Consider the following 57032-nt stretch of genomic DNA (forward strand, 5'->3'; position numbering starts at 1 on the left):
CCCGAGGACCAGCAGCACGACGCCTCCGGCGACGCCGGCGGGTGACCGGTAGATGCGGTCGGGGTTCGAGGGGGGAGGCTTGCTCATACCCCGATTCTGCCTGACGCTGCGCTTGGTCCCGCCAGGGACTCCCTCCGCGGAGTCGCTGGGCACGGGCCGCTTCGGGCCCCGCGGCCGGGCGCCGTCGCCGAGTGACGCGTGCGTCGTGGCTGAGCGCGCCGTTCCCCGCGCCCCTGGGGTGGCTGACAGCCGTCGTCCGTGGCGCGTGCGTCGTGGTTGCTCGCGCAGTTCCCCGCGCCCCTGGGGGGCAATATCAAGCCCCTCCGGCGATTGAGGAGCGGGGCCGGGGCGGAGCCCCGGGGCTGGGCGTGCGCGCCGGGTACGGATACAGCGGGTCAAGGGACCCCGGGCCCTATACATCTGCTACGCGCGTAGATATGCTCAGCTCGTGAGCATGCCCACTGCATCCCCCGCCAAAGAACACGCGCTGGCCCACGCCACCGCCTCCGAGGCCACGCTGCGCCGATTCCTCCAGGGACTGCCTGGCGTCGACGCGGTGGGTCTGGAGAGCCGCGCCGCCGCGCTCGGGACCCGTTCGATCAAGACCACGGCGAAGGCGTACGCCATCGACCTGGCCATCTCGATGATCGACCTGACGACCCTGGAGGGCGCCGACACCCCGGGCAAGGTCCGGGCGCTCGGCGCGAAGGCCGTCAACCCGGACCCGACCGACCGCACCGCCCCGCGCACCGCCGCCGTCTGCGTCTACCCCGACATGGTCGCGACGGCGAAGGAGGCCGTGGCCGGCACGGACGTGAAGGTCGCCTCCGTCGCCACCGCCTTCCCGGCGGGCCGCGCCGCGCTCGACGTGAAGCTCGGTGACGTCCGCGAGGCCGTCGCCGCGGGCGCCGACGAGATCGACATGGTCATCGACCGCGGCGCCTTCCTCGCCGGCAAGTACATGAAGGTCTACGAGGAGATCCGCGCCGTGAAGGAGGCCTCCGGGTCCGCACGGCTGAAGGTCATCTTCGAGACCGGCGAGCTGTCGACGTACGACAACATCCGCCGCGCGAGCTGGATCGGCATGCTGGCGGGAGCGGACTTCATCAAGACCTCGACCGGCAAGGTGGGGGTCAACGCCACCCCCGCCAACACGCTGCTGATGCTGGAGGCGGTCCGCGACTTCCGCGCCGCCACCGGCGTCCAGATCGGCGTGAAGCCCGCCGGCGGCATCCGCACCTCGAAGGACGCCGTCAAGTTCCTCGTGATCGTGAACGAGACCGTGGGCGCGGACTGGCTCGACAACCACTGGTTCCGGTTCGGCGCCTCCAGCCTCCTGAGCGACCTGCTGATGCAGCGCCAGAAGCTGGCAACCGGCCGCTACTCCGGTCCCGACTACGTGACGGTGGACTGATCCCGACATGAGCAACTCACCCATGACCAACGCCTTCGCGTACGCGCCCGCACCCGAGTCGCGTTCCGTCGTCGACATCGCCCCGTCCTACGGGCTCTTCATCGACGGCGAGTTCGCCGAGGCCGCCGACGGCAAGGTCTTCAAGACCGTCTCGCCCTCCACCGAGGAGGTGCTCTCCGAGGTCGCGCAGGCCGGTGAGGCCGACGTCGAGCGGGCCGTGCAGGCCGCGCGCAAGGCGTTCACCACCTGGTCGGCGCTGCCGGGCGCGGAGCGCGGCAAGTACCTGTTCCGCATCGCCCGGATCATCCAGGAGCGCTCACGCGAGCTGGCCGTCCTGGAGACGCTGGACAACGGAAAGCCCATCAAGGAGACGAGGGACGCCGACCTCCCCCTCGTGGCCGCGCACTTCTTCTACTACGCGGGCTGGGCCGACAAGCTCGGCCACGCGGGCTACGGACCGAACCCCAAGGCGCTCGGCGTCGCGGGCCAGGTCATCCCGTGGAACTTCCCGCTGCTCATGCTGGCGTGGAAGATCGCCCCGGCGCTCGCCACCGGCAACACGGTGGTCCTCAAGCCCGCCGAGACGACGCCGCTGTCCGCCCTGTTCTTCGCGGACATCTGCCGCCAGGCGGGCCTGCCCAAGGGCGTCGTCAACATCCTGCCCGGGTACGGCGACGCCGGTGCCGCGCTGGTCGCGCACCCCGACGTGAACAAGGTGGCCTTCACCGGCTCCACGGCCGTCGGCAAGCAGATCGCCCGTACGGTCGCGGGGACGGACAAGAAGGTCACCCTCGAACTGGGCGGCAAGGGCGCCAACATCGTCTTCGACGACGCCCCGATCGACCAGGCCGTCGAGGGCATCGTCACCGGCATCTTCTTCAACCAGGGCCAGGTCTGCTGCGCGGGCTCGCGCCTCCTCGTCCAGGAGTCGATCCAGGACGAGCTGCTCGACAGCCTGAAGCGGCGCCTCACCACCCTGCGCCTCGGCGACCCCCTCGACAAGAACACCGACATCGGCGCGATCAACTCCGCCGAGCAGCTCGCCCGCATCACGGCGCTCGCCGAGACGGGCGAGGCCGAGGGCGCCGAGCGCTGGTCGGCGCCGTGCGAGCTGCCGTCGTCCGGCTACTGGTTCGCGCCGACGCTGTTCACGGGCGTCACGCAGGCGCACACCGTCGCCCGCGACGAGATCTTCGGCCCGGTCCTGTCCGTGCTCTCCTTCCGCACGCCGGAGGAGGCCGTCGCCAAGGCCAACAACACGCAGTACGGGCTCTCGGCGGGCATCTGGACCGAGAAGGGTTCGCGCATCCTGGCCGTCGCCAACAAGCTGCGGGCGGGCGTCGTCTGGGCCAACACGTTCAACAAGTTCGACCCGACCTCGCCGTTCGGCGGTTACAAGGAGTCGGGCTTCGGCCGCGAAGGCGGCCGTCACGGCCTGGAGGCGTACCTCGATGTCTGAGATGTCCGACCGTCTGCGTGTCCTCAAGACCTACAAGCTGTACGTGGGCGGGAAGTTCCCGCGTTCCGAGAGCGGCCGGGTGTACGAAGTGACCGACGCGAAGAACGGCTCGTGGCTGGCGAACGCCCCGCGCTCGTCCCGCAAGGACGGCCGTGACGCCGTCGTCGCCGCCCGCAAGGCGTTCGGTGCCTGGTCGGGCGCGACCGCGTACAACCGCGGCCAGGTCCTCTACCGCGTCGCCGAGATGCTGGAGGGCCGCCGCGACCAGTTCGTGCGCGAGGTCGCCGAGGCGGAGGGCCTGGGCAAGTCCAAGGCCGCCGCGGTCGTCGACGCGGCGATCGACCGCTGGGTCTGGTACGCGGGCTGGACCGACAAGATCGGCCAGATCGTGGGCGGCGCCAACCCGGTGGCCGGGCCGTTCTTCAACCTCTCCACGCCGGAGCCGTCCGGCGTCGTCACGATCCTCGCCCCGCAGGAGTCGTCCTTCCTCGGCCTCGTCTCGGTGATCGCCCCGGTCATCGCGTCGGGCAACACGGCGGTCGTGATCACCTCCGAGAAGGCGCCGCTCCCGGCGCTCTCCCTCGGCGAGGTGCTCGCCACCTCCGACCTGCCGGGCGGCGTCGTGAACCTCCTTTCCGGCAAGGCGGCGGAGATCGCCCCGGCGCTCGCCGCGCACCAGGACGTCAACGGCATCGACCTCACCGGCGCCGACGCGGCCCTCGCCAAGGAGCTGGAGATCGCGGCCGCCGACAACCTGAAGCGCGTCCGTCGTCCCCAGCCTGTGGAGGACTTCACGGCGGACCCGGGCACGGACCGCCTCACGCAGTTCCTGGAGACCAAGACGGTCTGGCACCCCACGGGTTCGCTGGGCGCGTCCGGCTCCTCGTACTAGCCACGTGCGCACTTGAGGCCCCGGCTCCTCCTCCGTCCAGGAGGGGCCGGGGCCTCACCCCTGCCCGCACCAGGGCAAGCGCTCAGATCCCGAGGCGCTGCGCGATCCCGTCCAGGACGCAGTCGAGACCGAACTCGAACTCCCAGCCCGGGTCGTCCTTGCGCGTCGCGGACAGCGCGTACTTCTTGTAGGTGGGGTAGCGGCCGGTTCCCATCAGGTAGTTCATCTGCGGCGCGAGCGCCTGGCGGGTCTCGGCGCCGCTCTGCCAGCCGTGCTCCCGCTTGTACTCGCGCAGGGCGATCTCCGACTGTGCCGCGCCGTGCACGAACGCGCCGACCGCGCGGAACGCGGCCATCATCGAGTCGGCGTCCAGATCGCGGCCGGCCAGCGCCCGCAACTGCCGTTCCGCTACGGCCATCCGCGCCGGGGTGAGCTGGATGAGCGGCGCCGGCACCTGGCCGAGCCAGGGATGGCGCAGCATCATCTCCCGGGTCTGCAGGGCGAAGGAGCGCAGCACCTCACGCCAGTCCGTCACGTCGTCGGCCACCGTGAGCCGGGCCGAGACCCGGTCGAACATGAGCGCCCACAGGTCGTCCTTGCCGGACACGTGCCGGTATGCGGCCATGGGAGCGACCCCGAGCTTCGCGGCGAGGCGCCGCATGGTGACGGCGGCGGCACCCTCCTCGTCCGCCAGCTCCACGGCCGCCTCGGCGATCCGGTCGAGGGTCAGCGAGGCGCGCTGGGTGGGTGCGGGCCGTTCGAGCCGCTCCCAGAGCGAGGGCTCGACCAGCCGGCTCTCGTCTTTGCCGCCCTTGTCCTTCGGTGCCGTCACGGCCCGCCCCTCTCGCTCCCACGGTTGCGTACAGCGTATCCACAGTAGACGGCGTACACGTCGATGTGTACGTTGTACGCGGGATATACGTCGTACACATCCTTGTCGGCGCTCATCACTTCCCAGGGGGTCCACCATGTCCAGCAGCAGCACACCGCTGCGCGTCGCCGTCCTCGTCGGTTCCACCCGCGAGGGCCGCTTCGCGCCCGTCGTCACCAAGTGGCTGACCGGCCACCTCGGGCAGCGCGAGGACGTGCGCGCCGATGTCGTCGACCTCGCCGAGACGCCGCTGCCCACCGTCCTGCCGGCCTTCGGCCAGGAGCCGCCGCCCGGGACGACGGAGGCGCTGTCGCTGGTCTCGCCGCGCCTCGCCGCCGCCGACGCGTTCGTCTTCGTCACGCCCGAGTACAACCACAGCTATCCGGCCGCCCTGAAGAACGCCGTCGACTGGCACAACGAGCAGTGGCACGGCAAGCCGGTCGCGTTCGTCTCGTACGGCGGCCTGTCGGGCGGCCTGCGCGCGGTCGAGCACCTCCGCGTCGTCATGGCCGAGCTGAACGCCATGACCATCCGCAACACCGTCAGCTTCCACAACGCCTTCGGGGCCTTCGCGGCGGACGGCCGCGTCGACGACCCGGCGGTGGACACGGCCGCGAAGGCGATGCTCGACCAGCTCACCTGGTGGGCGCACGCCCTGCGGGACGCCAAGGAGAGCCGGCCGTACCCGGCCTGACACTTCGTCACCCACGTACCGCCCGAAGGGGGAGGCATGCGTACACGTACGGAACGAGGAGAGCCCGCCGCACCGTCCCGGCCCGTGATCGCCGGGCTGCTGCTCGGCATCGTCCTCGCCACGCTCGACGGCACCATCGTCGGCACGGCCCTGCCGGTCATCGTCGAGGACCTGGGGGGCCTCGCGCATCTGTCCTGGGTGGTGACGGCCTATCTGCTGACCGCCGCCGTCTCCACGCCCCTGTGGGGCAAGGTCGGCGACCTCTACGGCCGCAAGGGCAGCTACCTCGCCTCCATCGCCCTCTTCCTCACCGGCTCCGCGCTGTGCGGACTGGCGCAGGACATGGGGCAGTTGGTCGCCTTCCGTGCCGTGCAGGGGATCGGCGCGGGCGGTCTCTTCGTGGGCGCGCTCGCGCTCATCGGGACGCTGCTCACCCCGGGGGAAGCGGCCCGCGCGCAGTCGCTGATGGGCGTTCTGCTGCCCGGCGCCATGATCGGCGGCCCGCTGCTCGGCGGCCTCCTCACCGACCAGCTGGACTGGCGCTGGGTCTTCTACGTGAACCTGCCCGTCGGCGCCGTCGCGCTGGCCGTCATCGGGGCGGGCGTCCATGTCCGCACGGAACGCGTCAAGGCCCGTATCGACCTCGCGGGCGCCGCCCTGCTCACCGCCACGATCCTCGCCCTGACCCTCCTCGCGAGCTGGGCGGGTACGACGTACGCGTGGACGTCACCGCAGATCATCGGGCTCGGCCTGGTCTCGGCGGCGGCGCTCGCGGCGTTCGTCCGGGCCGAGCGGCGCGCGGCCGAGCCGGTGATCCCGCCGCGCCTGTTCCGGGACCGGAACTTCACCCTCGCGCAGGTGCTGAGCTTCACCTCGGGCGCCGCCATGCTCGCCGCCGCCAGTTTCCTGCCGCAGTACATGCAGCTCGTCCGGGGCCGCTCGGCGACGGAGAGCGGGCTGCTGCTGCTCCCGCTGATGCTCGGCATGATGGCGGCCCAACTGCTCATCGGCCGCCGGGTGGGGGCGGGCGGGACCTACCGCCGCTTTCCGATCGCGGGCGGCGCGCTGGCCACGGCGGGCGCCCTCGCCCTGCTCCTGCTGGACACCGGGACGGCCGTGTGGGCGGCGTCGGCCCTGACCCTGCCCCTCGGCGCCGGGCTCGGCTGTCTGATGCAGCCCGCGCTGCTGATCACCATGAACAGCGCGGAGCCCCGCGACATCGGGGCGGCGAGTGGCACGCAGACGCTGCTGCGGACGGTCGGCGGTTCGCTCGGGGTCGCCGTGCTCGGCTCGGTCTTCGCGGGGCGGGTGCGGGAGGGCGCGGGACCGGCGGTGTTCCGGTCGAGCGTCGTCGAGGGGCTGCACGGGGTGGCGCTCGGCACGGCGGCGCTGTGCGCGGTGGCGTTCACTGTCGCGTGGGCGGTGCGCGAGACACCCCTGCGGACGCGCACCGCACCGCCCCCCGAGAAGGCGTCAGCCCGGCAGCCCGCCCACCACGGCGCCGACGAGCGGCAGCTCGGAGAGTGAACTGCCCGACGTGATCGGGCGGGTGAGCGCGGCCGTGCTGACCGGCTTGAAGTCGGCGAGCTGCGCGCCGATCGCGTTGTCCAGCGGGTCGGCGCCCGTGCCCGCCAGTGGGTCGAGCTGCAGCTTCGTGAGGGGCCCGAGCGCGTGCGTGGTCGAGGCGGTCAGCGCCTGGCCGGCGGCCTGCACGGGCGAGCCCACGCTGCTGCCGGTGTCGGGGGCGGGCGCGGCGCTCGCGGTCACGGCGCCCGCCCCGACCACCGCTCCGGCGGCGGTCACGGTCAGCCCGGCGCGCAGCAGGGCGCGCCGGGTGCCGTTGGTCGTCATCGGAATCTTGCGGGCTGCGTGTCGAGCCATGATCTCTCCGCCTGAGCCTCTCGGTCCGGAACTGCGGAACGTCCGCACAATCGCTTCTGCGTCACCACAGAACCACGAAGAGTAGTTGAACGTGTCGCCTGCCACATCATCACCACGCGGACTCGGCCCCGACGCCTCCATGCCGCACACTGTTCTCTCGTGAGTTCGCATCCTCCGATACCGACCCGGGTCGTCCTGCTCGCAGGGCCCTCCGGCTCCGGCAAGTCGTCGTTCGCCGCCCGCTCCGGGCTTCCCGTGCTCTGTCTCGACGACTTCTACAAGGAGGCCGACGACCCGACCCTGCCGCTGGTGCCCGGGACGTCGGACATCGACTGGGACGCGACAGGGTCCTGGGACACGGAGGCGGCGCTCGCCGCGATCGTCGAGCTGTGCGAGAAGGGACGTACCAACGTCCCCGTCTACTCCCTGGCCACCAGCGCACGGGTGGGCGAGAAGGCGCTCGACATCGAGCGCACGCCCCTCTTCATCGCGGAGGGCATCTTCGCGGCGGACATCGTCGAACGGTGCCGCGACCTCGGTGTCCTGGCCGACGCCCTCTGCCTGCGCGGCCGCCCCTCGACGACGTTTCGCCGCCGCCTCCTGCGCGACCTGAAGGAGGGCCGCAAATCAGTCCCGTTCCTCCTCCGCCGGGGCTGGCGCCTGATGCGCGAGGAGAAGGGCATAGTGGCCCGCCACGTCTCCCTGGGCGCCCACGCCTGCGACAAGAAGGAGGCCCTGACCCGCCTGACAGCAGCAGCGGCGGGCCGCAGAGCAAAAGCACGGGCGACGTCATAACCCCCTAGGGGCGCGGGGAACTGCGCGAGCAACCACGAACAACCCGCACCCGCGTGGAAGCCGCAAGCCCTACGGCGCGAGGGCGCACGGGCCCGCAAAAGGCGACGGGACCAGCAAGGCCCCCCGGCCCTCTGGTCCCGCCTGTTCCCCCCCAACACCCCGCTCCCCCAAGCGGGGCCCCCGTTACCCCCCGAAGAAGCGCCTCAGGCGACAAGCTCCCCGAAGCTCTCCTCCTGGTCCCGACCAAAACTCAGGACCTCGTCATCCCGCAGCCGCCGCAGCGACCGCCAGATGCTCGACTTCACCGTGCCGACGCTGATGTCCAGGATCTCGGCGATCTCCGGGTCGGTACGGCCCTCGTAGTAGCGCAGCACCAGCATGGTCCGCTGCAGTTCGGGCAGGCGGGCGAGCGCCTGCCAGAGAACGGCCCGCAGCTCGGTGCCGCGCATCGCGTCCGTGTCGCCGGCCGTCTCCGGCAGCTCCTCGGTCGGATACTCGTTGAGCTTGCGGCGGCGCCACGCGCTGATGTGCAGGTTGGTCATGGTGCGGCGCAGGTAACCCCCGACCGCGGCCTTGTCGCTGATCCGGTCCCAGGCGCGGTACGTCGAGAACAGGGCGCTCTGCAGCAGGTCCTCGGCCTCGAACCGGTCGCCGGTCAGGTGGTAGGCGGTTGCGTACAGGGAGGCGCGGCGTTCCTGCACGTAGGCCGTGAACTCGGCCTCCGACAGCGATGTACGCCGTTCCCCCGATGCCTCCCTGTACGCGGCTCCCCCGTGAGCGACCCCTTCGGTCACCGTCTCCGGCGCGTCAACCACCGTCATGTACACGGTGTGCTGACGCCCGGCGCCGCGAGCGCACCCCCGCCCGCTCACGGCACCGGACTTCTCATGACGCTCGCCGCGGCCCAGGTCGTGCAGGCGCGTGACAACTGCGGTTGATGTGGTGCTGTGCAGCGTGTTCATCGCGCGCCCCCCGTCGTGGAGTCCGGTTACGTCCGTCATTCGGTCCTTGCACCATCGCGTCTTGCTGTGCGATGTCCAAAAGCTTGCCGGGGCGACTTCATGGCGGTGTCCTTCGACTGTCACAGACCTGTCACAGGGGTCCGGGCTGTGCGGGTCGGGTGTGGGACGCCCGCACCCGGTCGAACTAAAGGCCTGTCATGGGCCAGAATGGCGGCTGTGCCTTCCCTGTTGCTGATCGAGGACGACGACGCCATCCGCACGGCCCTGGAGCTGTCACTGACGCGCCAGGGTCACCGGGTGGCCACCGCTGCCACCGGCGAGGACGGTCTGAAGCTGTTGCGCGAGCAGCGGCCCGATCTGATCGTCCTCGACGTGATGCTGCCCGGCATCGACGGGTTCGAGGTGTGCCGCCGCATCCGGCGCACGGACCAGCTGCCGATCATCCTGCTCACGGCGCGCAGCGACGACATCGACGTGGTGGTGGGCCTGGAGTCGGGGGCCGACGACTACGTGGTCAAGCCCGTCCAGGGCCGGGTCCTCGACGCCCGTATCCGCGCGGTGCTCCGCCGTGGTGAGCGGGAGGCCAACGACGCGGCGTCGTTCGGTTCGCTGGTGATCGACCGCGCCGCGATGACCGTCACGAAGAACGGCGAGGACCTCCAGCTCACCCCGACCGAGCTGCGGCTGCTGCTCGAACTGAGCCGGCGGCCCGGGCAGGCGCTCTCCCGGCAGCAGCTCCTGCGTCTGGTGTGGGAGCACGACTACCTGGGCGACTCGCGGCTCGTGGACGCCTGTGTGCAGCGGCTGCGCGCCAAGGTCGAGGACGTGCCGTCCTCCCCGACGCTGATCCGTACCGTGCGCGGCGTGGGCTACCGGCTGGACTCGCCTCAGTGACCGATCCGCACGACACGTCCCACGGCCTGACCGCGGCGAAGAAGGCGATACCGGCAGGGCTGCGCTTCACGAGCCTGCGGCTGCGGCTCGTGGTGGTGTTCGCGCTCGTCGCCCTGACGGCCGCCGTCTCCGCGTCCGGGATCGCGTACTGGCTCAACCGCGAGGCCGTCCTGACACGGACGCAGGACGCGGCGCTCAGCGACTTCGAGCAGGAGATGCAGAACCGGGCGGCCGTGCTGCCCGAGCACCCGACGCAGGGCGAGCTGCAGCACGCGGCGAACCTGATGGCCGACAGCAGCCAGCACTTCAGCGTGCTGCTCATCGACACGGACGAGAACGGCCGCCGCGTGGTGGGCAATTCGGACCTCGACGCGTTCACGGTCGCCGACGTGCCGCGCTCGCTGCGGGCGGCGGTCGACAAGAAGCAGCCGGTCACCGACAACAACAAGCACCCGTACCACCTGTACTGGCAGCGGATCACGCGCGGCGACACCCCGTACCTGGTGGGCGGCGCGCAGGTGAACGGCGGGCCGACCGGCTACATGCTGAAGTCGCTCGAACCGGAGGCCAAGGACCTGAACTCGCTGGCCTGGTCGCTCGGGATCGCGACCGCGCTCGCGCTGATCGGCTCCGCGCTGCTCGCGCAGGCCGCGGCGACGACCGTGCTCAAGCCGGTGCACCGGCTCGGCGTGGCCGCGCGCAGGCTCGGCGAGGGCAAGCTCGACACCAGGCTGCGCGTCTCCGGCACGGACGAGCTGGCCGAGCTGTCCCGGACGTTCAACAATGCGGCGGAGAACCTGGAGAAGAAGGTCGCGGACATGAGTGCGCGGGACGAGTCCTCGCGCCGGTTCGTCGCCGACATGTCGCACGAGCTGCGGACACCGCTGACCGCGATCACCGCCGTCACCGAGGTCCTCGAGGAGGAGCTGGACGCCGAGACGGGCTCCGTCGATCCCATGATCGAGCCGGCCGTCCGCCTGGTCGTCAGCGAGACCCGGCGCCTGAACGACCTGGTCGAGAATCTGATGGAGGTCACCCGCTTCGACGCGGGCACCGCCAAGCTCGTTCTCGACACCGTCGACATCGCCGACCAGATCACCGCCTGTATCGACGCCCGCGCCTGGCTGGACGCCGTCGAGCTGGACGCCGAGCGCGGCAACCTCGTCCGGCTCGACCCGCGCCGCCTCGACGTCATCCTCGCCAACCTCATCGGCAACGCGCTCAAGCACGGCGGCTCCCCGGTGAACGTCTCGGTGCGGACCGAGCCGGGCGAGGGCGGCGACCTCGTCATCGCCGTACGGGACCACGGGCCCGGCATCCCCGAGGACGTCCTGCCGCACGTCTTCGACCGGTTCTACAAGGCGAGCGCCTCCCGGCCCCGGTCCGAGGGGAGCGGCCTCGGGCTCTCCATCGCCCTGGAGAACGCCCACGTCCACGGCGGCGAGATCACCGCCGCCAACCATCCCGACGGCGGCGCCGTGTTCACGCTGCGCCTCCCGGCGGACGCGGACGCGAGCGGCCCAGGGGACGAAGACGGCGCGGAAGACACAGAGGACGCCGGTAACGCGCAGGAAGGCGGGGTCGTCACATGAGGCTGCGGGGACGGCTGTGGGGGCTGCTCGGGCTCACGGCGGTGGTGCTCGCCGGCTGCGGGATCCGCCCCACGGAGGTGCCCACCGAGTTCGGCGCGGCGCCCACGCGTGTGGGCTGCGCGATGTCCCGTGCGGAGGGGGTGCGGGCGCAGGCGGCGGGCGAGTTCGGGGTGCAGGTCTACCTCGTCTGCACGTCCCAGCTCGTGACCGTCGACCGGACGGTCACGGTGCCGCACGACCGGACCTCCGACCGGGTCGGTGTCGCCCAGGAGCTCCTGGCGCAGCTGGCCGAGCCGCTGTCGGCGAAGGAGAAGCAGGCCGGGTACACCACGGACGTCGGCTCGCACACCAAGGTCTCGGGCCCGCGCGAGGGCGACCCCGCCGACGCGCTGCGCCTGAACGTGCCGCCGGACGACCTGTCGCCGTACGCCCTGGCCCAGATCGTGTGTACGTTCGCGAACAGCAAGGTGGCCATGGACGGCGAGGACCACGTGGCCCTCGGCGGCCCCGGCGACGACCCGCTGCGCGGCTACGAGTGCACGGACGCGGTCAAGGCCCGGCCGGGGATAGCGCCCGCCCCGGCCGAGACGGTCGGCTGAGCGCACCCCGCGACGTGACCCAGCTCATCGTGGGGTCCCCGGAACCGATCCTCCCACCCGGGGCGTCTACGGGGTCGTGCAGCGCCACAGCTCGGACGGTCACGGGGCCGTCATCCGCTTCCGTACGGCAGGGCTCGTCCTCCTGGCCGCGCATCTTCTTCTCGTCGCCTGGGTGACGCTGCGCCCCCTGGACGTGCCCTGGGTCAGCGCCGCGAACCTGCACCCGCTGGCCTCCATCCGGGCCGATCTGGCGCTCGGCTGGCGGCAGGGCGCCCGGTGCATCGGCGCCGGTCTCGCGCTGCTCGCGCCGCTCGGCGTGCTGCTGCCCCTGGCGGGCGGCCGGATCCACGTGTCCACCTGGGGTTCGCTCCTGCGTACGGTCGCGGCCGGGGCGCTGATCTCGCTCGGCATCGAGCTGCTGCAGACCGGAGTGCCGGGGCAGGTCGTCAACATCGACTCGCTGCTGCTCAACACCGTGGGCGTGGCCCTCGCGCACGCCGCCGTGGTGCCCGCCCTGCGGGCCAGGCTCCGCCGCAGGGCCGAGCTGCGGCCCCTCCCCCAGCAGGAGCCGGCTCAGGGTCCGACCCCGACGATTCCCAGGGTCGGGGTAGCCCCGTGAGCCGATGCCCCGCCCAGCTCACCGCCGTACCTTCGAATACGTAAGCACCACACGACGAAGGTTCGCGAAGGAGCCCACCATGACCGCCCTTGCCCGCCCCACCACCGGACGGATGATCGGCGGAGTGTGCGCAGCGCTGGCACGGCGCTTCGGCACCTCCGCGACCACGATGCGCGTGATCTTCCTGCTCTCGTGCCTGCTGCCCGGGCCGCAGTTCCTGCTCTACATCGCCCTGTGGGTGCTGCTGCCGAGCGAGAACAAGGTGCGCCAGGCCTGGTGACCTGAGGCCGCAGACGTAGACGCAGACGTACGGGAAAGGGGCGCACCCCGCGAGATCGCGGGGTGCGCCCCTTCGTCGTGCGCCGCGCCGGGTCAGCCGAGGGCGGGCAGTCCCGGGCCGAGCGGGAGGCCGCTGGTGGGCAGCGAGTTGGTGGGCAGGCCGCCGAGCAGGCTGCCGACCGGGTCACCGTTCTCCAGGAGCTGCTGCGCCACGGGCTGGACGGTGGTCAGGCCGTTGGTCACGGCGCTCTGCGCACCCTGCACAGCCTCGGGGCCGCCGACGGGCAGCGAGCCGGCCGCCTTGTCGAGGGGGAGGCCCGAGGTCAGACCGGTGACGGTCCCCGCGACGTCCGGGAGGGCGGCGGCGTTCGCGGCACCGGCACCGGCGACGGCGAAGGCGGCACCGAGGGCGGCGACACCGAGGGTCTTGGCAGCAGACTGCTTCATGGGGTCCTTTGTTCCTTGTTCTGGGGGACGCGGTTCCGTATCCGGCAAACACGCGAAATCACCCCGGAGTTACTACCCACCCTCAGGAAGGACCCGGCGCAACCCTGCTGACCGTACGGGGAAACCGCAGGTCAGACAGGTTTGCGAGCGGAGTCAACACGGGACGGCGACAGCCCGTTCGCCGTCAACCCCGTGTTGACCCGACGCTTAACGGAAAAGCCACTCCGCGCGCAGTTCGGCGTAGCGCGGCTTGACGACGTCGTTGATCATCGCCAGGCGCTCGTCGAACGGGATGAAGGCCGATTTGAGCGCGTTCACGGTGAACCACTCGAAGTCGCTCAGCGTGTAGCCGAACGCGTCGGCCAGGTGCTCGAACTCGCGGCTCATCGACGTACCCGACATCAGGCGGTTGTCCGTGTTGACGGTGACGCGGAACCGCAGCTTGCGCAGCAGCCCGATCGGGTGTTCGGCGTACGAACTGGCGGCACCGGTCTGCAGGTTGGACGTCGGGCACATCTCCAGCGGCACGCGCTTGTCCCGTACGTAGCTCGCGAGGCGGCCGAGCTTGACCGTGCCGTCGTCGGCGACCTGGATGTCGTCGATGATGCGCACACCGTGGCCGAGGCGGTCGGCGCCGCACCACTGCAGGGCCTGCCAGATCGAGGGCAGGCCGAACGCCTCACCGGCGTGGATCGTGAAGTGGTTGTTCTCGCGCTTGAGGTACTCGAACGCGTCGAGGTGGCGGGTGGGAGGGTAGCCCGCCTCCGCGCCCGCGATGTCGAAGCCGACGACGCCCAGGTCGCGGTAGCGGTTGGCGAGTTCGGCGATCTCCAGGGCGCGGGCCGCGTGCCGCATGGCGGTGAGCAGGGCGCCGACGCGGATGCGGTGGCCGTTCTCCCTGGCCCGGCGCTCGCCCTCGCGGAAGCCCTCGTTGACCGCCTCGACGACCTCCTCGAGGGTGAGGCCGCCCTCCAGGTGCTGCTCGGGCGCGTAGCGGATCTCGGCGTAGACGACGCCGTCCTCGGCCAGGTCCTCGGCGCACTCGGCGGCGACGCGGAAGAGGGCGTCGCGCGACTGCATGACGGCGCAGGTGTGCGCGAAGGTCTCCAGGTACCGCTCCAGGGAGCCGGAGTCGGCGGCCTCGCGGAACCAGAGGCCGAGCTTGTCCGGGTCGGTCTCCGGCAGGTTCTCGTAGCCCTGCTCGCGCGCGAGGTCGACGACGGTGCCGGGGCGCAGGCCACCGTCGAGGTGGTCGTGCAGAAGGACCTTGGGGGCGCGGCGGATCTGTTCCGGGGTGGGCACCTTGGGGCTGTCGGGGCGGGGAACAATGGGCTGGCTCGTCATTTCCGCACTCTAACTCCTACGCGCGTAGATCGCTCCGGTTCGGCGAGAGAAAAGTACGGAGAAAGTGCCGGGACGATGCCAGGACAGTGCCGGGACAGCGCCCGGACGGTGCCGTGGCGGTGATCCGTCGATACGTAACAGTGACCCCGCGTACGGGTGGCGTACATCCGTGGTTCTGACACTGTTCTGTCATGCAGCAGCAAGCGACGCCGGTGCGCGAGGCCAGGCTCGGCAAGGCGAACGGGCCCGTGCCCGGGGCGGTCGGCGGCGTGGTGCTGCTGCTGCCCGCGGGCGAGGAGACGTCCACGCGCAGGCCCTCCCCGCTCGCGACCGCGTTCCTGCGGCCCCTCGCGCGCAGGCTCACGCGCTGCGGCCGGGAGGAGGGCCTGGTCACGCACGTCGTGCACTACCGCGGGCGCGGCTGGAACGGGGCGCAGGCCGAGACCGCGCGGGACGCCGGGTGGGCCGCCGACGAGGTGGTGCGCCGCTACGGCGACGTGCCGGTCTGTCTCGCGGGGGTCGACATGGGCGGCCGGGCGGCCCTGCACGCGGGCGGGCACCCGGCGGTGGAGTCCGTGCTCGCGCTCGCGCCCTGGCTGCCCGAGGACGACGTCGCCCTGCCCCCCGAACCGGTGAAACAGCTCGCCGGGCGGCGCGTGCTCATCGTGCACGGCACGGACGACCGGCGCACGGACCCCGAACTGTCGTTCCGGTTCGCCGAACGGGCGAAGAAGGCCAACCGCGACGTGTGCCGCTTCGAGGTGCACTCGGACGGGCACCGGCTCGCCCAGCACCGCTCGGAGGTGACCGCCCTGGCGGTGGATTTCGTGCTCGGCACCTTGTTCGGGCACCCGTTCTCGCGGCCGTTGCAGGACGCGCTGGCCGCACCGCCGCCCCTGGGGCTGCGGATGCCGCTGGCGTCGGGGTTCGGCGAGTCGCTCAACCAATAGGCGCGTCGGACTCTGGGAGGAGCTTGCCGCGCCTTGAGAGCAGGAACTTCTTGAAGGCCGCGACCGGCGGTGTGTCCGGATGCCCTTCCAGCCAGGCCACGCCGATCTCGCGGACCGCGCGCTGCCCGGTGACCGTCAGCTCGACAACCCCCGGCCGCGGTACGGCCGGTGGCGGCAGGAGCGCCACGCCGAGGCCCGCCGCGACGAGGCCGCGCAGCGTCTCCGCCTCCTCGCCCTCGAAGGCGACGCGGGGCGTGAAGCCCGCCTCCGCGCACAGGTCGTCGGTGATGCGGCGCAGCCCGTACCCGGGTTCGAGCGTCACGAAGGACTCGTCGGCGGCCTCCCCGAGCCGGACCCGCTTGCGCCCGGCGAGCCGGTGGTCCTCGGGGACGACGAGCCGCAGCCGCTGCTCGTCCAGGCGCCGGGCGACGAGGTCGGGGGCGTCCGGCACGGGCGAGGTGAGGCAGAGGTCGAGTTCGCCCGCGCGGAGCCGCTCCAGCATCGCCTCGCCGTAGTTCTGGACGAGGCTGAAGCGGATGCGCGGGTGGTCCGCGCGGAAGGCGCGGAGCAGGCCCGGCACCGTCTCCGTGCCCATGGTGTGCAGGAAGCCGAAGGCGACCTTGCCGGACTCGGGGTCGGCGTCGGCGCGCACCGACTCGGCGGCCTTCTCGACCTCGCCGAGCGCGCGCTCGACCGACGCGAGGAACGTGCGGCCCGCGGGGGTCAGGGAGACGGTGCGGCCGTGGCGGGCGAACAGGTCGACGCCGAGATCCCTCTCCAGGCGCACCATCGCGCGCGAGAGCGTCGACTGCGGTACCTGCATCTCGTGCGCCGCGCGCGTGACGTGCTCGGTACGGGCGACCCCGGCGAAGTAGGCGAGGCGGGGCGCGAGCAGCCGCACGATGTCCTCGTCCTGCCTGTGCTGATGCTCCATGGGAACGATTATGGGGCGTTCATGCATTGGACGCATGAATCATGGAGTCCTACGGTGCTGACATGCCTGCTGCCAGTAGCCGGGCGGCCGCCTCCACGGACGCGGTCGCCGATGCCTCCGACACCGCCCGTACCTCCGACACGGCCGCCGTCGACACGCGGATGAGTCCGGGCGGGCCCGGCTACCGCCGCATGAGCTTCGCCCTCTTCCTGGCCGGGGTCGCCACCTTCGCCCTGCTCTACTCGACGCAGGCACTGCTCCCCCTCGTCTCGGACGGTTTCGGGGCGAGCGCGAGCGCGGCGAGCTGGACGGTCTCCGGGGCGACCGGCGCGCTCGCGCTGTGCGTGCTGCCGCTGAGCGCCCTGTCCGAGCGGTTCGGGCGGCGCACGCTGATGACGGCGTCCCTGACGGTGGCCGTCACGGTCGGGCTCCTGGTCCCCTTCGCGCCCAACCTGGGCGTCCTGATCGCCCTGCGCGTGCTGCAGGGCGCCGCCCTCGCCGGGCTGCCCGCCTCCGCGATGGCCTACCTCGCCGAGGAAGTCCGGCCGAAGGCGCTGGTCAGCGCCATCGGACTGTTCGTCGCGGGCAACTCCATCGGCGGCATGAGCGGCCGGGTCATCGGCGGCTGGATCGCGCAGGAGTGGGGCTGGCGGGCGGCCGTCGGCACGATCGGCGTGATCGCGGTGGTCTGCGCCGCCGCGTTCCGGCTGCTGCTCCCGGAGCCGCGCCACTTCACGCCGGGCTCGCTGCGGCCCCGCGCCCTGGCCAGGACGGTCGGCAGCCACCTGGCCAACCCGCTCCTTCGCCGCCTGTACGTGATCGGCGCGCTGTTCATGCTGGTCTTCGGCGCGGTCTACACGGTGATCGGCTACCGGCTCACCGCCGCCCCGTTCTCCCTGCCGCAGGGCATCGTCGGCTCGATCTTCCTCGTGTACCTCGTCGGTACGGTGTCGTCCGCCGCGGCGGGCCGCCTTGTCGCGCGGCTCGGGCGGCGCGGCACGCTGTACCTGGCGGCGGGCACGACGACGGCGGGCTTGGTCCTCGCCCTCGTCCCGCACCTCCTCGTCGTGCTGCTCGGGCTCGTGCTGATCACGGCGGGCTTCTTCGCCGGGCACGCCACGGCGTCGTCGTCCGTCAGCCACACTGCGACGCACGGCCGGGCGCAGGCGTCCGCGCTGTACCAGTCCGCGTACTACATCGGCTCCAGCGTCGGCTCGGCCGTCGGCGCCGTCGCCTTCCACGCGGGCGGCTGGGCGGGCACGGTCGGCCTGGGCGTCGTGGCCGTGCTCGGCGTCGTGACGGTCACGCTGTGGGGGTCGTACGCGGCGCGGGCCCAGGGCCGCCGTGCGGCGGCGGGAACGGTCGCCGCACCCTGACCCACGCCGGACTTGTGCCCCACAGGTTGCGTCAGCGGCCCCCGGACCTGCGCTTGTCGCCGGTCCGGGGGCCGTTGTCAGTGGGCTGCGGTAGCTTGCGGAGTGCTGGGGCTCAGAGCGATTCACAGCGGCGATGGGGGCGTTGGACGATGAGCGACACTGCGACGAAGGCCGGGCTCGACGACCTGGAGAAGTACCGGGTCGAGCTGACGGGGTACTGCTACCGGATGCTGGGCTCGGCGTTCGAGGCGGAGGACGCCGTGCAGGACACGATGGTGCGGGCCTGGCGCAGCTTCGAGAAGTTCGAGGGCCGCTCCTCGCTCCGCTCCTGGCTGTACCGCATCGCGACGAACGTGTGCCTGGACTCCCTCCAGGCGGGCAACAAGCGGGCGAGGCCGATGGACCTGACGGCGGCGGCGCCGCTCGCGCAGGCCGCGCTGACGCCGCGCCCGGACAATGTGTGGCTGGAGCCGATGCCGGACGCGCGCGTCCTGCCGACGGTTCACGACCCCGCGGAGGCGGCGGTGGCCAAGGAGTCGGTACGTCTCGCGTTCGTCGCGGCCCTGCAGCGACTGCCCGCCAAGCAGCGGGCGGTCCTCATCCTGCGCGAGGTCCTCGCGTGGAAGGCGAGCGAGGTCGCCGAGCTGCTCGACACCTCGGTCGCGTCGGTCAACAGCGCGCTGCAGCGGGCGCGGACCACCCTCGCGGACGCGCCGCCCGCCGACTCGGCGACGGCGGACACGCTGGACGAGGAGCAGCAGAAGCTCCTCGCCCGGTACGTGGCGGCCTTCGAGGGCTACGACATGAAGGCGCTCACCGCACTGCTCGCCGAGGACGCCGTCATGACGATGCCGCCGTTCGACCTGTGGCTGCGCGGCGCGGACGACATCACCGGCTTCATGACGACGATCGGGCACGAGTGCGCGGGCTCGCGCCTGCTGCCCGTGTCGGCGAACGGGACACCTGCGTTCGCCCACTACAAGCCGGACCCGGACAGCGGCGGGTTCGTGCCCTGGGCGATCCAGGTCCTGGAGATCTCAGAGGGCCGGATCGCCGGTTTCCACTGCTTCCTGGACCTCAGCAAGCGATGGTTCCCGCTCTTCGGCGTTCCCGAGCGGCTGCCCGCCTGAGTCGTCGCCGTCGTCCTCGCCGTCGCCGGACAGGCCGAGGGCGTCGGCGAGCCCGGAGAGCCGGAGGAGCAGGGCGAGTGCGGGGGACGGGTCGCGCAGTCTGATCCGGCCGCCGGCCCGGCGTGCGGCGAGCTGCATCCGGGCGAGGGCGTCGACGGTGACGAGGTCGGTGCTGGTGACGCCGGAGACGTCGCATATGACGGTCGGCCGGTGGCCCGGGGCCCGTTCGCGGGCGGCGCGGACGCGGTCGCACAGGGCGGGGGCGTCGCCGGGGCGGATCGGCCCGGCGATCGTCACGACGGGAGGGGGCGAGGAAGCGGCCATGCAGAGAAGGACCGCGCGTCCGGCCGGAAATCATCGCCGCCGGTGCGGGGCGTGGCGGCGTGGGCTGGGTCACGTTGCGTCGGATCGACGTTGACCTGCGGTTACTCCGCGTCCGAGGGTGGATCCCGTGCAAGGGGTTCTGAACGGGTTCGCGGTCATCGCCATCGTCATCGGGGTCGGTTATCTCATCGGGCGGCGCGGTTATCTGGGTGAGGGCGGCCGTGAGGTCCTGACCAAGCTGGCCTTCCATGTGGCCACCCCGGCCCTCCTCTTCACGATGCTGTCCAAGGCGGACCTGTCGCTGATCCTGTCGCCGAGCCTGCTCGTCACGGCGCTGTCCACGGGTGTGATGGCCGGGGTCTTCGTCCTGGTGGGGGTTGTACGCGGGTGGGGTGTCGGGCGGACGACGGTGGGTGCGCTGTGCTCGTCGTACGTGAACGCGGGGAATCTCGGCATCCCGATCGCGGTGTATGTGCTGGGCGATGCCTCGCTAGTGGCGCCAGTGCTGTTGTTCCAGCAGTTGTTCGTGACGCCGGTCGCTCTGACGATCCTGGACCTGGCGGAGTCGGAGTCGTCCGGGACGCGGCAGTCCTGGGGACAGCGGCTGCTCACGCCGTTCCGGAACCCGATCGCGATCGGGGCGCTGTCCGGTGTCCTGGTCTCGGCGACAGGTCTCTCGGTGCCCTCCCCCGTCCTCGACCCGCTGGAGCTGATCGGCAACATGTCGGTTCCGGCGATCCTCATCGCGTTCGGCATATCGCTGTGCGGGAGCGCCTGGCCGGGCGGGCGGGGTGTGGAGCGGGTGCCGGTGCTTCTGTCGTCGGCCCTGAAGGCGGTGGGGCAGCCGGTGGCGGCGTGGGCCCTTGCCTCGTTCGTCTTCGGGCTGCGTGGGGAGCGGCTGCTTGACGTGGTGGTGACCTCGGCGCTTCCGGCGGCGCAGAACCTGTACACGTACGCGAGCCGTTACGGGGTGGGCGAGCGTCTGGCGCGGGAGTCGATTTTGCTGTCGACGATGGCTTCGGTGCCGGTTCTTGTGGGGGTGGCGGCGCTGCTGGGCTGAGCTTTCCCGGTCAGGGAGGGCCGTGCCAGGGGCGCCTCGTCAGGTGGTGGGGCGGGGCCGCGCCGGGGTGCCTCCTCGGCCGGATGGGCCCTGGACCCCGTTGTCCGCCATAGGCGTGTCATCCGGCCCTGGATTCCTGCGGAGTCCTGCGGGGGCACCCCGGCACGTCCCCTCCCGTCGCGACGCGAGTGCCGCCCGGTGGCCCGTACTGCCTGCGGGCGCGGCTCAAACCGCCCTTGGATGCGGCCCGGAACCGACCTGCCTCCGATGACGGACCGAGCTGCCCCGAATGCGGCCCAGGACCCGACCTGCCTCGGAGTGCCGACCGAGCTGCCCAATGCGGCCCAGGACCCGACCTGCCTCGGAGTGCGGACCGAGCTGCCTCGGGTGCCGCCCGGTGGCCCGTTCTGCCTCCGGGCGCGGCCCGGCGGCCCGCCCCGCCTTCGGTTTCGGCCAGCTGCCGCTCCCCGCACCGTTCCGCCCCGCCCGCCTTGGGCAATCTGCCGCCTGGGGCGGCAGGGTGGGCAAGGCGGCACCCTAGCGCCGGGGCACCGTATACGCCGGGCCGGGCAAGAGCACGGGTGCCGCCCCACAAGGGCACCGCAGGTCAGCCGATGCGTTCCAGGACGATCGGGCTCGGGGTGAACTCCGTCCCCGAGGGTCCGATGTCGTACGACCCCTCCACCGACTCCAGCGCGTACGCGAACTTCTCCGGCGTGTCCGTGTGCAGGGTCAGCAGGGGCTGGCCCTCGGTGACGGAGTCGCCCGGCTTCGCGTGGAGTTCGATGCCGGCCGCCGCCTGGACCGGGTCCTCCTTGCGGGAGCGGCCCGCGCCGAGGCGCCAGGCGGCGAGGCCGACGCCCATCGCGTCGAGGCGGGTCAGGACGCCCGAGGAGGGGGCCGTGACGACGTGGGTCTCGCGGGCCGTCGGGAGCGCCGCGTCCGGGTCGCCGCCCTGGGCCGCGATCATGCGGCGCCAGGCGTCCATCGCGGAGCCGTCGGCGAGGGCCTTCGCCGGGTCGGCGTCCTTGAGGCCCGCCGCGTCGAGCATCTCGCGGGCGAGCGCGAGGGTGAGTTCGACGACGTCGGCCGGGCCGCCGCCCGCGAGGACCTCGACGGACTCGCGGACTTCAAGGGCGTTGCCCGCGGTGAGGCCGAGCGGCGTGTTCATGTCCGTGACCAGGGCCACGGTCGGCAGGCCGTGGTCCGTGCCGAGGCCCACCATCGTGCGGGCCAGCTCGCGGGCCTGCTCCAGCTCCTGCATGAACGCGCCCGTGCCGACCTTCACGTCCAGGACGAGCGAGCCCGTGCCCTCCGCGATCTTCTTCGACATGATCGACGAGGCGATGAGCGGGATGCAGTCAACGGTCGCCGTCACGTCGCGCAGCGCGTAGAGCTTCTTGTCGGCCGGGGCCAGGCCGCTGCCGGGAGCGCAGATGACGGCGCCCACGTCCTCCAGGGTGCGCATCATCTCCTCGTTGGAGATGTTCGCGCGCCAGCCGGGGATCGACTCCAGCTTGTCGAGGGTGCCGCCGGTGTGGCCGAGTCCGCGGCCCGAGAGCTGCGGCACGGCCGCGCCGCACGCCGCGACCAGGGGCGCGAGCGGCAGCGTGATCTTGTCGCCGACGCCGCCCGTGGAGTGCTTGTCGGCGGCTGGGCGGGGGAGCACGGAGAAGTCCATGCGCTCACCCGAGTTGATCATCGCCGCCGTCCAGCGGGCGATCTCCGCGCGGTCCATGCCGTTCAGGAAGATCGCCATGGCGAGGGCCGACATCTGCTCGTCGGCGACCTCTCCGCGCGTGTAGGCGTCGACGACCCAGTCGATCTGCGCGTCACTGAGCCGCCCGCGGTCCCGCTTCGTACGGATGACGGAGATGACGTCCATGGCACTTCCTCCCGGTGGCAGACCCACAACTTCGATACGAGCGCCGACTCTACGCGCATAGAACCAGCCGAAGAAAGACGGCCCCGCCAACTCGGCGGGGCCGTCCCGTAGTTACGCGTGTTCCAGGTGCTCCGGGCCGAACGCGTCCGGCAGCATCTCGCCCAGCGGGCGCACCCCCGACGCGGTCTCCAGGAGCAGCTCCCGGCCCCCGAACTCGTACAGAAGCTGGCGGCAGCGGCCGCACGGCATGAGGATCTCGCCCTTGCCGTCGACGCAGGTGAAGTGCGTCAGCCGGCCGCCGCCGGTGAGCTGGAGCTGGGAGACGAGGCCGCACTCGGCGCACAGGCCGAGCCCGTACGAGGCGTTCTCGACATTGCAGCCGGTGACCGTGCGGCCGTCGTCGACGCGGGCCGCCGCGCCGACCGGGAAGCCCGAGTACGGCGCGTACGCGCTGCTCATGGCCGTGCGGGCGGCCTCCCTGAGCGTGTCCCAGTCGGCCGCATCGAACGAGGACGTCACGTGCCCTGCCCCTTCCGGTACGGCTGGCCGTCCGCCTTCGGCATGCGCAGGCGCTGGGCCGAGAAGGAGAGGACGAGCAGCGTGACGACGTACGGCGTGGCGGTGACGAGCTGCGTCGGGACGTCGTCGGTCGTGGCGTACCAGGCTGCCATGCCCGCGGCGGCGACGGCGCAGACGACACCGGCGACGTACTTCTTCTTGACGACCATCCAGACGGCGCCGATCACCAGGAGCAGGGCGACGAGCAGGAGGAGCGCGTGGACGTTCTCCGTGCCGCCGCGCAGCTTCAGGCTGTCGGTGTAGCCGAACAGGCCCGCGCCGAGGGCGAGTCCGCCCGGCATCCAGTTGCCGAAGATCATCGCGGCGAGACCGATGTAGCCCTTACCGGCCGTCTGCCCCTCCAGGTAGAAGGGGTTGGCGACGATCGAGAGGAACGCGCCACCGAGTCCGGCGAGGCCGCCGGAGATGATCACGGCCAGGTACTTGTACTTGATCACGTTGACGCCGAGGGACTCGGCCGCGACCGGGTTCTCGCCGCAGGAGCGCAGGCGCAGGCCGAACGCGGTGCGCCACAGCACCCACCAGGTGACCGGGATGAGCGCGACCGCGATCAGCGTCAGCGGCGACAGGTTGGTGACCAGGCCGCCGAGGAGTCCCGCGATGTCCGAGACGAAGAACCAGTGCTTCTCGTTCAGGGTCGTCAGCCAGTCGGAGAGGCCCGGGACCGTGATCGTGCCGAGCGAGTCGACCGGCGGGGACTGCTTGGTGGTGCCGCCCTCGACGCCCTCGAACGTGAAGTTGGAGAGGTAGCGGGTGACGCCGAGCGCGAGGATGTTGATCGCCACACCGGAGACGATGTGGTTCACGTTGAAGGTGACCGTGACGACCGCGTGGAGCAGGCCGCCGAGCGCGCCGCCGACGATGCCGAGGAGCACGCCGACCCAGGGGCCCCACTGGTAACCGGCCCAGGCACCGAACCAGGTGCCGAGGATCAGCATGCCTTCGAGGCCGATGTTGACGACGCCCGCGCGCTCGGCCCACAGGCCGCCGAGACCGGCGAGGCCGATCGGCACGGCGAGCTGGAGGGCCGTCGCCATCTGGCTGACGTTGGTGATGCCGTTCGCGTCCGTGATCAGGCGGACGAGCGAGGTGAGTGCCAGGACGCCCGCGATGACGAGCATCAGGACCGGCAGGGAGAGCCTGGTGCGGCCGCTCTTGGCGGGCGGCGACGCGGGCTTCTTGTCGAGGACCGTAGCCGTGCTCATCAGGCAGCGACCTCCTTCTTGAGTTCGCTGGTGTTCTCACCGGCTGCGGCGGCGAGTTCGATGCCGACCCGGCGCTGCTGGCGGCGCTGGCCCCAGACCCGTACGGCCTCGTAGGAGACGACGACCGCGATGGTGATGATGCCCTGCATGATCACCGCGATCTCCTTGTCGTAGCCGCGCAGGTCGAGTTCCTGCGAGGCCTTCTCCAGCCAGGAGATGAGGAGCGCGGCGAAGGCGATGCCGACCGGCGAGTTGCGGCCGAGCAGGGCGATGGTGATGCCCTGGAAGCCGATCGTGGTCGGGAAGGTGAGCGAGTACGTGTGCGTGTCGCCGAGGAGGAGGGGCAGACCGGCCAGGCCCGCGAGCGCGCCCGAGACGAGCATCGCCGTCAGGACCATGCGCTTGGCGTCGACGCCCGACGCCGCGGCGGCCGACTCCGAGGCGCCGGTGGCGCGCAGGTCGAAGCCGAAGCGGGTGCGGTTGAGGACGAACCAGTACGCGACACCGAGCAGGGCGGCGATCACGACGAAGCCGTAGATCTCGCCGACGCCCTCGCCCATGTCGATGCCCGGGAACCAGCCCGACTCGTGCATGATGCCGGTCGTCTTGTTGTTGCCGACCTGCACGCCGAAGACCTCGGGCAGGTACAGGTAGCCGATCACGCTGGACGCGATCGAGTTCAGCATGATCGTCGCGACGACCTCGCTGACGCCGCGCGTGACCTTCAGGACGCCCGCGATACCGGCCCACATGGCGCCGGTCAGCATGGCGACGAGGATGAGCAGCGGAACCTGCGCGAAGCCCGGCAGGGCCACCTTCGCGCCGACGATCGCGGCGACGACGGCGGCGAGCCGGTACTGGCCGTCCACACCGATGTTGAAGAGGTTCATGCGGAAGCCGATGGCGACCGCGAGCGCGGCGAGGTAGTACATGCCGGCCTGGTTGATGATCAGGACCTGCACGTCCGAGAACGTCGCCTGCTCGAACATGATGCCGTACGGCTCGATCGGGGACTTGCCCGAGGCGAGCAGCACGATGGAGGTCAGCACCACGGCGGTGAGGAGCGCGATGACCGGCCCCGAGACGCCGAGGAGCAGCCGCTCCTTGTCGAACTTGTTCTTCATGGCCATCAGGACTCGTCCTTCGCCTGCCGCGCCGCGTCCGCATCCGCTGCCGCCGCTGCTTCTTCTTCTACGTGTTCCAGGTGGCCGGAGGCCGCGCCCGTCATCGCCGAACCCAGCTCCTCCGGGGTGATCGTGGCCGGGTCGGCGTCGGCGACGAGCCGCCCGCGGTAGATCACGCGGAGGGTGTCGGAGAGGCCGATCAGCTCGTCCAGGTCGGCGGAGATGAGGAGGACGGCCAGGCCCTCGCGGCGCGCCTCGCGGATCTGGTCCCAGATCTGCGCCTGCGCGCCGACGTCCACGCCGCGCGTCGGGTGCGCGGCGATGAGGAAGCGGGGCTTGTGGCTCATCTCGCGGCCGACGATCAGCTTCTGCTGGTTGCCGCCGGACAGGGAGGCGGCGGTGACGTCGATGCCGGGGGTGCGGACGTCGTACTCCTCGACGATGCGGCGGGTGTCCGCCTGCGCCGCCTTGAGGTCGAGGAGGACGCCGCGCGCGTTCGGCTTCTCGGTGACATGGCCGAGGATGCGGTTCTCCCACAGCGGGGAGTCCAGGAGCAGGCCGTGGCGGTGGCGGTCCTCGGGGATGTAGCCGACGCCCTGCTCGCGGCGCTTGCGGGTGGCCCAGGAGGTGATCTCCTCGGCTTCAAGATCGATGGTGCCGGAGTCGGCGTGGGCGAGGCCGATGAGCGCGTCGATCAGCTCGGTCTGGCCGTTGCCCTCGACGCCCGCGAGGCCGAGGACCTCACCGGCGTGGATGGTGAAGGAGATGTCGTCGAGCAGCGGACGGCCGCCCTCGGCGTCGAGCCGCAGCCCCTTGACGGTGAGGACGGGCCGGTCGGTGACGGTGGACTCGGCGGTCTCCGGCGTCGGCAGCTCGCTGCCGACCATCAGCTCGGCGAGCTGGCGGGGCGTCGTCTCGGCGGGGACGGCCGTGCCGACCGTCGTGCCGCGCCGGATGACCGTGATCTCGTCGGCCACGGAGAGGACTTCGCCGAGCTTGTGCGAGATGAAGATGACGGAGAGGCCCTCGGCCTTGAGCTCGCGCAGGTTGTCGAAGAGCGCGTCGACCTCCTGCGGGACGAGCACGGCGGTCGGCTCGTCGAGGATCAGGGTCGTGGCGCCGCGGTAGAGGACCTTGAGGATCTCCACGCGCTGGCGGTCGGCGACGCCGAGGTCCTCGACGAGGACGTCCGGGCGGACGTTCAGGTGGTAGCGCTCGGATATCTCCAGGATCTTGCGGCGGGCGCGGGCGCCGATGCCGTAGAGCTTCTCGCTGCCGAGGACCACGTTCTCCAGGACCGTGAGGTTGTCGGCGAGCATGAAGTGCTGGTGGACCATGCCGATGCCGCGCGCGATGGCGTCGGCGGGCGAGGAGTAGGTGACGGCCTCGCCGTCGATCGCGATGGTGCCCTCGTCCGGCTTCTGCATGCCGTAGAGGATCTTCATCAGCGTCGACTTGCCCGCACCGTTCTCACCGACGAGGGCGTGCACGGTGCCCTTGTGGACGGTGAGGTGGATGTCGTGGTTGGCGACGACGCCGGGGAAGCGTTTGGTGATGCCGGTCAGTTCGACGGCCGGCGGGCTGCTGGACGCGTTGATGGCGCACTCTCCTGGGAGATGGGGGCCTTCTACACGCGTAGAGCCCCTACGGCAGTACGAAGTGGACGCGAGTCGGTCGATTTCGGGCGAATCGCTGGGGGGTGGTGCGGTTCGCCCGGGTCCGGTGCGGCACTTGCCCCGCCGCGAACGGGGTGCGGTCGCGTCCCGTGTCCGAGACTCGCCGCACCCCGTTTCCCACTCATGTCCGCGTGGTGACTACTTGCTGTTGACCTTGATCTTGCCGCTGGTGATGCCCGCCTCGGCGGCCTTCAGCGCCTTCTGCATCGCATCGTTACCGGAGAACTTCGGGTTCGAGGCGGCGAGGCCGACCTCGCCCGACTTCAGGTCACCGGTGATGACGCCGGTCTCGGGCTTGCCATCCTGGACCGACTTGGCCAGGTTGTACACGGCCGACGCCACATTCTTCGTGGCCGACGTGAGGATGTAGTCCTTGTACGGGGCGAGGGCCTTCTGCGCGTACTGGTCGGAGTCGACGCCGATCGCCCAGACCTTCTTCGCGGCGGCGGCCTCGATGACACCCTGACCGGAGAGACCGGCCGCGTGGTAGACCACGTCCGCGCCCTTCTCGATCTGCGCCTGGGCGGCCGTCTTGCCCTTGTCAGGGCTGGAGAAGCCGCCCTCGTCGGCGGTCTCGGTCAGGTACTGCGAGACGACCTTGACCTTGCTGTTGGTGTCCGTGACGCCCTGCTTGAAGCCGGCCTCGAACTTGTGGATGAGGGGGACGTCCACGCCGCCCACGAAACCGACCGTGTTCGACTTGGTGGACTTCGCCGCCGCGACACCGGCCAGGTAGGAGGCCTCCTGCTCGCTGAAGACGAGGTCCGCGACGTTGTCCGCCTTGACCTGCGCGTCGTCCACGACACCGAAGGTGGTCTTCGGGTACTTCGCGGCGGCGGCCTTCACGGCCGGGGCGTACGCGAAGCCGATGCCGACGACCGGGTTGTAGCCCTCACGGGCCAGGGCCACCAGGCGCGCGGTCTTGTCCGCGTCCGTCTCGCCGTCCGTCGGCTCCTGGTCCTCGCCCTTGTAGCCGAACTCCTTCTCGGCCTTCTTCATGCCCTCGTACGCGGCGTCGTTGAAGGACTGGTCGCCGCGGCCGCCCACGTCGTATGCGATGGCGATGCCCTTGGACTTGCCGCCGTTCTCCTTGCTTGCGGCGTCGCTGGAGGTGCCGCCGCAGGCGGACAGGGAAGCGGCGAGAGCGACGGTCGCAGTGCCTGCGAGCGCTATTCGGGAAACGCGGCGCATGGGATGAGCTCCTTGGGTACAAGCACCGACGACGGTCCGGACGGCGCTGGCTTCGCCGCAGATTAACGCGCGTAGAACGCGCATTGAAGACCTCCCGGCAGACCGTTATGCGTCCGTACTGAAAGCGACCTGAATCGATCTTGTACGGACATACGGACGCGCCCCGGCCTCTGGGGGAAGCGGGGGCGCGTACGGGTCGCGGGGGCCGTTGTGCGGGGGCCTACGGCTTCGTGGCCACCGTCACCTTGCCGTCGATGATGTTCTGCTTGGCCTTCTCCACGGCGTCCGCGAGGCCCGCGATCTTCTTGTACTCCGGGTTGGTGTCGGTGATGCCGACGCCGCCCGCCTTCAGGTCGAACCGGGTCACGCCCGAGAGCGGCTTCTTGTCCTGGACGGATTTGGCCAGCTCGTAGACGGCGCGGCCGACGTCCTTCGTGGCGGAGGTGAGGATGGACGCCTTGTAGGCCGCCAGCGGCTTCTGGTTGTACTGGTCGGAGTCGACGCCGATCGCCCAGACCTTCTTCGCCGCGGCGGCCTGGATCACGCCCTGACCGGAGAGGCCCGCCGCGTGGTAGACCACGTCCGCGCCCTTCTCGATCTGCGCCTCTGCGGCGGTCTTGCCCTTGTCCGGGCTGGAGAAGCCGCCCTCCTCGGCGGTCTCGGTCAGATACTGCTTGACGACCTTGACCTTGCTGTTCGTGTCCTTCACACCCTGGGCGAAACCGGCCTCGAACTTGTGGATCAGGGGGACGTCCACGCCGCCGACGAAGCCGACCGTGTTCGTCTTGGTCGCCTTCGCGGCGGCCACACCGGCCAGGTACGAGCCCTGCTCCTCGGCGAAGACCAGGTCGGCGACGTTCTTCGCGTTGATCGTGGAGTCGTCGATGATGCCGAAGGTGGTCTTCGGGTACTTCGCGGCGGCGGCCTTCACGGCGGGCGCGTACGCGAAGCCGACGCCTATGACGGGGTTGTAGCCCTTCTTGGCGAGGGAGCTGAGGCGGGCGATCTTGTCCGCGTCGCTCTCGCCGTCGCTCGGCTCCTGGTCGTCGCTCTTGTAGCCGAACTCCTGGTCCGCCTTGACCATGCCCGAGTACGCGGCGTCGTTGAAGGACTGGTCGCCGCGGCCGCCGACGTCGTAGGAGATCGCCATGCCGAGGTTCTTGTCCTTGGCCTCGTCGCCCGCCTTGTCGGCGCTGGTGGAGCCGCAGGCGGTGGCTGCGAGGGCGAGGCCGGTGACGGCCACCGCCATGTACGTGAGCCGGGAGGTGCGAGATCGGGGCATGAGGGGACGCTCCTTCGTCAACACGCCGTGTGGGGCGCTGAGTTCGGCGGAGCGTAACGCGCGTAGACGGGGCGGGGAATGGGTTCGGCCGGGCTGTTATCGGATCGTGGCGGGTCCGCTGCGCGGGGCGGTGCGGGGCCTGGCTCGGGCGCGCCCGTGCGGAGGTCACGGGGTGGGCGAGGCGCGGCCCCGCTGACGCCAAGCCCACGGGGCTCCGCCCCGGGACCCCGCTGCTCAATCGCCGCAGGGGCTCGGATTGCGCATCCGGCACCCTCGAAGCACCCCCAGCCCTCTGCTGGCCAAATCAAGCCCCTGCGGCGTTTGAGCAGCGGGGTCCGGGGCGGAGCCCCGTGGCGTCAGCGGTCAGACCCCGCGGGGGTTCGGCTTGTCCAGCAGGACCGTGGCCGTGAAGAGTTCCACGCCGACCGTGATCGCGTCCTCGTCCACGTCGAAGTCACCCTGGTGGAGATCGCGGGACGTGCGGTCCTGCGGGGGCTTCACGCCGAGGCGGGCCATCGCGCCGGGGACGTGCTCCAGGTACCAGGAGAAGTCTTCGCCGCCCAGGCTCTGGGGCGTGTCCTCGACGGAGGAGAGCCCGCGGCGGGCCGCCATCGCGTCGCGGAGGAGGTCGGTGACCGCCGGGTCGTTGACGACCGGGGGGACGCCGCGGACGTAGTTGATGACCGGCTTGGCGCGGTAGAGGTCGGCGATCTCCTGGACGGCGGCGTGGATCACGTCGGGCGCCTCGCGCCAGGCGTCGAGGTCGAGGCAGCGGACGGTGCCGGAGAGTTCGGCGTGCTGCGGGATCACGTTGCAGGTGTGGCCGGACTCGATGCGGCCCCAGGTGAGGACGAGCCCGGAGCGGGCGTCGACGCGGCGGGCCACCACGGCGGGCACGTCCGTGGCGACCCTGGCGACCGCCGTGACCAGGTCCGTGGTGAGGTGCGGGCGGGCCGTGTGGCCGCCGGGCCCGTCGAGGGTGATGTCGAGGCGGTCGCAGGCGGAGGTGATGGGGCCGTAGCGCAGGCCGATCCGGCCGGCGTCGACCTTCGGGTCGCAGTGCACGGCGACGATCTTGCGGACGCCGTCGAGCGCCCCGGAGTCGATCGCGTCGGCGGCGCCGCCCGGCAGCACCTCCTCCGCGGGCTGGAAGATCAGCCGCACGGGGTGCGGGAGGCGCCCGAGCCGGTCGAGGTCGGCGAGGACGAGGCCCGCGCCGAGGACGACGGTGGTGTGCACGTCGTGGCCGCAGGCGTGGGCGCGGTCCGGCACGGTGGAACGGTAGACGCAGGCGGACTTGGTGTCCGGGATCGGCAGCGCGTCGATGTCGGCGCGGAGGGCGAAGAGGCCCTGCTCGCCCTCGTACTCCCCCGTCTCGGCGCCGGTGCCGATGTCGCAGATGAGGCCGGTGCCCGTGTCGAGGACGCGCGGGGTGAGCCCGGCCTTCTCGAGCCGGGCCTTGATCGCGGCGGTGGTGCGGAACTCCTGGTTCCCCAGCTCCGGGTGCATGTGCAGGTCGCGCCGGAATTCGACGAGCTCGGCGCGGAGGGCTTCGGGCAGAGCGCCGGGGAGCACGCTGCCGGAGGTTTCTTCACCCGGCAGGTCGACCTCGGTCTCTAGGGGCGTCACGTAGTTCACCCTGTGAAGGGTAGGACGACGCGGGTGCCAACTGAGCTGCGATCAACAAAACTTCAGCCAGATTGGGGTAAGAAAAATGGCCGCGCTGCGCATGTCGATCGCGCGGGAAGGGTATGACGACTCTTTCCACCTGCGGCGCATCACCCCACGTCCCAGACCCGTCACACCATGCGCACGCCCTTCGCCGACCCCGCGATCCCCGCGAGGAAGCCCTGCGCGTGATCGGAAACACCCTCCTTCAGCCAGGCGGGGTCGATCTCGCAGACGGCCACCTTCACGCCCGTGCCCTCCAGGGCGATCGGCAGGGTGTGCACGACCGTCGAGGGGAAGCTCAGGATCGTACGGCCGACGGGGCCCCGGCGGGCGATGAGCTCCAGGGGGAGGTCGGGGCGGACGACCTCCAGGCCGGTCTCGGTGGCGAGGCGGTGCAGTTTGTCGGCGGCCTCGCGGCGGTGGGCGAAGTAGCGGGTGGCGCCGTGGGCGGTGGCGAGGGCGCGGACCGCCTCCAGGTAGCGGTCCAGGTCCACGACGCCGGTCTCGACGAGGGACGTGCCCACCAGGTCCGCGCCGCGCGTCAGGCGGGGCGGGCCGAAGCGGGCCCGGGTCCAGGCGTAGTCGTTCGAAGCGATCGTCACCCCGTCAGGCGCCTCGTCCACCGGCATGGAGGTGAAGACGGAGACGGTGCGGCGACCGCCCGTGCGCGGAGTCAGTTTCCTGCGCGCCGACGACGAGACCGGGGCGAAGACCAGGTCGCGGGGGCCGGGGCGGCCGCCGCGGCGGTGCCAGCGGACCAGGCGTTCGCCGCGTGCCAGCTGCGCGATGAACTCCATCGTCGCCGTGCCGTCGTCCACGACGACCAGGTCGCGGGCGCGCGTGATCATCAGCAGGAGCTGGACGTAGCGGGAGAACGGGTCGCCGATGACGACGCGGTCGGCCCGGCGCAGCGGCCCCGCGAGGCCGCCGATCGTCTGGAAGGGGGCTCCCGCGCCGTCCCGCGCCTCCTCCCAGCGCACCTCGTGACCTTCCGCGCGGGCCAGTTCGGCCATGCGGCGGAGCTGGCCGCGGGTCATGGGGTCGGTGGGCGAGAGCACGACCACGGTCGCCTTCGCCGTGGCGTGGTGCGCCCACTCCAGGACGTTGAGGAGCTGCACCGGGCTCTCGACGAAGCAGAGGGTGTGGGGGGTACTGCTGGACATTGCGGCCCTCCCCGGGGACGCCGAGGCGGTCCGGCGTGCGCGCGCACGCCGGACCGCGACAGGAGTGGACCGGATCAGACGCCGACCGGCTCGCCCGCGGCGACGGCGATCTCCGACTCGGCGACGACGCCCGCGACGCGGCGCAGCTTCTTCATCGGGCCGAGCTCGGACTCGTAGACCTTCTTGACGCCGTCACCGAGGGACGCCTCGATGGTGCGGATGTCGCGGACGAGGCGCTGCAGGCCCTGCGGCTCGACGGAGGCCGCCTGGTCCGAGCCCCACATGGCGCGGTCGAGGGTGATGTGGCGCTCGACGAAGGTGGCGCCGAGGGCGACGGCCGCGAGGGTGGTCTGCAGGCCGGTCTCGTGTCCTGAGTAGCCGATCGGGACGTTCGGGTACTCGGCCTGGAGGGTGTTGATGACGCGGAGGTTCAGCTCCTCGGCGACCGACGGGTACGTCGAGGTGGCGTGGCACATGAGGATGTTGTCCGAGCCGAGGACCTCGACCGCGTGGCGGATCTGCTTCGGGGTCGACATGCCGGTGGAGAGGATCACCGTGCGGCCCGTGGCGCGCAGGGCGCGGAGCAGCTCGTCGTCCGTCAGCGAGGCGGAGGCGACCTTGTGGGCGGGGACGTCGAACTTCTCCAGGAAGGCGACGGCCTCGGTGTCCCACGGGGAGGCGAACCAGTCGATGCCGCGCTTCTTGCAGTGCTCGTCGATCTGGCGGTACTCGTCCTCGCCGAACTCCACGCGGTGGCGGTAGTCGATGTACGTCATCCGGCCCCAGGGGGTGTCCCGCTCGATGTCCCACTGGTCACGCGGGGTGCAGATCTCGGGGGTGCGCTTCTGGAACTTCACCGCGTCGCAGCCGGCCTCGGCGGCGACGTCGATCAGCTTGAAGGCGTTGTCGAGGTCGCCGTTGTGGTTGATGCCGATCTCGCCCGTGATGTAGACGGGCTGGCCGGGGCCGGCCGTGCGCGAACCGAAGGTGCGGAGGCGGGAGTTGGAGGCAGCAGACATGTGAGGTGCGTTCCTTACTTGGTTTCGAGGGTGTCGAGAGAGGGGCCGAGGATCCAGCTGGCGATCTCTCGGATCGCGCCGTCGCCACCGGGGACGGTGGTGACCGCGCGTGCGGCGCCGCGTACGACGTCGTGGGCGCTGCCGACCGCCACGGGCCAGCCGACGAGGCCGAAGCACGGGAGGTCGTTGACGTCGTTGCCGGCGTAGAGCACGCGCTCCGGCGCGATGCCCTGCTCCTCGCACCACTGCTTCAGTGCGAGGTCCTTGCGGTCGATGCCGTGCAGGACCGGGATCTTGAGCTTCCTGGCCCGGGCGGCGACGACCGGGTTCACCTCCGTGGACAGGATCAGCAGGCGCAGGCCGCTCTTGCGGAGGGCCGCGATGCCGAGGCCGTCACCGCGGTGCACGGTGACGAACTCCCGTCCGTCGGAGTCGATCAGCACCTTGTCGTCGGTCTGGGTGCCGTCGAAGTCGAGGACGACCGCGTCGATGTCCTCCCGGGTGGGGAGGGTGCGCTGGTCGAAGAGGGGGGCCAGCGCGCGGGCGCGGGCCAGGTCGTGCGGGTCGTCGATCTCCAGGACCCGCGCGGGGTCGGTGCGCACGAGGTCGGTGCGGCCGAAGAAGCGGTGCTGGTGGCGGCGGAAGCCGGTGGCCTCCATCGCGTAGACGGCGCCGGTCTCAAGGAGGTCCTGGGGGCGGTCCTGGCGGCGCGGCCGGAAGGACTTGTCGTGGTTGACGCCGTAGCCGCCGCCGGTCGCGGGGGCCTCGGTGACGAGGGTGTCCGTGCCGCCGAGCGCTGCCTCGCGGTCCGCGGCCACCGGCTGCGGCTCGTCCGCGGCGTCGCGCCAGACGAAGCCGTGGAAGGGCGCCACGGTCAGCGCGCTGTCCGCGCCGTCCTCGATGACCGCGCGAACCACGCCGTCGACGTCCTCGCGGGCGATGAACGGGCTGGTGCACTGCACGAGCAGGACCACGTCCACGGCCGCGCCGTGCAGCGCCTCGTGGGCGTCCATGGCGTGCAGGACGGCCGCCTCCGAGGTGGCCTTGTCGCCCGCGATGGCGGTGGGCCGGGTCACGACCTCGGCGCCCGCCTCCCGCGCCGCGGCCGCGATGGCCGCGTCGTCGGTGGAGACCACGACGTCGGTGACCTGCCGGGTGGCCAGGCACTCGCGCACGGCGCGGGCGACCAGGGGCACGCCGCCGACCGGGGCGAGGTTCTTGGCCGGCACGCCCTTGGAGCCGCCGCGGGCGGGGATCACGGCGAGGACGCGGCGGACCGGGGCCGCCTGTCCCGCTTCCGGGTCGGTCATGTGCGGGTCTCCTTCGGGGAACGGGTGAGGACGCGGGCCACGGCGGGTCACAGCTCGCCCATCCGCCGGATGACGGGGGCGACGCGCTGGACGCCGTGCCGGTAGGCGCCGCGCGCGGCCCGGCGGACGATCTGCCGTACGGGGCCGGGGTCGCGGTCGGCGGCGGGGGCGCCGGGCAGCGGGCTGCCGTCGGGCGCCAGGTGGTGGCGGGCGAGGACGCGCGGCAGGTAGCCGGGGGCGGTGGTGCGGCTGTAGTACGGGGCGAGCGGCGGGCGGTCGCTGCCGAGCAGCGCGGCGACCTTGGCGCGGGCCCCGTCGAAGGCGCTCTCGTAGGAGCCGTCGGCCGCTACACCCTGCCGGGCCACCCACGCCGGGTCGGCCTCGGGCAGTTGGCCGGCGTCGAGCTGGTCCCAGGAGACCAGGCAGCCGGAGCCGGTGAAGTGGTGGTTGCCGAGCGCCTCGCGCACTCCGAGGTCGGTGAGGAGCGCGGTCGGGATGCGCCGGTGCAGCGATTCGAGCGCGGCCGTCGAGCTGACGGTGACGAGCAGGTCCGTACGGTCGAGGACCTCGCCCATGTTCCCGTACACGAGACGGAAGTTGGGCGGCGGATCGAGGCGCTGCGCGAGCTTCTGGTACGGGACCTCCTCGATGTGCGTGGTGTGCTCGCCGGGCTTGGAGCGCAGCTTGAGCAGCACTTCGCGCTCGGGGTACCGCTCGGCGTGCCGGACGAGGCGGTCCAGGAGGTACATCCGGTCGGTCGGGGTGTCGGGGACGGACGGCTGCGCGGCGAAGACCACGGTGTACGGGTCGTGCGCCTCCTTGTAGGTGTCGCCGCCGAGGAACGGCAGCGCGCACTCGGTGACCGAGCCCGCGTCCGCCCCGACCCCTTCGTAGACGGCGCGGAAACGCTGCGCGTCGTAGGCCGAGTTGGCGAGGACCACGTCCGCTCCGTGGCGCAGCAGGAGCCCGTCGGCGAGCTTCTCGTAGACGACGCCGACGTAGCCGGTGACGACGACGGGACGGTTCGTGGCGCCGCGCCAGGCGTGGGCGAGTCCGTGCAGTACGGCCTGGACGCCGCCGCCCACGAGGGCGAGGACGACCACGTCGTACGCGCCGGACCCGTCGCCGTCGCCTTGTGCGGACGCGTCATCGCCCCGCACGGAGCGCTCCATCTCCCGCAGGAACTCGACCGCGGTGACCTCACGCAGCCGGTCGGCACGGACGCCGACCTCGGTGAGCTGGCGGGGGGTGGGGGTGGCGCGGCCCCGCAGGAGGAAGCCGTCGAGGGTCACGCGGGTGTCGTGGTTCGCGGTGAGCCGGGACGCGGTGAGCGCGCCCCATTTCCACCGGGTGTCGGAGTCTGCGAGCACGGCGATCCGCTGCGGAGCCGGTTGCTCGGGGGTACTTGCTGGCACGTCGAAGAAGTTAGGAAGCCATTTCGATGCGCGGCCCAACCCGAGTGCAACAAACGGTTAACAGCACGCCGACGAATGGCGAATCGGCCCGCGAATTGCGCCGGACGAGGGCTGGTTCATGGTCTCGCCACGCGTCGTTCACCCGGCCGCAAGTTCCCGGTCAAGACGAATGCCGGGCCGCCGCCTAACGTCACCGTCGTGGTCAAGCTCTCCGTCATCGTGCCGTTCTACAACGTGCAGCAATACGCGCCCGACACTCTGCGAAGTCTCCGTGCGAACGCGCGGGACGATTTCGAATTCATTCTCGTCGACGACTGTTCCAAGGACGAGACGCCGGACATTCTCGCGCGCGCCGAGCGCGAGCTGCCCGGCGCGGTCGTCGTGCGACACGAGCGGAACGGGGGACTCGCCACCGCCCGCAACACGGGCCTGGACGCGGCGCGCGGCCAGTACCTCACGTTCCTGGACGGCGACGACTGGCTCGCGCCGGGGTACTACCCGAAGCTCCTGTCCGCGATCGAGGCCCTGGGCTGCGACTTCGTGCGCACGGACCATGTGCAGTGCACCGCGCGGGCCCGCTCGGTCCACCGCGTGCCGCACGGACTGCGCGACGTGGTCCTCGATCCGCGCGACGCGATCCTGCCCGCGGACCGTTCGACGTCCGTGGACTACGCGTTCGCGTGGGCCGGCATGTACCACCGGCGCCTCGCCGACCAGGGCCTTCTGCACTTCACCGACGGGCTGCGGACCGCGGAGGACCGGCCGTGGATCTGGCGGCTGCACCGCGAGGCGAAATCGTTCGCCGCGGTGAGCACGCTGGGCGTCTTCTACCGGCGCGGCGTCGCCTCGTCCCTCACCCAGATCGGTGACGTGCGCCAGCTCGATTTCATTCGCGCATTCGACCAGGTCATACGGGAAACAGCCGAGGACAAGGACGCCGACCGGCTTCTCCCGAAGGCCGTACGCACGTACTGCGCGATCATTTCCCACCACATGGGATCCATCGAAAGGTTCGAACCGCCCGTGGCGCGCAAATTGAAGTCCCTCAGCGCGGCGGCGCTCAAGCGCATGCCGCAGCGGGTGCTCGACGAGGCGCTCGACTCGATGGACGTCGAGCGGGCCACGCGCCTTCGCAAGCTGCGCCGCCGCCCGGTCAGCGCGGAGGCCGCGGCATGACGACGCGTATCTTCCTCGCCTCGACCCTGTACGGCACCGCGACGCTCGCCGCCGCGCTCGACGCCGACCTGTTCGCCCCGGCGGACCGCACGATCCTGCTGATCGCCAACAACGCGGCGACGCCCGAGACGACGCCGGCCGTCGACGACATGCCCGGCTTCGAACGGCTGCGCGACCGCTTCGACGACGTCCTGTCCTGGAACGAGACGATCTTCCCGTTCCACCCGGGCGGCTGGTCGCCGCGCGCCGACGACCTCGTCCTGTGGGAGCGGCACCTGCGCCTCCTCTGGCGCCTCGGCGACGACGACATCGAGCTGGCCGTCGAATCCATCCAGGTCAACCCGGCGATGGCGGTCACCCGGATCTTCACGGGCGCGCCCGTCGACGTGTACGCCGACGGCCTGATGAGCTACGGCCCGACCCGCAGCAAGCTCGACCCGCTGGTCGGCACGCGCGTGCGCCGCCTCCTCCACCTCGACCTCGTCCCGGGCCTCAAGCCGCTGCTGCTCACGGAGTTCGGCGTCGCGCCCGAGATCGTCCCGACGGAGGTCTTCGTCAAGGTCCTCACGGAACTCGGCAACACGGCCGACGCCTTGCTCTCCGTGGACGGCGAACCTGCCCTGCTGCTCGGCCAGTACCTCTCCGCCCTCGACATCCTCACCGCCGACGAGGAGGAGGACCTGCACGTCTCCATGATGCGCGGCGCCTTCGAACTCGGGCACCGGCGCATCGTGTTCAAGCCGCACCCCACCGCCCCGGCCCGCTGGTCGCGCACCCTGGAGAAGGAGGCCGAGCGACTCGGCGCCGAGCTGACCGTCCTCGACACGCCGGTCCTGGCCGAGGTCCTCTACCAGCGGATGCGCCCGGCCCTCGTCGTCGGCTGCTTCTCCACGGCACTGCTCACCGCGTCCGCCCTGTACGGGATCCCGGTCGCCCGGGTCGGCACGGCCCGGCTCCTCGACCGGCTCGCCCCGTACCAGAACAGCAACCGGGTGCCGGTCACGATCGTCGACGCGCTTCTTCCCGAGCTGACGGACCGCGCCCGTGTCGAGTCCCAGGAACCGGGCCTGGCCGTCGCCGAACTGACCGACCTGCTGCGCGCGGTCGGCTTCGCGATGCAGGCCAAGATTTACCCCGGTCTGCGCCCGGACGCCGAGCGGTACCTCGCGGCGCGCCTGGACGAGCAGACCTGGCACTACTTCAAGCGCCGCCGTCTGACGGCTCTCGGCCTGCCGGGCGCGCTCCCCGTTCAGCTGTCCTTCATTCCGCGCAACCGTACGGTCCGCAAGGTCGCCCGGCGCGCACGCCAGCTGCGCAGGACCGCGGGGCGCTGACGACACGGCACTGCCCCCGTTCCGGTTCCGGGACGGGGGCAGTGGTGTGCGGGGGTGTGCGGTTCAGTCGGTGCGCAGGCGGCAGCCGTCGGGGTTGCCCGAGACGCTGGTGTACAGGGTCCAGTTGTCGCCGCTGCCGAGCAGTTGGTTCCAGCTGTCGAACGTGCCGGTCGGCTCGTTGTAGCGGTAGTGCCGGACGTCACCGGAGGTCCTGACGCGCACGAGGGTGTCGCCGCCGAAGGAGGTGATCTCCTTGGTGGCCCGCCAGTCGTTGGAGTCGACCGTCACCTGGTGCTGGGTCCAGGTCTGGCTCGCGAAGTCGTACCGCGAGCGCACCAGGTGGCCCGTCGCGGACTCGATGCCGTAGACCACGCCGTCGTCCGTGGCGACGACGGCCGAGTAAGCGCCCCAGCCGGAGTCCACGACCTTCGTGCCCTCCCAGGTGCCGCTTGCCACGAGGTACCGGGACCAGTGCAGGTTGCCGGAGCTGTCGACGTACCAGATGTGCGAGGAGCGGTCGATCGAGATCTTGTTGTGGTTCGCCGCCGTGTTGTACGACCCGTAGGAGGCGCTGATCTTCTTGTGGTGGATGTCCCACGTGTTGCTCGCGGTGATCCGGCGGCTGAGGTACATGCCGTCGGACTTGATCGCGTAGAAGGTCGCCCCGGGGCCCGCGAGCACCCGGCCGTAGCCCTGCCAGCCACTGTCGATGGTGGTGGCCGCCGGTATCGTGCCGGTGCCGTTCCTGGGGTCGCCGATGTTGCGGCGCAGCAGGGACCCGTCGCTCACCACGGAGTACAGCGCGCCCTCCGGGTTGCAGACCGGGCCCATGTTGGCGTTGGCCCAGCTGCGCACCCCGCCGTCGATCCGGGTGGCGATCGCGCCGGTACGGGTCTCGGCCGGATCCGCGCCGAAGCAACCGCCCTGCCAAGAGCGGCTGTTCACACCGACGAGCTGAGGCGTCCCGTTCACCTCGCGCAGCAGCGGGCCGCCCGCGTCGCCCGCGCAGACGGCCGCCCCGTCCTTGCCGGTGACGGACACCTCGGAGGCGGTCGCCGCGTCCACGGTGAAGGCGCCGGTGTGCAGCTTCAGCGGGGACCACTCGTCCTTGGTGCGGCCGTATCCGGCGCCCCGCAGCTCCTCCCCCGCCGCGGGTGCGGAGGTGGCGAGGGCGACGGGGGCGACGCCGCTGACGGGGCTCGCGAGCCGGGCGAGGACGAGGTCCTGGTCGGGGTGGGGGATGAGCTGGACGACGTCGCGGACCTGCCCCGCGGTGGTGGTCAGGTCGGTGCGGCCGATCGTGGCGGTCGTCTTGAGCGCGGGCGCGCCCGCGGGCACCTGGACGCCGCCGGCCGGATTGCCGACGAAACAGCTCGCGGCCGTGAGCAGCCACTCGGCGTCGACCAGCGCGCCGGTGCAGGCGCGCGTCCCGCCGCCGATGTCGAGGCGCGCGGTGAAGGTGTAGGGCGTGGCGGCGGCCTCGGGCCCGGTCACGGCCGTGGCGGTGGGGGCGGTCAGGCCGACGGGCCCCGCCAGCAGGGCCGCGGCCAGCGCGGTGAGACGGAGCGGTCCGGTGAGTCGCATGGTCAGTTCCTCGGTGACGGGAGGGGAGAGGTCGGCTGGGTCGGGCTCATCGGGAGCTCCTGATCTCGACGAGCAAGTGCTCGCGGCCCTGCTCGTCCGCGCTCTCGCCCACAGGCGTCCAGAGGTTCTTGGTGATGTCGAAGGTCTTCTCCTGGCCGTCGACCGTCATGTCGACCTTCGTGGCGTAGTCGTTGCCCCGGACCGAGTACACGGACGGGATCTCCAGGGTCAGCCAGCCGGACGCGCCGACCACCTTGAAGCAGACCGGCGTCGCCTTCTCGCGGGTCGCGACCTGGATGAACCCCGTCCCGCTCGCGCACTCCACATACGTGATGTGGCCGTCACCGCGTTTGAGGACGATCCCCTGCTCGGCCAGGATCCGGTCCGCGCCCGGGTAGTCGAAGGTCTCGACCGCGTAGCCGGGGGCCGCGTCCGCGGCCGGGCTCGCGTGGGCCGGCACCGTCGCGGTTCCGGTGCCGGACGATATCGCGTACCACGCGAGTGCGCCGGCGACAGCCGCGCCGCCCAGCGTGCGCGCCATGAATTTCCTCATCACGTCCCCATGTCCGTCCAACTGGAATTGCGGCCCTCGCGTCCGGCAGCGCGCCATTTCACAGAACCGCACCTCCCGGTCATGCAATCCCCCGTTCAAGGGCTTGTCCACTGCCCCAACCCGGCAGGAAACGGGCGCCAGTTGATCTTTCGAAGTGACCTCCGTCACCCTCGTAAAAGGTTGTACCACCGCAGGTGAACAGTGCGAGATGATTACCGGCACACGCGCTTTCCATTCCCTTGTGGGTTGTGCAATTCCGCGCGATCGACTGCCGAAAGGAATGTGCGTGGCTAATGTCTCGGCGCATGCAGACAGCCTTTTGGAGCAGACGCCGGGTGCTCGGCACCCTCGCCGCGGGCACGGCCCTCGCCGCCACGTCGAGCCTCGTTCTCAACCCCTTGGCCGCCTGGGCGGACGTCCCGCCGGACGGTGACGACGGCGACCCGTTCAACCTGCCGGACACCGACCGGGCCAAGGTCGTGCAGGCGTGGATGACCGGTGGAAAGGCCGTGCGGGCCGCCGCCGAGCTGGCGTTGACGGGCACCGACGCCGATGTGCGGACCTTCCTCACCACCGAGCTCCCGGCGGCCACCGCCGAGGACAACCGGGTCGCCGTCGCCACCTCCCTCGCCAAGGGCGGCAAGGGCACGCGCCGGGACGCCTCCGCCGCGCTGGACAACGGCGACGCCGCCATCGCCGACTACCTGCGAACGGGCTTCAAGGCCGGCCTCCTCGAGGACCTGCGGGTGGCCACCTCCACGGTGATGGCCACCGGCGCCAAGGCCGTGAACCGGGACGGCAGCACCGCGCTCGACGCCGACACGCAGGAGGCTCTGGAGGACTTCCTCCTGCAAGGACAGTACGAGGCCCGCCTGGAGGACATGCGCGTCGAGGTGTCGAGCCTCATGGTGCAGGCCGGGCCCGAGGTCCAGAAGTACGCCGACCGGGCACTGTCCGGCACCCCGGACGACGTGGAGTGGTTCCTGGAGACCGGGCAGCACATCGCCCGCGCCCGCGACCAGGAGTCCGCGAGGATCGAGGAACTCGTCGCGGTGGTCGAGCGGGAGGGCAGGAACGCCGACGCCAGGACGAAGCAGGCAGAGGAGGCCGCCGCCCGCGCCGTGGAGGCCGCCGCCAAGGCCAAGGCCGCGGCGGAGAAGGCCGCCGCCGAGGCCGAGGCGGCCAAGGAGGACGTGGTCGAGTCCGGCAAGGCGGCCCGCAAGGCGGCCGAGGCCGCGGAGGGCGCCGCCGACTCGGCACGGGTCGCCACCCGCGCCTCGCACGCCGCCGTCCAGGCGTCCCGCCGCGCCGCGTATGCCTCCGCGGCGGCGAGCCAGGCCGCGGCGAACGCGGGCTCCGCCGCCGCCCGCGCGTACAACGCCGCCATCGGCGCGTCCAAGGACGCCTCCAAGGCCGCCGTTGCCAAGAACGCGGCCGTCGCCGCCCGCAACGCCGCCGCGAAGGCCCGCAGCGCGGCGAAGGCCGCCGACTACGCGGCCACTTCATCGGCGCAGGCCGCGAACGCCGGTGCCGCCGCGGCCTCGGCCGCGCGCAACGCGGCCGCCGCCGCCACCGCCTCCGCCAACGCCGCGGCCGCCGCGGGCAAGGCGCAGGCGGAGGCGGCCGAGGCGAAGCGGCAGGCCGGCATCGCGACCGCGAACGCCAACATCGCCACCAACGCGGCCGGTACCGCCCAGGCCCTCGCCACCACCGCGGCCGCCGCGGCCCGCACCGCACGGGACGCCGCCAACAGCGCCGCCGACCACGCCGACAAGTCGGCGGACGCCGCCGAGTGGGCGGCCAAGTACGCGGGCCAGGCCCTGGACCACGCCAAGAAGTCCACCGACTTCGCCAACGAGGCGACCAAGGCCGCCAACACCGCCACCGCCGCCGTGGCCCAGGCCGTCGACGTGGAGAAGAAGGCCCGCGAGGCCGAGTGGCAGCGTCTGGACGAGGACATGAAGGCGTCGATGGAGGAGACCCGTCTCCTCGCCGAGATCGAGGCGCTTGAGCGGGCCGAGTACGCCGCCAGGCGGACCCAGGCGGAGCAGGCCGCGCAGGCCACCAAGGACGTCATCGCCCAGGCCGAGACGGCGCTCGGCGCGAGCGACCTGAGCCTCGCCGCGACCCTCGGCCGCAAGGCCGCCATCGCCCTCGCGAACTCCCACGGCACGTGGTCGCAGGAGGCCGCGCGGTTCGCCCTGTCCGGAGCGGACGCCGACATCCACGCGTGGCTCGACACAGACCGGCAACTGGCGCAGCGCCAGGACGACCGGGAGACCGCCCTCTACCTCGCGCAGACCGGCTCCCCGGACCTGGGTGACGGCGCGAGCGCGGCGCTGGAGAGCACCGACCCCGACGCCGCCACCGCCTTCCTGACCGCCGGTCTGATCGACGCGGTCGCGGCGGACAACCGCGTGGCGATCGCCCGGGTCCTCGCCAACAACCCGGGTACCGCCGTGAAGAAGGCGGCGAACGAGGCCCTGGACGCGGGCACCGCCAAGGCCGCCTACACCTTCCTCGCCACGACGTTCGAGGCCGCGCAGCAGCAGGACGACGCCGTCGCCATCTCGTCCCTCATCAACACCGCGGGCCCCTACACCCGGGCGCACGCCCAGGCCGCGATGGAGGGCCCGGCGTGGATGCGCCGCAACTTCCTCGCCTCCGTCCAGTACAAGACCGCGCAGCTCGACCACGACTCGGCCGCGCACACCGCCGCCGTCCAGGGGGCGATCGCCGCCGCCGCCAAGATCGCGCAGAACGCCCAGCAGGACGCGGCCCGGGCGCAGCAGGCGGCTGCCAACGCCCGTAACGCCGCCACCGAGGCGGCCGAGTGGGCGGACAAGGCCGGCGCCGCCGCCACACAGGCGAACACCTACGCCCAGCAGGCGCGGGCCAACGCGGACGCCGCCGACAAGTCGGCGCAGAACGCCCAGCTCTCGGCCGACCGGGCGGCGCAGGCCGCCACCACCGCGCGCTCGGCCGCGCGGTCGGCGAACTACTCGGCCAACCGCGCCGTGGACGCCGCCCGCTCCGCCGTGGCCTCCGCCAACTCGGCGCAGGCGTCGGCCGCCTCCGCGCGCGCCTCGGCGGTGCAGGCGGGCAAGGACGCGAGGACCGCCGCCGCCGCGGCGAGCGACGCGCACCGGATCGCCACGGAGAAGCGGAAGGCCGAGGTCGCCGCCGCCGCCAGGAGGGCCGCCGAGGCGGCCCGCAAGGCGAAGGAAGCGGGCACGAACCCGGCGGACACCGCCGAGAACGACAAGGTCAAGGACGACCTGCCGTGGTGGAAGGAGGATGCCAGGTGGCTGGCGAACGCCACCAACTGGCTGAGCATCGGCACCGGCTTCGCCGCCGCCCTGCTCGGCGTCGGCGGTCTGGCCGCGGGCGTGTTCTTCCCGCCGGCCGTCCCGTTCATCGAGGCCGCCGCGGCGGGTTTCGGCTACGCGTCCCTCGCCTTCGCCGGACTCAACACCCTCTTCACCGGCATCGGGTACGGCCTGGGCAGCGGTGAGTTCAGGTCGTCGCTCGCGAGCACCGCGCTCGGTGTGCTGACCTTCGGCCAGTCCAAGTGGATAGGCGCCCTCAGCAAGGTCGGGGACTCGGTCGTGGCCCCCGTGGCGACGAAGATCACGCAATTCGGCCACGACCTGATCTCCCCCGTCACCGGACTGCTCGGATCGCTCGGCTTCTGACCGGACGGCCCCGCGTCCGTACGGGATCCTGGAGCCGGGGAGCCCGGCGGTCCGCCCACCGGGCGCACCGCCGGGCCGCCCCGGCCCCGCTCGCACCGCTTCCCCCGCTGATGAACGGACTCGTCATGCTCGCGCGGCTTCCCCTCGGCTGGCTGCTCCTCATGGCCGCCTTCGCCACCTGCGTGCTGTGTCTCGCGGTGGACCGTTGGATGCGCTCCCGCGGGCTGACGCTGGTCTTCCTGGCCGCGTCCGTCGCCTGCTGCTGCGCCATGGTCCTGGCGGGCGGCGCGTGGCACCAGCACTGGAACGCGCGGCAGATGCTGGTCCTGTACTCCTTCACCTGGGCCGGGCTCGCCATCGGCCTGTTCCCCGCCCGCAAGCTGTTCCTCGCCTACGGCGACGAGTGGCGCCGGGGCGTCGGACGGGAGAGGTACGCCTACCCGGCGCGCTACAGGTGGTTCCTGTACGGGTGCGTCATCGGCATGTGCTCCGTGGCGTTCGTCCTGGCCCGGTGACGCGGTCGCGGCTCGCCGCACCCCGTGCCGCGGCTCGGTCCCGGACTTACACGCTGGCCAGCGACAGCTTCACCGCGAACCCCAGGAACAGCACCCCGGCCGCGGAGGTCGCCCCCGCGGAGAGCCGCTTGCGGCGGCGGAACGCGGCGGACAGCTTCGTGCCGCTGAAGATCAGCGCCGAGAGGTACAGCACGCTGGCGAGCTGCGCGAAGGCGCCGAGCACGACGAAGGAGACGGCCGGATAGGCGTAGGAGGGGTCGACGAACTGCACGAAGAACGCGATGAAGAAGAGGATCGCCTTCGGGTTGAGCAGGCTGATCACGAAGGCCCGGCGGAAGGGCCGCTCCTGCGCCGAGGGGGCCTCGTCGAGACCGGCCCCGGCGGCGGCGATCCGCTCGCGCCGGGTCCGCCACATCGACCAGGCGGCGCGCATCATGCCGATCGCGAGCCAGGTCAGGTAGCCGGCGCCCGCGTACTTCACGATCCCGAAGAGCACCGCGTTGGCCTGGAGGAGGGAGGCGACACCGGCGGCGGAGAGGGTCATCAGGACCGTGTCCCCGCACCAGACACCGGCGGCCGCCTTGTAGCCGGTGCGGACGCCGCGGCGGGCGGCGACGGAGAGCACGTACAGCGAGTTCGGCCCCGGGAGGAGAACGATGAGGACGGTACCCGCGAGATAGGTCGGAAGATCGATGACACCCAGCATGAGCGGAGTGTCGCACAGCGGTCCGGCACTCCGTCCACCCGTTCCAGCTTTGAGGAGGCGAGGGGTCAGAACCGTTCCGCCGGGGTGTAGGTGCCCCACACCTCGCGGAGCGCGTTGCAGACTTCCCCGACGGTGGCGCGGGCGCGCAGGGCGTCCTTCATCGGGTAAAGGACGTTGACGGTGTCCGCGTCGGCCTCCGCGGCCTTCTTCAGCGCGGCGAGCGCCGTGTCGACCGCGCCCTGGTCGCGTTCGGCGCGCAGGCGGGTGAGTCGGGCGGCCTGCTGAGCCTCGATGGCGGGGTCGACGCGGAGGGGCTCGTAGGGCTCCTCGGCGTCGAGCTGGTAGCGGTTGACGCCGACGACGACGCGCTCCCCGGCGTCGGTCTCCTGCGCGATCCGGTAGGCGGAGCGCTCGATCTCCGCCTTCTGGAAGCCGTGCTCGATGGCGGCGACGGCGCCGCCCAGCTCCTCGACCCTGCCCATCAGTTCCAGGATCGCCGCCTCGACGTCGTCGGTCATCCTCTCGACCACGTAGGAACCGGCGAAGGGGTCGACGGTGGCCGTCACGTCCGTCTCGTAGGCCAGGACCTGCTGGGTGCGCAGGGCCAGGCGGGCGGACTTGTCGGTGGGCAGGGCGATGGCCTCGTCGAAGGAGTTGGTGTGCAGCGACTGGGTGCCGCCGAGGACCGCGGCCAGGCCCTGGACGGCGACGCGGACCAGGTTGACCTCCGGCTGCTGCGCGGTCAGCTGCACCCCGGCCGTCTGCGTGTGGAAGCGCAGCATCAGCGACTTGGGGTTCTTCGCGCCGAACTCCTCGCGCATCAGCCGCGCCCAGATCCGGCGCGCGGCGCGGAACTTGGCGACCTCCTCCAGGAGCGTGGTGCGGGCCACGAAGAAGAACGACAGGCGGGGGGCGAAGTCGTCGACGTCCATCCCGGCGGCGACCGCGGTGCGCACGTACTCGATGCCGTCGGCCAGGGTGAAGGCGATCTCCTGCGCGGGCGAGGCCCCCGCCTCGGCCATGTGGTAGCCGGAGATGGAGATGGTGTTCCAGCGCGGGATCTCCGCCTTGCAGTACTGGAAGATGTCCGCGATCAGCCGCAGCGACGGCTTGGGCGGGAAGATGTAGGTGCCGCGGGCGATGTACTCCTTGAGCACGTCGTTCTGGATGGTGCCGGTCAGCCGGTCCGCGCTGACGCCCTGCTCCTCGGCGACGAGCTGGTACAGCAACAGCAGCAGCGCGGCCGGGGCGTTGATCGTCATCGAGGTGGAGACCTGGTCCAGCGGGATCCCGTCGAACAGGACGCGCATGTCGTCGATCGAGTCGATGGCGACGCCGACCTTGCCGACCTCGCCCGAGGCGATCGGGGCGTCGGAGTCGTGGCCCATCTGGGTCGGCAGGTCGAAGGCGACCGAGAGCCCCGTCGTGCCGTTGGCGATCAGCTGCTTGTAGCGGGCGTTGGACTCGGTGGCGGTGCCGAACCCGGCGTACTGGCGCATCGTCCATGGCCGGCCCGTGTACATGGAGGGGTAGACGCCGCGCGTGAACGGATACCCACCCGGTTCGCCCAGTTGGCGCTCCGGATCCCAGTCCTCCAGGGCCGACGGGCCGTACACCGGCTCGATGGGCAGTCCCGACTCGGATTCGCGCGCCATGCCTGTGCCTCCAGCGATCTGCCGACTGATCGTGCGGGGTGCGTGCTACTGCCAGTAGTCGCCGCGTCCTGCGACGGACTGTAGCGGCGGGCGTGCGCTCGGTGGAGGGGCCCACGCTGGGAGCTTGCTCACAAGCCGCGGGTGCGGTGTCGGCCAGAGTGCGCGCGCCCCGTTCGCAACCGTCGCGGCGCGGGCAGCATCTGATGTGACAACAGGGAACGGCGCGGCAGGCGGGGGACGTCATGCGAACAGCTGTCATACGGAGAGCGCTCGCCGGGCTGGGGGTGCTTGCCCTGGCCTGCGGCTGCAAGGTGGAGACGGTCGGAGCGGGCGGCGCGGGGCAGTCGGGGGCGGCGCCGCCGGGCCCGCGGGCGTCCGCTGCCGCGTCGGCACCCGACCCGGCGGCGCCGTCCACGCCGGACCGCGGCGAGCCGTCGGGTCCCGGCCACGACAGGCCCCGCGACCGGCCGTCGAGCGCCGGTGACGACAAGCCGTCGAGCCCCGCCGCGGTGACACCGACGCCACCGCCCCGGACGCTGTACGAGACGGGCAGCCGGGGCGCGCAGGTGCGGGAGCTCCAGGCGCGGCTGCGGCAGATCGCGTGGCTCTTCGACGGGCCGACCGGCACCTACGACGCCCCGACGGCGAAGGCGGTCGGCGGCTTCCAGCTCAAGCGCGGTCTGCCGAGCACCGGCATCACCGACACCGTCACCTGGCAGCGCCTGGTGGCGATGACGCACGAGCCGACCCGCGACGAGCTGTACGCGGCGGGCGGGCAGCCCGCGGCGAAACCGGACCCGCGCTGCATGACGGGGCGGGCGCTGTGCATCAGCAAGAAGAGCCGGACCGTGTCCTGGATGGTCGACGGCAAGCGGCTGCTGACGACCGACGTCCGGTTCGGCTCGCAGTACACGCCCACCCGCGAGGGCCTCTTCCACGTGTTCTGGAAGTCGCGGCACCACGTGTCGACGCTCTATGACACGCCGATGCCCTACGCGATGTTCTTCAGCGGCGGCCAGGCGGTGCACTACTCGTCGGACTTCGCGGCCCGCGGCTACAACGGCGCCTCGCACGGCTGCGTGAACGTACGGGACGAGGCGAAGATCGCGAGCCTGTTCGCGCAGGTGCGCAACGGCGACAAGGTCGTCATCTACTGGTGAGCATCTGCTGGTGAGCATCCACTGGTGGAAGACGGGGGCGTGGGTGGGACCGGGGGAACGTGTCCCACCCACGCCGGTGGCACCGAGCCGAAGGTACGGGGGGAACCCCCGGCTCGTGCACTGCCGATGACCAGTCGGCACTGAGTACTGCGTCCACGGCTCCGAAAACGTCACACCTGGCGCTCAATATTTTTCTGCGGACCGGATTCCCGCTGGTCAGAGCGGGTTTCCCGGTAGGTTTTCCGGTCGCGGTCGTGACCGCGCTCGCGCCGGTCGCCGCGACCGTGGGGGCGGCCGTCGTGGCCGCCGTTGCCGTTGCCGCCGCCGGCGCGGGGGCCGTGGCCTGAGTCGGACTCCGGGTCGTCGTCCTCGTCGTTGTCCTGGCCGCCGCCGTGGCCGTGCGAGCCGGTCAGACCGTACGAGCCGTCGGAGCCGCCGGAACCGCCCGACTGGTTCGACCCGTGGGGCGAGCCGTCGTTGCCGCCGTAGTAGTCGGAGTCGCGCGGGCTGTCGGAGTCGCGGGGGTCCTCGGACGGGTCGAGCACGCGGGCGCAGAACCGGCCGAGGTCCGCGCTGCTCCGGCCGTACTTCCGCGCGGAGCCGCGCAGCCGTTCCCGCTCGTCGGCGCTGAGGTCGCCGCCCCGATAGCGGCGGCAGGCGTCGGTCACGCGGCGGTGCAGCCCGTCGGACATCCGGTCGTCGCCGCTTCCGCCCCCGGCCTCGGCCTTGCCGTCGTCGCCGGTGGCGTCGGAGGCGGAGGTGCCGGGCGCCTCCTTCGCGGTGTCCCCGGCGCCGTTCCCCGGCGTACCGCTGGGGTCCGGGGTCACCGAGCCGTCGGGCCGGACCTCGTCCTTGTCCTTGCCGCGCGGCGGGGGCGAGACCAGCGGCCGTTCGTCGGGGTTCGGCACGCCGCCGGAAACGGAGGAGGCGGGCGTCGGATCGCCGCTGCCGCCGAACGGGGACGGCAGCATCCCGGCCCCCACGGCGACACCGACCCCGCCGACCATGCAGGCGGCCAGCGCGGCGGCGAGCCCGAACCGCGCCGGACGGGCCCAGCGCGGACGCCTTCCGGCCCCGTGACGCCCGGCCTCGTCAGGTCTTCCGGCCTCGTGGTACCCCGCGATCACCACACTGTCGCCCGCCTCGTGCACAGCGGCGTCCACCGCGGAGACGGCGCGGGCCTCTCTGAACGCCTTCAACGCGGCGTCCTCGCCCGGGAGTTCACCGTCGGGCCCGGCCGGGAGCGCGGTCAGGGCGTCGAGCGAGGCGCGGAGTTGTTCGGCCCGTCGGACGTCGTTCTCGGTGGCGGCCTCCAAGGGCTCCCCGCTCAGCAGGCGCTCCGCCGCGTCGCGGTCCAGCCACTTGTCGTGCTCGTCGGCCATCACATGTCCTTCTGCGTCCGTGTACGCGATTGCGTCACACCGGCAGACGTCACCGCAGGGGTACTCGGCTGCCTCTGATGCGGGACGGATTCGAGGGAACCGGAGGATTTCTGCTCGGCGCCGAGCAGCTCGGCGAGGCGTTTGAGTCCGCGGTGGGCGGCCGTGCGGACGGCTCCCGGCCGCTTGCCGAGGGTCTGCGCGGCGCTCTTCGCGTCGAGGCCGACCACGACGCGCAGCACGACGGCCTCGGCCTGGTCCTGCGGAAGCTGGGATATCAGGTGCATGGCGGTGCCGGTGGCGAGGGACTCCAGCGCCTCGTCGGCGGTGTCGGACGAGGCGGGCCTGCCGGTGAGTTCGCTCTCGTCGCCGCCGATGGCGGGCCTGCGCCCCCGCATCCGTATGTGGTCGAGGGCGCGGTTGCGGGCGATGCGGGCGGCCCAGCCGCGGAACCGGTCGGCGTCGCCCTCGAAGCGGGTGAGGTCCCGGGCGATCTGCAGCCATGCCTCGGAGGCCACGTCCTCGGCGTCCGGGTCGCCGACGAGCGTGCGTACGTATCCGAGCAGCCGTGGGTGCACGGCGCGGTACACAGTCCGGAACGCGGTCTCGTCCCCGTCCTGTGCCGCAAGCACCGCGGCGGTCAGCTCCGCGTCGTCCCCCAGCACTTCCTGTCCCTGCCTGCCCCGGTGATGAAGCCCGTGCCCCGTGTGAAGGTGTGCGCTCCCGGCGCGAATCAGCACGCTACGGCCTGAAACGCCCTCGCGTCCATGTTTGTACAAGGTGCAACCAACGTGTCACGCAGCGGGGTGTGACACAAAACGCACGCGCGGCGCTGAGACAAGTACGGGCCGCTAGCGACCCGTACCGCGCGGCGGCCGGGGTCTCTCCTGTGGGGGGTGGCGACCCCGGTCGTCCCGTTTCCGGGGCACATCGCTCCCCGTACCTATGACTTCCCGTGCGCCTTGCCGGGCCCGGTCGTCGCGGTCGGGGCGGTCGTCGAGGTCGTCGAGGTCGTCGAGGCCGTCGCTGTCGGGGCGTCACATCCTTCGGCGGCCCGCTCCGAGCGGTTCAGCCCGTGCCCGGCCTCGTACGCCTTGCAGCGCGCCTGCTGGTTCCCGGCCCGTCCGGGTGTGGGGACGGCACCGGTCCCGGGCGTCTTCTCCTGCCGCCCCGGCGGCACATGCTCCGGGTCGGTCCCAACAGGGCCGGACAGGGCCGGACTTGGCGCCCCGGGAGCCGTACTCGTCGGCTCAGGACGCTCCGACGACATCTCCGGGCGCCCCGACGGCGACCCCGGGGCCTCCGAAGGCACCGCGATCCGCCCCGGCCGGTCCCGCTCCCCCGGACCGTCCGGCGAGGACACCGTCCCGATGCCCGCCACCGCCACCCCGCCCACCGCGACGCTCGCGAGCAGCGCCCCGGCGGCCGCCCGCAGGGACCATCCCGCCGGGCGGCGCCGCGGGCGCCAGTCGTCGCCGGGCCGGGGCCGCGCGTCGAGCGCGCCGGCGTCCCGTGCGGCGCGGAACGCGGTCAGCGCCGCCTGTTCCGCCCGCGCGCCGGGCGGCCCGGCGCGGACGACGGCCGCGGCGAGCCGGGCACCGACGGCGTCCGGCGGTCCGGATCTCCGGGTCATCTCGCTTCCCCTTCCGTGCCGGACCGGCCCTCGGCCCCGCCGAGCTGCCGCGCGAGCCGCTTCAGACCCCGGTAGGCCGCCGTGCGCACGGTGCCGGGGCGTTTGCTGAGGACGCGCGCGGCGGTGGGCCCGTCGAGCCCGACGACGACGCGCAGCAGCACCGCCTCCCGCTGATCGCGGGGGAGTTCGCCGATGAGGGCGAGGGCGCGTTCCGTGGACAGGGTCTCCAGGGCCTGCTCGGCGGTGTTGTGGGCGGCGGGCAGGTCGAGCACGTCCTGCTCCAGGACGGTGGTGCGCGGGCGCACCTTCTGCCGGCGCAGCAGGTCGAGGGCGCGGTGGCGGGCGATGGTCGCGGTCCAGCCGCGGAAACCCGCGCCGTCGCCGCGGAAGCGGCCCAGGTCGCGGGCTATCTCCAGCCAGGCGTCGGCGGCGACGTCCTCCGCCTCGTGGCCGACGAGCCCGCGCAGGTAGCCGAGGAGTCCGGGCTGCACCATGCGGTAGGCGACGGCGAAGGCGGCCTCGTCGCCTTCCTGGGCCCGCGCCACGGCCGCGCCCAGCTCGTCGTCGCGCACATGCGGACGACGGGGCTCCGCTCCCTGGCCCAACCGCTTCCCTCTTCGTACGACAACGATGTGCCGGGCACCTGCGCCCGTGAGCGCGCCCCACGTCGATCAGCGTCCTTGTGCACAGAAACGTCACATGACCGCGTGCGCGGACCCGGCCGGGCCCCGCGTTCAGACCTCGAACAAGGCGCCCTCGCCCGCCGGGGCCTCGACGACCCGCGCCGGGTCGGGCCGGTGCACGTCGAAGGGCTTGTCGTAGTCGGTGAAGGTGACGGCGATCCACATGGTGCCCGAAGTGCCGCTGACCGAGCGCAGATACGGGTCCCCGTCCGCGACGACGTACGCGGTGGGGTCGGCGTCGCTCCTGCCCGCGGGCGGCTTGAGCGGGACGAGGCGTTCCCCGTCGCGGCGCACGGCGGGCAGCGCGCGGGTGCCCGCCGGGTGTTCGGTCATCTCGGTGGCGAGGAGCCGGCCGACGCCGCACTGCCGGCCGATGGCCTGCGCCCCCTTCGGGCCCGGCGGCACCTTCACGTACTTGCCGCGGGCCAGGGCCGTGAGCGCCCGCGCGCGTGCGCCCGTCTCCGGGCTCAGGGCATCGGCCCTGTCCTGGAGTGCGTCGAGGGACGAGTCGGTGTACTTCAGGTACGCCTCGTCCTGGCCGTCGCCCTCGCCGTCCCCGTCGGTGTCCGCGCCGCCCTTGAGGTAGACGAGGCCGGCGACGACCCCGTCGCCGGCGTCGAGGGTCCCGGAGCAGTTCCCGTGGTGGTCGAGGCCCACCTCCACCCGTACATGCCTGCCGCCCGCTCTGACGTCCGCCGCCATCCGCACGGAGTAGGCGTCGCGCAGCCGGACGCCCGCCTGCCGCAACAGCCGCTCCCCGCGCACCTGATCGGCCGGTCGCGGCGCGGCGGTGTCGGTGACGGCCGTGGCGGGCACGGCGAGCGCGCGCATCTCCGCGGACGGTCCGACGGGCCGGAACGCGGCGCCCCCGGCGGCGAGCGCGACGACGAACACCCCCGTGGTCACCGTTCGGCCGACGGTCCGTCTCTCACCCTCACGCATGTGGTGCATCCCCAAGTCCGTTCGCTGTCGCTCCACTTGTCCATCGGAGGCGGCGCCTCGTCCGTCACAGCTCACGCACATGTCTCTTCTCACAACCCGGGTCACGCGGTCGCGTACAACCTTCGGAGACCGCCGGTCGTCTGCACGCACAGCCGTGGAGGCCGTGTGACGTTCCTCGACGGCCGTTCGCTGAACAGATCAACTCCCCGTGACGCACGCGGGGTTCTTGTTGACTTCTCCAAGGGGTGGGGCATTTGAGCCCGCGACATTCGCGCGGCAAGGAGCAGAGCGCGCGCGCTTCGCACGCGTACAAGCCGCTCAGCATGAAGCGAAGAGCGTGGATCACGCTCGGCGCGGTGGTGCTCGGCGGGGCCGGGGTGGCGACGTACGCCATGGCCGCCGGTCCGGCCGACACCGCCAAGGGCCCCGAGCGGCGGGCCGCGGCGGTGCACACGCTGAAACTGCAGACGAAGGGCGACCGCAAGGTCGTGCCGCAGAAGTCGACCGCGACGTTCGGCGCCGTCTCGGTGACGTGGAAGGACCCGGACGCCGAGATCGACGGCAAGGCGCAGTTCCGGGCGCGGGACGCCGAGAGCGGCGACTGGGGCGCATGGACGACGCTGCCCGAGGAGACCAACGACGCCGACGGCGCCGAGCGCGAGCGCTCCGCGATCCGGGGCGGCACCGCGTCGGTGCCGACGGAGGACGTCTCGGACGGTGTCGAGGTCCGGGTGGTCGCCGCGGACGGCACCGCCTCCGACCTGCCCGCGGGCATGGACGTCAAGCTGATCGACCCGGGCACCGGGCCGACGGACGCCGACCTGGCGAAGCCGGCGGCCTTCAGCGAGGACACGGCGACGCCCGGCGTCACCACGACGGCCGACCCGTCGGCGACGCCCTCCGCGCCGGAGACGGTGGACCCCGGCTTCGCCGAGACGGAGATCGCAAGTCCGGCCGAGACCCCGCCGGCCACCACGACCGCCACCACGACGGCCACCGCGTCCCCGTCGCCCAGCGACACGCCGCCGGCGCCCCGCCCCTCCACGGTCGTGAAGCCGTACATCATCCCGCAGTCGGTGTGGGGCCCCGGTCTCTCGCACGACGGGACGCCGTCCTACGACACGGAGATCAAGGCCGCCGTCGTCCACCACACCGGTGTCGACGCCGACAACCAGGTCCCCTGCGCCAAGTCCGCCGAGCGGCTGCGCCAGATCCAGCAGGACCACGTCTCCAAGGGCTACTACGACCTCGGCTACAACTTCGTCGTCGACCGCTGCGGCCAGATCTTCGAAGGCCGTACCGGCGGCATGGACCTGCCGGTGCACGGCGCCCACGACTACGGCTTCAACACCGACACCGTCGGCATCTCCTACATCGGCAACTTCGAGAAGGTGAAGCCGACCAAGGCGGCGCTCGACGCGATCGCCCGCGTCGTCGCCTGGAAGTTCGGCCAGTACGGCATCAAGGCGACCAGCAACGTCACCCTGACGTCCAACGGTGACCTCGGTACCGACGGGAACAAGGTCGCCAAGGGCTCGACCATCACCCTGCCCCGCGTCTTCGGCCACAAGGACACCAACAGCACCCTGTGCCCCGGCGCGAACCTGTACCCGAAGCTGGCGCGCATCCGCACGCTCGCCGCGACGCCGGGCATCTCGCACGCCCTGCCCTCGCAGAACCTGCTCGGCGACGCCACCCCGGACCTCGTGACCGGCGTGCCGAAGGGGTCGAGCGGCGGCCAGGTCGTCGTCGTACCGGGCACCATCGACGGGCCGACGGCCACCGGCCGGAAGGCGATCTCGCAGGCCGGTGACGTGCTCGGCGCCGCCGAGACCGGTGACGAGTTCGGCACGGCCACCGCGACCGCCGACCTGAACGCGGACGGCTGGACCGACCTGGTCGTCGGCCAGCCCGGCGAGGACGACTCCGCCGGTCACAAGGACCGCGGCGCCGTCACGGCCCTGTACGGTCCCGAGCTGACCAAGGGCTTCGCCGTGGACCTCGACGCGAGCTACACCCCGGACGGCGCCCGGATCGGCGCGGCGGTCGCCGCCGCCGACTTCGACGCCGACGGCAAGGCCGACGTCTTCACCGCCTCCACCGGCGCCGGCGGCACCTGGGCCGCCCGCTACGCCGACGGCCGGATCTCCCACGCCAAGCTGACGACCGCAACCGGCAACCTCGCCGTGGCGGACGCCGCGAGCGGCGACTTCAACCTCGACGGGTACGCCGACGTCGCCCTCAACTACCGCGACGCGGGCGGCATCGGCCGCGTCGTCTGGTTCAAGGGCTCCGCCACCGGCCTGACCAAGGTGGCCGTGCTGAGCACCAAGGGCGGCCGCTCGATCGCCGCGGGTGACGTCAACGGCGACGGCGTCGACGACATCGTGATCGGCCAGCCCTACACCGCCGAGTCCGGCGGTGTCTCCGGCGGCCAGGTCACCTTCGTCAAGGGCACCGCGGGCACCGGCCCGACCGCCACCGGCGCGAAGACGATCAGCCAGTCCACGGCCGACGTCCCCGGCGCCAACGAGTCAGGGGACGCCATGGGCTGGTCCGTCGCGGTCGGCGACTACGACAACGACGGCTACGCGGACATCCTCACCGGCGCCCCGAACGAGGACATCACCCGTACGACGAACCGCTCGAACGCAGGCACGACGCTGCTCATCAAGGGCTCGTCGGCCGGGCCGACCGGCGCGGGATCCGTCGCCCTCTCGCAGGACACGGCGGGCGTCCCGGGCGCGACCGAGACGAACGACAACTTCGGCACGGCCACCGCGCTCGTCGACCTCTCCGGCTACGGCCGGGCCGACCTGGTGGTCGGCGCGGCGGGCGAGGACACCAACAACGGCACCCTGCTGTACGTGCCGAGCAACAGCACCGGTCTCGGTCTGACCACGACCAGCACCTACAACAACGCGGCCCTGGGCACCCCGGCGGGCGCCCGCCTCGGCGCCAGCCTGGCGCCGTAGCACCGCTCTCCTGGACCGGCTCCCGGGGCGGCGCTCACTGCGCCACCCCGAGCCGGTCCAGGAACCGGAAGAACGACTCCTCCGCCGACGGCTCCGCCACCGCGCGCAGCACGTCCGCGAGCGGCTGCGGCTCGACGGTGCGCCCGCACTCACCGGCCCAAGAGACGGCGCGCTCGGCCGCGTCGTCCGGCGGCAGGAAGTAGTCCTCCAGGGCGCGCTCGTCGCCGCCGATGAACGCGGCCATCGCGGTGCGCCCGAGACACGTCGTCCACGCGCCGCCGTCCGGCGCCGCCGCCTCGATCACGGCGCAGCTGCTGTCCATCACGTACGCGAAGAGGGCGGGCGCCCGGGTCTCCGCCGCGAGCACGTTCATGCTGCCGACGTCGCGCGTCACGTCGTCCTTGCCGCCGGGGCACTCCCAGATCTGCCAGTCGCCGGGCCGCTCCTCAAGGAGCGTGAGCTCGTCGGCCACCCCGGCCAGCGCGCGCAGCTCCTTCAGCGGCCGCCCGCTCCTGGCCACCACGTAGTAGCCCCAGTAGCCCATCGCCGTGCCCCCGTCCCGGTACTCCCCTGTCGACCTCGGGCGAATAGACCACAGGGGTGCGGGGCTCCGCCACCCGGCGCGTCGACTAGGCGCCGGCGGTGGCCGAGGCGCCGCCGGCCGTCACCTTGCGGTTCTGCAGCCGGGTCAGGGACCGGACGAACCAGATCGCGGCCGCGGCGCTGACGATGTCGAGCGTGTCACTGGCGAGCATCCAGGCCGTCGCCGACTCGACCTCGGGGAGGCTCTCGGCCCTGTCGTACTGCGAGCCCACGAACCGCCCGAGGAACTGGTTCAGGAGCCAGAGGGTCCACCACAGGTCGATCACGCCGGACCGCGCCTGCCTGCGGGTCAGTTCGAGGCCGTCGGCGCTGGCGTGCCAGGTGTCGAGCGCGATCCGGCGCGGGAACCAGAACGCCACGATCGGCACGAAGAAGCCGAAGATCGCCCACGGGCGGGCCTTGC

General features: G+C 72.0%; 51 protein-coding genes (1 of these 51 running past the window's edge). 21 read left to right on the top strand and 30 right to left on the bottom strand.

All coding sequences use genetic code 11. The features are described 5' to 3' along the window. Window positions 1-454 precede the first annotated feature (454 nt). Genes deoC through N5I75_RS24100 form a run of 3 tightly spaced genes read left to right on the top strand, consistent with a single transcriptional unit; the run spans window position 455 to window position 3765 of the window. Window positions 455-1414 (top strand): deoxyribose-phosphate aldolase, encoded by a 960-nt coding sequence (gene deoC, locus N5I75_RS24090; protein ID WP_476680480.1) that lies wholly within the window; start codon window positions 455-457, stop codon window positions 1412-1414. Window positions 1415-1436: 22 nt separating this feature from the next. After that, window positions 1437-2873, top strand: coding sequence for an aldehyde dehydrogenase family protein (locus N5I75_RS24095; protein WP_476680720.1), 1437 nt, complete (start codon window positions 1437-1439; stop codon window positions 2871-2873). 1 nt (window position 2874) lies between these two features. After that, window positions 2875-3765, top strand: coding sequence for an aldehyde dehydrogenase family protein (locus N5I75_RS24100; RefSeq protein WP_476680722.1), 891 nt, complete (start codon window positions 2875-2877; stop codon window positions 3763-3765). Window positions 3766-3847: 82 nt separating this feature from the next. Here the strand turns inward: N5I75_RS24100 and N5I75_RS24105 are convergent, their stop codons facing one another. After that, window positions 3848-4597, bottom strand: a complete 750-nt coding sequence (locus N5I75_RS24105; RefSeq protein WP_476680482.1) for a TetR/AcrR family transcriptional regulator — start codon at window positions 4595-4597, stop codon at window positions 3848-3850. Window positions 4598-4733: 136 nt separating this feature from the next. Between N5I75_RS24105 and N5I75_RS24110 the strand changes: the two genes are divergently transcribed. Then, on the top strand, window positions 4734-5330 hold the full coding sequence (locus N5I75_RS24110; protein ID WP_476680484.1) for an NADPH-dependent FMN reductase: 597 nt from the start codon (window positions 4734-4736) through the stop codon (window positions 5328-5330). A 36-nt stretch (window positions 5331-5366) separates the two neighbouring features. Continuing rightward, window positions 5367-6857 carry a DHA2 family efflux MFS transporter permease subunit gene (locus tag N5I75_RS24115; protein WP_476680486.1) on the top strand — a complete coding sequence of 497 codons (1491 nt, stop codon included), beginning with the start codon at window positions 5367-5369 and terminating at the stop codon, window positions 6855-6857. Here the strand turns inward: N5I75_RS24115 and N5I75_RS24120 are convergent. After that, on the bottom strand, window positions 6804-7211 hold the full coding sequence (locus tag N5I75_RS24120; protein WP_476680488.1) for a hypothetical protein: 408 nt from the start codon (window positions 7209-7211) through the stop codon (window positions 6804-6806). The genes N5I75_RS24115 and N5I75_RS24120 overlap by 54 nt on opposite strands. 159 nt (window positions 7212-7370) lie before the next feature. On the opposite strand from N5I75_RS24120, the gene N5I75_RS24125 reads away from it, so the two are divergent. Continuing rightward, complete coding sequence (locus tag N5I75_RS24125; protein ID WP_476680490.1) at window positions 7371-8006, top strand: uridine kinase family protein; 636 nt, start codon at window positions 7371-7373, stop codon at window positions 8004-8006. A gap of 203 nt (window positions 8007-8209) precedes the next feature. Here N5I75_RS24125 and N5I75_RS24130 read toward each other — a convergent pair whose 3' ends face one another. Next, window positions 8210-8968: a SigE family RNA polymerase sigma factor gene (locus tag N5I75_RS24130; protein WP_476680724.1), complete on the bottom strand. Its 759-nt coding sequence runs from the start codon at window positions 8966-8968 to the stop codon at window positions 8210-8212. Window positions 8969-9184: 216 nt separating this feature from the next. Here N5I75_RS24130 and afsQ1 point away from each other — a divergent pair, with 216 nt between their 5' ends. The 5 genes from afsQ1 (at window position 9185) to N5I75_RS24155 (ending at window position 12952) form a co-directional block, all read left to right on the top strand. Then, window positions 9185-9862, top strand: a complete 678-nt coding sequence (afsQ1, locus tag N5I75_RS24135; protein ID WP_161300939.1) for a two-component system response regulator AfsQ1 — start codon at window positions 9185-9187, stop codon at window positions 9860-9862. Further along, complete coding sequence (locus N5I75_RS24140; RefSeq protein WP_476680491.1) at window positions 9859-11454, top strand: ATP-binding protein; 1596 nt, start codon at window positions 9859-9861, stop codon at window positions 11452-11454. The genes afsQ1 and N5I75_RS24140 overlap by 4 nt, the downstream gene beginning before the upstream one ends. Next, complete coding sequence (locus N5I75_RS24145; protein WP_476680492.1) at window positions 11451-12053, top strand: hypothetical protein; 603 nt, start codon at window positions 11451-11453, stop codon at window positions 12051-12053. Before N5I75_RS24140 ends, N5I75_RS24145 begins: the two co-directional genes overlap by 4 nt. A gap of 76 nt (window positions 12054-12129) precedes the next feature. Beyond that, window positions 12130-12672 carry a VanZ family protein gene (locus N5I75_RS24150; protein WP_476680494.1) on the top strand — a complete coding sequence of 181 codons (543 nt, stop codon included), beginning with the start codon at window positions 12130-12132 and terminating at the stop codon, window positions 12670-12672. Window positions 12673-12751: 79 nt separating this feature from the next. After that, window positions 12752-12952 (top strand): PspC domain-containing protein, encoded by a 201-nt coding sequence (locus N5I75_RS24155; protein ID WP_476680496.1) that lies wholly within the window; start codon window positions 12752-12754, stop codon window positions 12950-12952. 92 nt (window positions 12953-13044) lie between these two features. Here the strand turns inward: N5I75_RS24155 and N5I75_RS24160 are convergent, their stop codons facing one another. Both N5I75_RS24160 and N5I75_RS24165 read right to left on the bottom strand, forming a co-directional pair. Beyond that, window positions 13045-13398 carry an ATP-binding protein gene (locus N5I75_RS24160; RefSeq protein ID WP_476680498.1) on the bottom strand — a complete coding sequence of 118 codons (354 nt, stop codon included), beginning with the start codon at window positions 13396-13398 and terminating at the stop codon, window positions 13045-13047. 207 nt (window positions 13399-13605) lie between these two features. Beyond that, the gene (locus tag N5I75_RS24165) at window positions 13606-14742 is read right to left on the bottom strand and encodes an adenosine deaminase (RefSeq protein ID WP_476680500.1); all 1137 of its coding nucleotides are present in this window, start codon (window positions 14740-14742) and stop codon (window positions 13606-13608) included. Between the two features lie 191 nt (window positions 14743-14933). On the opposite strand from N5I75_RS24165, the gene N5I75_RS24170 reads away from it, so the two are divergent. Further along, complete coding sequence (locus N5I75_RS24170) at window positions 14934-15692, top strand: alpha/beta hydrolase (RefSeq protein WP_476680502.1); 759 nt, start codon at window positions 14934-14936, stop codon at window positions 15690-15692. Here N5I75_RS24170 and N5I75_RS24175 read toward each other — a convergent pair. Continuing rightward, complete coding sequence (locus N5I75_RS24175; RefSeq protein WP_476680504.1) at window positions 15682-16626, bottom strand: LysR family transcriptional regulator; 945 nt, start codon at window positions 16624-16626, stop codon at window positions 15682-15684. The genes N5I75_RS24170 and N5I75_RS24175 overlap by 11 nt on opposite strands. Before the next feature lie 62 nt (window positions 16627-16688). On the opposite strand from N5I75_RS24175, the gene N5I75_RS24180 reads away from it, so the two are divergent. Both N5I75_RS24180 and N5I75_RS24185 read left to right on the top strand, forming a co-directional pair. Next, on the top strand, window positions 16689-18002 hold the full coding sequence (locus N5I75_RS24180; RefSeq protein WP_476680506.1) for an MFS transporter: 1314 nt from the start codon (window positions 16689-16691) through the stop codon (window positions 18000-18002). 149 nt (window positions 18003-18151) lie between these two features. Next, window positions 18152-19132 (top strand): sigma-70 family RNA polymerase sigma factor, encoded by a 981-nt coding sequence (locus N5I75_RS24185; protein WP_476680508.1) that lies wholly within the window; start codon window positions 18152-18154, stop codon window positions 19130-19132. On the opposite strand, the gene N5I75_RS24190 is transcribed toward N5I75_RS24185, so the two are convergent. Continuing rightward, window positions 19040-19429: an STAS domain-containing protein gene (locus tag N5I75_RS24190; protein ID WP_476680510.1), complete on the bottom strand. Its 390-nt coding sequence runs from the start codon at window positions 19427-19429 to the stop codon at window positions 19040-19042. The genes N5I75_RS24185 and N5I75_RS24190 overlap by 93 nt on opposite strands. A gap of 154 nt (window positions 19430-19583) precedes the next feature. Between N5I75_RS24190 and N5I75_RS24195 the strand changes: the two genes are divergently transcribed. Further along, on the top strand, window positions 19584-20516 hold the full coding sequence (locus N5I75_RS24195) for an AEC family transporter (protein ID WP_476680512.1): 933 nt from the start codon (window positions 19584-19586) through the stop codon (window positions 20514-20516). Between the two features lie 607 nt (window positions 20517-21123). Here N5I75_RS24195 and N5I75_RS24200 read toward each other — a convergent pair. The 12 genes from N5I75_RS24200 to N5I75_RS24255 form a co-directional block, all read right to left on the bottom strand. Continuing rightward, the gene (locus N5I75_RS24200) at window positions 21124-22401 is read right to left on the bottom strand and encodes a thymidine phosphorylase (protein ID WP_476680514.1); all 1278 of its coding nucleotides are present in this window, start codon (window positions 22399-22401) and stop codon (window positions 21124-21126) included. A 111-nt stretch (window positions 22402-22512) separates the two neighbouring features. Next, a complete protein-coding gene (locus tag N5I75_RS24205) occupies window positions 22513-22920 on the bottom strand; it encodes a cytidine deaminase (RefSeq protein WP_476680516.1) in 408 nt (135 codons plus the stop codon). Further along, window positions 22917-24185, bottom strand: coding sequence for an ABC transporter permease (locus tag N5I75_RS24210; protein WP_476680518.1), 1269 nt, complete (start codon window positions 24183-24185; stop codon window positions 22917-22919). The genes N5I75_RS24205 and N5I75_RS24210 overlap by 4 nt, the downstream gene beginning before the upstream one ends. After that, window positions 24185-25309: an ABC transporter permease gene (locus N5I75_RS24215; protein WP_476680726.1), complete on the bottom strand. Its 1125-nt coding sequence runs from the start codon at window positions 25307-25309 to the stop codon at window positions 24185-24187. The genes N5I75_RS24210 and N5I75_RS24215 overlap by 1 nt, the downstream gene beginning before the upstream one ends. A gap of 5 nt (window positions 25310-25314) precedes the next feature. Then, entirely contained in the window at window positions 25315-26907 is a 1593-nt protein-coding gene (locus tag N5I75_RS24220; protein ID WP_476680728.1) for an ABC transporter ATP-binding protein, read from the bottom strand. Between the two features lie 216 nt (window positions 26908-27123). Continuing rightward, entirely contained in the window at window positions 27124-28176 is a 1053-nt protein-coding gene (locus N5I75_RS24225; protein WP_476680520.1) for a BMP family lipoprotein, read from the bottom strand. 220 nt (window positions 28177-28396) lie between these two features. Beyond that, window positions 28397-29458 carry a BMP family lipoprotein gene (locus N5I75_RS24230; RefSeq protein ID WP_476680522.1) on the bottom strand — a complete coding sequence of 354 codons (1062 nt, stop codon included), beginning with the start codon at window positions 29456-29458 and terminating at the stop codon, window positions 28397-28399. 363 nt (window positions 29459-29821) lie between these two features. Continuing rightward, window positions 29822-31087, bottom strand: coding sequence for an amidohydrolase (locus N5I75_RS24235; protein WP_476680730.1), 1266 nt, complete (start codon window positions 31085-31087; stop codon window positions 29822-29824). Window positions 31088-31257: 170 nt separating this feature from the next. Continuing rightward, entirely contained in the window at window positions 31258-32292 is a 1035-nt protein-coding gene (locus N5I75_RS24240) for a hypothetical protein (RefSeq protein ID WP_476680524.1), read from the bottom strand. A 74-nt stretch (window positions 32293-32366) separates the two neighbouring features. After that, on the bottom strand, window positions 32367-33311 hold the full coding sequence (locus N5I75_RS24245; protein ID WP_394431144.1) for an N-acetylneuraminate synthase family protein: 945 nt from the start codon (window positions 33309-33311) through the stop codon (window positions 32367-32369). 14 nt (window positions 33312-33325) lie between these two features. Further along, window positions 33326-34621, bottom strand: coding sequence for a cytidylyltransferase domain-containing protein (locus N5I75_RS24250; protein ID WP_476680526.1), 1296 nt, complete (start codon window positions 34619-34621; stop codon window positions 33326-33328). Window positions 34622-34668: 47 nt separating this feature from the next. Then, entirely contained in the window at window positions 34669-36036 is a 1368-nt protein-coding gene (locus tag N5I75_RS24255) for a DUF6716 putative glycosyltransferase (protein WP_476680528.1), read from the bottom strand. 198 nt (window positions 36037-36234) lie between these two features. On the opposite strand from N5I75_RS24255, the gene N5I75_RS24260 reads away from it, so the two are divergent. Further along, the gene (locus tag N5I75_RS24260; protein WP_476680530.1) at window positions 36235-37212 is read left to right on the top strand and encodes a glycosyltransferase family 2 protein; all 978 of its coding nucleotides are present in this window, start codon (window positions 36235-36237) and stop codon (window positions 37210-37212) included. Beyond that, on the top strand, window positions 37209-38546 hold the full coding sequence (locus N5I75_RS24265; protein WP_476680532.1) for a polysialyltransferase family glycosyltransferase: 1338 nt from the start codon (window positions 37209-37211) through the stop codon (window positions 38544-38546). The genes N5I75_RS24260 and N5I75_RS24265 overlap by 4 nt, the downstream gene beginning before the upstream one ends. Before the next feature lie 63 nt (window positions 38547-38609). Here N5I75_RS24265 and N5I75_RS24270 read toward each other — a convergent pair whose 3' ends face one another. Both N5I75_RS24270 and N5I75_RS24275 read right to left on the bottom strand, forming a co-directional pair. Continuing rightward, window positions 38610-40130 (bottom strand): tachylectin-related carbohydrate-binding protein, encoded by a 1521-nt coding sequence (locus tag N5I75_RS24270; RefSeq protein ID WP_476680534.1) that lies wholly within the window; start codon window positions 40128-40130, stop codon window positions 38610-38612. A 46-nt stretch (window positions 40131-40176) separates the two neighbouring features. Then, window positions 40177-40671, bottom strand: coding sequence for a hypothetical protein (locus N5I75_RS24275; protein ID WP_476680536.1), 495 nt, complete (start codon window positions 40669-40671; stop codon window positions 40177-40179). Between the two features lie 317 nt (window positions 40672-40988). Here N5I75_RS24275 and N5I75_RS24280 point away from each other — a divergent pair, with 317 nt between their 5' ends. Together N5I75_RS24280 and N5I75_RS24285 are read left to right on the top strand one after the other, a co-directional pair. After that, window positions 40989-44378 carry an ALF repeat-containing protein gene (locus tag N5I75_RS24280; RefSeq protein WP_476680538.1) on the top strand — a complete coding sequence of 1130 codons (3390 nt, stop codon included), beginning with the start codon at window positions 40989-40991 and terminating at the stop codon, window positions 44376-44378. Between the two features lie 110 nt (window positions 44379-44488). After that, a complete protein-coding gene (locus N5I75_RS24285; protein WP_476680540.1) occupies window positions 44489-44893 on the top strand; it encodes a hypothetical protein in 405 nt (134 codons plus the stop codon). Between the two features lie 46 nt (window positions 44894-44939). Here the strand turns inward: N5I75_RS24285 and leuE are convergent, their stop codons facing one another. Then, window positions 44940-45599: a leucine efflux protein LeuE gene (gene leuE / locus N5I75_RS24290; protein ID WP_476680542.1), complete on the bottom strand. Its 660-nt coding sequence runs from the start codon at window positions 45597-45599 to the stop codon at window positions 44940-44942. A gap of 65 nt (window positions 45600-45664) precedes the next feature. Next, window positions 45665-47254, bottom strand: coding sequence for an acyl-CoA mutase large subunit family protein (locus tag N5I75_RS24295; RefSeq protein ID WP_476680544.1), 1590 nt, complete (start codon window positions 47252-47254; stop codon window positions 45665-45667). 242 nt (window positions 47255-47496) lie between these two features. Here N5I75_RS24295 and N5I75_RS24300 point away from each other — a divergent pair, with 242 nt between their 5' ends. After that, window positions 47497-48414, top strand: coding sequence for a L,D-transpeptidase family protein (locus N5I75_RS24300; RefSeq protein ID WP_476680546.1), 918 nt, complete (start codon window positions 47497-47499; stop codon window positions 48412-48414). Between the two features lie 170 nt (window positions 48415-48584). Here the strand turns inward: N5I75_RS24300 and N5I75_RS24305 are convergent, their stop codons facing one another. From N5I75_RS24305 to N5I75_RS24325, 5 genes are all read right to left on the bottom strand, one after another. Beyond that, a complete protein-coding gene (locus N5I75_RS24305) occupies window positions 48585-49796 on the bottom strand; it encodes a hypothetical protein (RefSeq protein ID WP_476680548.1) in 1212 nt (403 codons plus the stop codon). Beyond that, window positions 49796-50458, bottom strand: coding sequence for an RNA polymerase sigma factor (locus N5I75_RS24310; protein WP_476680550.1), 663 nt, complete (start codon window positions 50456-50458; stop codon window positions 49796-49798). The genes N5I75_RS24305 and N5I75_RS24310 overlap by 1 nt, the downstream gene beginning before the upstream one ends. A 278-nt stretch (window positions 50459-50736) precedes the next feature. Further along, entirely contained in the window at window positions 50737-51426 is a 690-nt protein-coding gene (locus N5I75_RS24315; RefSeq protein ID WP_476680552.1) for a hypothetical protein, read from the bottom strand. Continuing rightward, on the bottom strand, window positions 51423-52031 hold the full coding sequence (locus N5I75_RS24320) for an RNA polymerase sigma factor (RefSeq protein WP_476680554.1): 609 nt from the start codon (window positions 52029-52031) through the stop codon (window positions 51423-51425). The genes N5I75_RS24315 and N5I75_RS24320 overlap by 4 nt, the downstream gene beginning before the upstream one ends. Before the next feature lie 129 nt (window positions 52032-52160). Further along, entirely contained in the window at window positions 52161-53051 is an 891-nt protein-coding gene (locus N5I75_RS24325) for a hypothetical protein (RefSeq protein WP_476680555.1), read from the bottom strand. A 323-nt stretch (window positions 53052-53374) separates the two neighbouring features. On the opposite strand from N5I75_RS24325, the gene N5I75_RS24330 reads away from it, so the two are divergent. Next, complete coding sequence (locus tag N5I75_RS24330; RefSeq protein ID WP_476680557.1) at window positions 53375-56026, top strand: FG-GAP-like repeat-containing protein; 2652 nt, start codon at window positions 53375-53377, stop codon at window positions 56024-56026. A gap of 34 nt (window positions 56027-56060) precedes the next feature. Here N5I75_RS24330 and N5I75_RS24335 read toward each other — a convergent pair whose 3' ends face one another. Together N5I75_RS24335 and N5I75_RS24340 are read right to left on the bottom strand one after the other, a co-directional pair. After that, window positions 56061-56570 carry a hypothetical protein gene (locus N5I75_RS24335; protein WP_476680559.1) on the bottom strand — a complete coding sequence of 170 codons (510 nt, stop codon included), beginning with the start codon at window positions 56568-56570 and terminating at the stop codon, window positions 56061-56063. Window positions 56571-56655: 85 nt separating this feature from the next. Next, window positions 56656-57032 carry the end of a DUF4328 domain-containing protein gene (locus N5I75_RS24340; protein ID WP_476680561.1) on the bottom strand. 478 nt of this gene lie beyond the right edge of the window, so 377 of the gene's 855 nt are visible here — the last part of the coding sequence; the start codon falls outside the window, past its right edge; the stop codon is at window positions 56656-56658.

The organism is Streptomyces sp. R818 (assembly GCF_056172735.1).

Coding starts and splice junctions, on each gene's coding strand:
- deoC (WP_476680480.1), top strand. CDS start 455: ATGCCCACTGCATCCCCCGCCAAAGAACACGCGCTGGCCCACGCCACC.
- N5I75_RS24095 (WP_476680720.1), top strand. CDS start 1,437: ATGACCAACGCCTTCGCGTACGCGCCCGCACCCGAGTCGCGTTCCGTC.
- N5I75_RS24100 (WP_476680722.1), top strand. CDS start 2,875: ATGTCCGACCGTCTGCGTGTCCTCAAGACCTACAAGCTGTACGTGGGC.
- N5I75_RS24110 (WP_476680484.1), top strand. CDS start 4,734: ATGTCCAGCAGCAGCACACCGCTGCGCGTCGCCGTCCTCGTCGGTTCC.
- N5I75_RS24115 (WP_476680486.1), top strand. CDS start 5,367: ATGCGTACACGTACGGAACGAGGAGAGCCCGCCGCACCGTCCCGGCCC.
- N5I75_RS24120 (WP_476680488.1), bottom strand. CDS start 7,211: ATGGCTCGACACGCAGCCCGCAAGATTCCGATGACGACCAACGGCACC.
- N5I75_RS24130 (WP_476680724.1), bottom strand. CDS start 8,968: ATGAACACGCTGCACAGCACCACATCAACCGCAGTTGTCACGCGCCTG.
- N5I75_RS24145 (WP_476680492.1), top strand. CDS start 11,451: ATGAGGCTGCGGGGACGGCTGTGGGGGCTGCTCGGGCTCACGGCGGTG.
- N5I75_RS24155 (WP_476680496.1), top strand. CDS start 12,752: ATGACCGCCCTTGCCCGCCCCACCACCGGACGGATGATCGGCGGAGTG.
- N5I75_RS24160 (WP_476680498.1), bottom strand. CDS start 13,398: ATGAAGCAGTCTGCTGCCAAGACCCTCGGTGTCGCCGCCCTCGGTGCC.
- N5I75_RS24165 (WP_476680500.1), bottom strand. CDS start 14,742: ATGACGAGCCAGCCCATTGTTCCCCGCCCCGACAGCCCCAAGGTGCCC.
- N5I75_RS24170 (WP_476680502.1), top strand. CDS start 14,934: ATGCAGCAGCAAGCGACGCCGGTGCGCGAGGCCAGGCTCGGCAAGGCG.
- N5I75_RS24175 (WP_476680504.1), bottom strand. CDS start 16,626: ATGGAGCATCAGCACAGGCAGGACGAGGACATCGTGCGGCTGCTCGCG.
- N5I75_RS24180 (WP_476680506.1), top strand. CDS start 16,689: ATGCCTGCTGCCAGTAGCCGGGCGGCCGCCTCCACGGACGCGGTCGCC.
- N5I75_RS24185 (WP_476680508.1), top strand. CDS start 18,152: ATGAGCGACACTGCGACGAAGGCCGGGCTCGACGACCTGGAGAAGTAC.
- N5I75_RS24200 (WP_476680514.1), bottom strand. CDS start 22,401: ATGGACGTCATCTCCGTCATCCGTACGAAGCGGGACCGCGGGCGGCTC.
- N5I75_RS24210 (WP_476680518.1), bottom strand. CDS start 24,185: ATGAGCACGGCTACGGTCCTCGACAAGAAGCCCGCGTCGCCGCCCGCC.
- N5I75_RS24215 (WP_476680726.1), bottom strand. CDS start 25,309: ATGAAGAACAAGTTCGACAAGGAGCGGCTGCTCCTCGGCGTCTCGGGG.
- N5I75_RS24225 (WP_476680520.1), bottom strand. CDS start 28,176: ATGCGCCGCGTTTCCCGAATAGCGCTCGCAGGCACTGCGACCGTCGCT.
- N5I75_RS24230 (WP_476680522.1), bottom strand. CDS start 29,458: ATGCCCCGATCTCGCACCTCCCGGCTCACGTACATGGCGGTGGCCGTC.
- N5I75_RS24240 (WP_476680524.1), bottom strand. CDS start 32,292: ATGTCCAGCAGTACCCCCCACACCCTCTGCTTCGTCGAGAGCCCGGTG.
- N5I75_RS24245 (WP_394431144.1), bottom strand. CDS start 33,311: ATGTCTGCTGCCTCCAACTCCCGCCTCCGCACCTTCGGTTCGCGCACG.
- N5I75_RS24250 (WP_476680526.1), bottom strand. CDS start 34,621: ATGACCGACCCGGAAGCGGGACAGGCGGCCCCGGTCCGCCGCGTCCTC.
- N5I75_RS24265 (WP_476680532.1), top strand. CDS start 37,209: ATGACGACGCGTATCTTCCTCGCCTCGACCCTGTACGGCACCGCGACG.
- N5I75_RS24270 (WP_476680534.1), bottom strand. CDS start 40,130: ATGCGACTCACCGGACCGCTCCGTCTCACCGCGCTGGCCGCGGCCCTG.
- N5I75_RS24275 (WP_476680536.1), bottom strand. CDS start 40,671: ATGGCGCGCACGCTGGGCGGCGCGGCTGTCGCCGGCGCACTCGCGTGG.
- N5I75_RS24280 (WP_476680538.1), top strand. CDS start 40,989: ATGCAGACAGCCTTTTGGAGCAGACGCCGGGTGCTCGGCACCCTCGCC.
- N5I75_RS24285 (WP_476680540.1), top strand. CDS start 44,489: ATGAACGGACTCGTCATGCTCGCGCGGCTTCCCCTCGGCTGGCTGCTC.
- leuE (WP_476680542.1), bottom strand. CDS start 45,599: ATGCTGGGTGTCATCGATCTTCCGACCTATCTCGCGGGTACCGTCCTC.
- N5I75_RS24295 (WP_476680544.1), bottom strand. CDS start 47,254: ATGGCGCGCGAATCCGAGTCGGGACTGCCCATCGAGCCGGTGTACGGC.
- N5I75_RS24300 (WP_476680546.1), top strand. CDS start 47,497: ATGCGAACAGCTGTCATACGGAGAGCGCTCGCCGGGCTGGGGGTGCTT.
- N5I75_RS24305 (WP_476680548.1), bottom strand. CDS start 49,796: ATGGCCGACGAGCACGACAAGTGGCTGGACCGCGACGCGGCGGAGCGC.
- N5I75_RS24315 (WP_476680552.1), bottom strand. CDS start 51,426: ATGACCCGGAGATCCGGACCGCCGGACGCCGTCGGTGCCCGGCTCGCC.
- N5I75_RS24325 (WP_476680555.1), bottom strand. CDS start 53,051: ATGCGTGAGGGTGAGAGACGGACCGTCGGCCGAACGGTGACCACGGGG.
- N5I75_RS24330 (WP_476680557.1), top strand. CDS start 53,375: ATGAAGCGAAGAGCGTGGATCACGCTCGGCGCGGTGGTGCTCGGCGGG.
- N5I75_RS24335 (WP_476680559.1), bottom strand. CDS start 56,570: ATGGGCTACTGGGGCTACTACGTGGTGGCCAGGAGCGGGCGGCCGCTG.